Source organism: Streptomyces sp. NPDC001410, from assembly GCF_042895235.1.
GTDB lineage: Bacteria > Actinomycetota > Actinomycetes > Streptomycetales > Streptomycetaceae > Streptomyces.
On sequence record NZ_JBIAWE010000007.1, the window covers coordinates 318,235 to 372,553 of the forward strand.

General features: G+C 70.2%; 59 protein-coding genes, 1 tRNA gene and 2 pseudogenes (1 of these 62 cut by a window edge). 25 read left to right on the forward strand and 37 right to left on the reverse strand.

The annotated features are described in order from the left end of the window. Positions 1-151: 151 nt before the first annotated feature. From ACFY3C_RS17660 to ACFY3C_RS17675, 4 genes and pseudogenes are all read right to left on the reverse strand, one after another. Entirely contained in the window at positions 152-469 is a 318-nt protein-coding gene (locus tag ACFY3C_RS17660) for an SCO5918 family protein (RefSeq protein WP_390771360.1), read from the reverse strand. A gap of 60 nt (positions 470-529) precedes the next feature. Beyond that, positions 530-871 carry a CBS domain-containing protein gene (locus tag ACFY3C_RS17665; RefSeq protein WP_390771361.1) on the reverse strand — a complete coding sequence of 114 codons (342 nt, stop codon included), beginning with the start codon at positions 869-871 and terminating at the stop codon, positions 530-532. A gap of 77 nt (positions 872-948) precedes the next feature. Continuing rightward, positions 949-2,425 (reverse strand): annotated as a pseudogene (locus ACFY3C_RS17670) (DEAD/DEAH box helicase). 182 nt (positions 2,426-2,607) lie between these two features. Continuing rightward, entirely contained in the window at positions 2,608-2,811 is a 204-nt protein-coding gene (locus tag ACFY3C_RS17675; protein WP_030648194.1) for a cold-shock protein, read from the reverse strand. Between the two features lie 339 nt (positions 2,812-3,150). Here ACFY3C_RS17675 and ACFY3C_RS17680 point away from each other — a divergent pair. Then, positions 3,151-3,255 (forward strand): annotated as a pseudogene (locus tag ACFY3C_RS17680) (VapC toxin family PIN domain ribonuclease); the annotation flags it as partial. Between the two features lie 397 nt (positions 3,256-3,652). Then, positions 3,653-4,132 (forward strand): ASCH domain-containing protein, encoded by a 480-nt coding sequence (locus tag ACFY3C_RS17685; protein ID WP_390771362.1) that lies wholly within the window; start codon positions 3,653-3,655, stop codon positions 4,130-4,132. Positions 4,133-4,171: 39 nt separating this feature from the next. On the opposite strand, the gene ACFY3C_RS17690 is transcribed toward ACFY3C_RS17685, so the two are convergent. Then, positions 4,172-4,690 carry a DUF3761 domain-containing protein gene (locus ACFY3C_RS17690; RefSeq protein WP_390771363.1) on the reverse strand — a complete coding sequence of 173 codons (519 nt, stop codon included), beginning with the start codon at positions 4,688-4,690 and terminating at the stop codon, positions 4,172-4,174. Between the two features lie 536 nt (positions 4,691-5,226). Then, a tRNA-Gly gene (locus ACFY3C_RS17695) sits at positions 5,227-5,300 on the reverse strand. Positions 5,301-5,844: 544 nt separating this feature from the next. On the opposite strand from ACFY3C_RS17695, the gene dcd reads away from it, so the two are divergent. Both dcd and ACFY3C_RS17705 read left to right on the forward strand, forming a co-directional pair. Next, complete coding sequence (gene dcd / locus ACFY3C_RS17700) at positions 5,845-6,420, forward strand: dCTP deaminase (protein WP_386572966.1); 576 nt, start codon at positions 5,845-5,847, stop codon at positions 6,418-6,420. A 13-nt stretch (positions 6,421-6,433) separates the two neighbouring features. Beyond that, complete coding sequence (locus ACFY3C_RS17705) at positions 6,434-6,931, forward strand: phosphoribosyltransferase (protein WP_389188797.1); 498 nt, start codon at positions 6,434-6,436, stop codon at positions 6,929-6,931. An 87-nt stretch (positions 6,932-7,018) separates the two neighbouring features. On the opposite strand, the gene ACFY3C_RS17710 is transcribed toward ACFY3C_RS17705, so the two are convergent. From ACFY3C_RS17710 to ACFY3C_RS17770, 13 genes are all read right to left on the reverse strand, one after another. Next, positions 7,019-8,050, reverse strand: a complete 1,032-nt coding sequence (locus ACFY3C_RS17710) for a YIP1 family protein (protein WP_390771364.1) — start codon at positions 8,048-8,050, stop codon at positions 7,019-7,021. Positions 8,051-8,141: 91 nt separating this feature from the next. Next, positions 8,142-9,566 carry an FG-GAP-like repeat-containing protein gene (locus tag ACFY3C_RS17715; protein ID WP_390771365.1) on the reverse strand — a complete coding sequence of 475 codons (1,425 nt, stop codon included), beginning with the start codon at positions 9,564-9,566 and terminating at the stop codon, positions 8,142-8,144. Between the two features lie 64 nt (positions 9,567-9,630). Beyond that, complete coding sequence (locus tag ACFY3C_RS17720; RefSeq protein WP_390771366.1) at positions 9,631-11,109, reverse strand: VCBS repeat-containing protein; 1,479 nt, start codon at positions 11,107-11,109, stop codon at positions 9,631-9,633. A gap of 193 nt (positions 11,110-11,302) precedes the next feature. Next, complete coding sequence (locus ACFY3C_RS17725; protein ID WP_390771367.1) at positions 11,303-12,565, reverse strand: FG-GAP repeat domain-containing protein; 1,263 nt, start codon at positions 12,563-12,565, stop codon at positions 11,303-11,305. Between the two features lie 158 nt (positions 12,566-12,723). Beyond that, positions 12,724-12,978 (reverse strand): hypothetical protein, encoded by a 255-nt coding sequence (locus ACFY3C_RS17730; RefSeq protein ID WP_094215896.1) that lies wholly within the window; start codon positions 12,976-12,978, stop codon positions 12,724-12,726. After that, on the reverse strand, positions 12,975-13,109 hold the full coding sequence (locus tag ACFY3C_RS17735) for a hypothetical protein (protein ID WP_386572972.1): 135 nt from the start codon (positions 13,107-13,109) through the stop codon (positions 12,975-12,977). Before ACFY3C_RS17735 ends, ACFY3C_RS17730 begins: the two co-directional genes overlap by 4 nt. 12 nt (positions 13,110-13,121) lie before the next feature. Further along, the gene (locus tag ACFY3C_RS17740) at positions 13,122-13,964 is read right to left on the reverse strand and encodes a peptidoglycan-binding protein (RefSeq protein ID WP_390771368.1); all 843 of its coding nucleotides are present in this window, start codon (positions 13,962-13,964) and stop codon (positions 13,122-13,124) included. A 25-nt stretch (positions 13,965-13,989) separates the two neighbouring features. Next, the gene (locus tag ACFY3C_RS17745; RefSeq protein WP_390771369.1) at positions 13,990-14,640 is read right to left on the reverse strand and encodes a hypothetical protein; all 651 of its coding nucleotides are present in this window, start codon (positions 14,638-14,640) and stop codon (positions 13,990-13,992) included. Next, the gene (locus ACFY3C_RS17750) at positions 14,637-14,822 is read right to left on the reverse strand and encodes a hypothetical protein (protein WP_386572976.1); all 186 of its coding nucleotides are present in this window, start codon (positions 14,820-14,822) and stop codon (positions 14,637-14,639) included. The genes ACFY3C_RS17745 and ACFY3C_RS17750 overlap by 4 nt, the downstream gene beginning before the upstream one ends. After that, a complete protein-coding gene (locus ACFY3C_RS17755) occupies positions 14,815-17,205 on the reverse strand; it encodes a hypothetical protein (RefSeq protein ID WP_390771370.1) in 2,391 nt (796 codons plus the stop codon). The genes ACFY3C_RS17750 and ACFY3C_RS17755 overlap by 8 nt, the downstream gene beginning before the upstream one ends. After that, a complete protein-coding gene (locus tag ACFY3C_RS17760) occupies positions 17,192-18,028 on the reverse strand; it encodes a hypothetical protein (RefSeq protein WP_390771371.1) in 837 nt (278 codons plus the stop codon). The genes ACFY3C_RS17755 and ACFY3C_RS17760 overlap by 14 nt, the downstream gene beginning before the upstream one ends. 27 nt (positions 18,029-18,055) lie before the next feature. After that, positions 18,056-18,949 carry a hypothetical protein gene (locus tag ACFY3C_RS17765; RefSeq protein ID WP_390771372.1) on the reverse strand — a complete coding sequence of 298 codons (894 nt, stop codon included), beginning with the start codon at positions 18,947-18,949 and terminating at the stop codon, positions 18,056-18,058. Between the two features lie 106 nt (positions 18,950-19,055). Then, the gene (locus tag ACFY3C_RS17770; protein WP_390771373.1) at positions 19,056-19,628 is read right to left on the reverse strand and encodes a hypothetical protein; all 573 of its coding nucleotides are present in this window, start codon (positions 19,626-19,628) and stop codon (positions 19,056-19,058) included. Positions 19,629-19,683: 55 nt separating this feature from the next. Here ACFY3C_RS17770 and ACFY3C_RS17775 point away from each other — a divergent pair, with 55 nt between their 5' ends. The 3 genes from ACFY3C_RS17775 (at position 19,684) to ACFY3C_RS17785 (ending at position 21,164) form a co-directional block, all read left to right on the forward strand. Next, a complete protein-coding gene (locus ACFY3C_RS17775) occupies positions 19,684-20,274 on the forward strand; it encodes a hypothetical protein (protein WP_386572982.1) in 591 nt (196 codons plus the stop codon). Positions 20,275-20,295: 21 nt separating this feature from the next. Next, complete coding sequence (locus tag ACFY3C_RS17780; RefSeq protein ID WP_390771374.1) at positions 20,296-20,703, forward strand: hypothetical protein; 408 nt, start codon at positions 20,296-20,298, stop codon at positions 20,701-20,703. A gap of 71 nt (positions 20,704-20,774) precedes the next feature. After that, a complete protein-coding gene (locus ACFY3C_RS17785; protein ID WP_390771375.1) occupies positions 20,775-21,164 on the forward strand; it encodes a hypothetical protein in 390 nt (129 codons plus the stop codon). 10 nt (positions 21,165-21,174) lie between these two features. Here ACFY3C_RS17785 and ACFY3C_RS17790 read toward each other — a convergent pair whose 3' ends face one another. From ACFY3C_RS17790 to ACFY3C_RS17820, 7 genes are all read right to left on the reverse strand, one after another. Beyond that, entirely contained in the window at positions 21,175-21,573 is a 399-nt protein-coding gene (locus ACFY3C_RS17790; protein WP_386572986.1) for a hypothetical protein, read from the reverse strand. 8 nt (positions 21,574-21,581) lie between these two features. Continuing rightward, positions 21,582-21,872, reverse strand: coding sequence for a hypothetical protein (locus ACFY3C_RS17795; RefSeq protein WP_386572987.1), 291 nt, complete (start codon positions 21,870-21,872; stop codon positions 21,582-21,584). A gap of 80 nt (positions 21,873-21,952) precedes the next feature. Beyond that, positions 21,953-22,546, reverse strand: coding sequence for a phage tail protein (locus ACFY3C_RS17800; protein WP_386572988.1), 594 nt, complete (start codon positions 22,544-22,546; stop codon positions 21,953-21,955). A 23-nt stretch (positions 22,547-22,569) separates the two neighbouring features. Beyond that, positions 22,570-22,905: a hypothetical protein gene (locus ACFY3C_RS17805; RefSeq protein WP_386573134.1), complete on the reverse strand. Its 336-nt coding sequence runs from the start codon at positions 22,903-22,905 to the stop codon at positions 22,570-22,572. A gap of 330 nt (positions 22,906-23,235) precedes the next feature. Further along, positions 23,236-23,412, reverse strand: coding sequence for a helix-turn-helix domain-containing protein (locus tag ACFY3C_RS17810; protein ID WP_386573135.1), 177 nt, complete (start codon positions 23,410-23,412; stop codon positions 23,236-23,238). 8 nt (positions 23,413-23,420) lie between these two features. Continuing rightward, positions 23,421-23,945, reverse strand: coding sequence for a hypothetical protein (locus ACFY3C_RS17815; RefSeq protein ID WP_390771376.1), 525 nt, complete (start codon positions 23,943-23,945; stop codon positions 23,421-23,423). After that, positions 23,942-24,346, reverse strand: coding sequence for a WhiB family transcriptional regulator (locus ACFY3C_RS17820; RefSeq protein WP_390771377.1), 405 nt, complete (start codon positions 24,344-24,346; stop codon positions 23,942-23,944). The genes ACFY3C_RS17815 and ACFY3C_RS17820 overlap by 4 nt, the downstream gene beginning before the upstream one ends. Before the next feature lie 117 nt (positions 24,347-24,463). Here ACFY3C_RS17820 and ACFY3C_RS17825 point away from each other — a divergent pair, with 117 nt between their 5' ends. The 3 genes from ACFY3C_RS17825 to ACFY3C_RS17835 are packed head-to-tail and all read left to right on the forward strand — an operon-like array spanning position 24,464 to position 25,664. Next, a complete protein-coding gene (locus ACFY3C_RS17825) occupies positions 24,464-24,910 on the forward strand; it encodes a helix-turn-helix domain-containing protein (protein WP_386572992.1) in 447 nt (148 codons plus the stop codon). 16 nt (positions 24,911-24,926) lie between these two features. Next, positions 24,927-25,304 carry a hypothetical protein gene (locus tag ACFY3C_RS17830; RefSeq protein WP_390771378.1) on the forward strand — a complete coding sequence of 126 codons (378 nt, stop codon included), beginning with the start codon at positions 24,927-24,929 and terminating at the stop codon, positions 25,302-25,304. Between the two features lie 33 nt (positions 25,305-25,337). After that, positions 25,338-25,664: an antibiotic biosynthesis monooxygenase family protein gene (locus ACFY3C_RS17835; protein ID WP_386572994.1), complete on the forward strand. Its 327-nt coding sequence runs from the start codon at positions 25,338-25,340 to the stop codon at positions 25,662-25,664. 40 nt (positions 25,665-25,704) lie between these two features. Here ACFY3C_RS17835 and ACFY3C_RS17840 read toward each other — a convergent pair whose 3' ends face one another. Next, positions 25,705-25,965, reverse strand: coding sequence for a GntR family transcriptional regulator (locus ACFY3C_RS17840; RefSeq protein ID WP_390771379.1), 261 nt, complete (start codon positions 25,963-25,965; stop codon positions 25,705-25,707). 133 nt (positions 25,966-26,098) lie between these two features. Here ACFY3C_RS17840 and ACFY3C_RS17845 point away from each other — a divergent pair, with 133 nt between their 5' ends. Further along, a complete protein-coding gene (locus tag ACFY3C_RS17845) occupies positions 26,099-26,335 on the forward strand; it encodes a hypothetical protein (protein ID WP_390771380.1) in 237 nt (78 codons plus the stop codon). Continuing rightward, positions 26,332-26,643: a hypothetical protein gene (locus tag ACFY3C_RS17850; RefSeq protein ID WP_390771381.1), complete on the forward strand. Its 312-nt coding sequence runs from the start codon at positions 26,332-26,334 to the stop codon at positions 26,641-26,643. Before ACFY3C_RS17845 ends, ACFY3C_RS17850 begins: the two co-directional genes overlap by 4 nt. Positions 26,644-26,804: 161 nt before the next feature. Here the strand turns inward: ACFY3C_RS17850 and ACFY3C_RS17855 are convergent, their stop codons facing one another. Further along, the gene (locus ACFY3C_RS17855) at positions 26,805-29,072 is read right to left on the reverse strand and encodes a (Fe-S)-binding protein (RefSeq protein ID WP_390771382.1); all 2,268 of its coding nucleotides are present in this window, start codon (positions 29,070-29,072) and stop codon (positions 26,805-26,807) included. A 194-nt stretch (positions 29,073-29,266) separates the two neighbouring features. On the opposite strand from ACFY3C_RS17855, the gene ACFY3C_RS17860 reads away from it, so the two are divergent. The 5 genes from ACFY3C_RS17860 (at position 29,267) to ACFY3C_RS17880 (ending at position 34,548) form a co-directional block, all read left to right on the forward strand. Beyond that, the gene (locus ACFY3C_RS17860) at positions 29,267-30,286 is read left to right on the forward strand and encodes an MraY family glycosyltransferase (protein ID WP_390771383.1); all 1,020 of its coding nucleotides are present in this window, start codon (positions 29,267-29,269) and stop codon (positions 30,284-30,286) included. A gap of 94 nt (positions 30,287-30,380) precedes the next feature. Beyond that, entirely contained in the window at positions 30,381-32,231 is a 1,851-nt protein-coding gene (gene dnaK / locus ACFY3C_RS17865; protein WP_390771384.1) for a molecular chaperone DnaK, read from the forward strand. Then, on the forward strand, positions 32,228-32,890 hold the full coding sequence (gene grpE / locus ACFY3C_RS17870; protein ID WP_390771385.1) for a nucleotide exchange factor GrpE: 663 nt from the start codon (positions 32,228-32,230) through the stop codon (positions 32,888-32,890). The genes dnaK and grpE overlap by 4 nt, the downstream gene beginning before the upstream one ends. Positions 32,891-32,926: 36 nt before the next feature. Continuing rightward, positions 32,927-34,093: a molecular chaperone DnaJ gene (dnaJ, locus tag ACFY3C_RS17875; RefSeq protein ID WP_390771386.1), complete on the forward strand. Its 1,167-nt coding sequence runs from the start codon at positions 32,927-32,929 to the stop codon at positions 34,091-34,093. Between the two features lie 5 nt (positions 34,094-34,098). After that, positions 34,099-34,548: a heat shock protein transcriptional repressor HspR gene (locus ACFY3C_RS17880; RefSeq protein WP_386573004.1), complete on the forward strand. Its 450-nt coding sequence runs from the start codon at positions 34,099-34,101 to the stop codon at positions 34,546-34,548. Positions 34,549-34,607: 59 nt separating this feature from the next. Here the strand turns inward: ACFY3C_RS17880 and ACFY3C_RS17885 are convergent, their stop codons facing one another. Then, entirely contained in the window at positions 34,608-36,305 is a 1,698-nt protein-coding gene (locus ACFY3C_RS17885) for a fibronectin type III domain-containing protein (protein ID WP_390771387.1), read from the reverse strand. Positions 36,306-36,600: 295 nt separating this feature from the next. Here ACFY3C_RS17885 and ACFY3C_RS17890 point away from each other — a divergent pair, with 295 nt between their 5' ends. Further along, on the forward strand, positions 36,601-37,707 hold the full coding sequence (locus tag ACFY3C_RS17890) for a sugar ABC transporter substrate-binding protein (protein WP_386573136.1): 1,107 nt from the start codon (positions 36,601-36,603) through the stop codon (positions 37,705-37,707). Between the two features lie 408 nt (positions 37,708-38,115). Then, positions 38,116-39,159: a LuxR C-terminal-related transcriptional regulator gene (locus tag ACFY3C_RS17895; protein ID WP_390771388.1), complete on the forward strand. Its 1,044-nt coding sequence runs from the start codon at positions 38,116-38,118 to the stop codon at positions 39,157-39,159. On the opposite strand, the gene ACFY3C_RS17900 is transcribed toward ACFY3C_RS17895, so the two are convergent. From ACFY3C_RS17900 to ACFY3C_RS17920, 5 genes are read right to left on the reverse strand one after another with little or no spacing between them, the layout of a single operon-like run. Beyond that, positions 39,122-40,102 carry a LuxR C-terminal-related transcriptional regulator gene (locus ACFY3C_RS17900; RefSeq protein ID WP_390771389.1) on the reverse strand — a complete coding sequence of 327 codons (981 nt, stop codon included), beginning with the start codon at positions 40,100-40,102 and terminating at the stop codon, positions 39,122-39,124. The two genes, ACFY3C_RS17895 and ACFY3C_RS17900, sit on opposite strands and share 38 nt — an antisense overlap. Then, positions 40,099-41,103, reverse strand: coding sequence for a helix-turn-helix transcriptional regulator (locus tag ACFY3C_RS17905; protein WP_390771390.1), 1,005 nt, complete (start codon positions 41,101-41,103; stop codon positions 40,099-40,101). The genes ACFY3C_RS17900 and ACFY3C_RS17905 overlap by 4 nt, the downstream gene beginning before the upstream one ends. After that, positions 41,100-42,095 (reverse strand): LuxR C-terminal-related transcriptional regulator, encoded by a 996-nt coding sequence (locus ACFY3C_RS17910; RefSeq protein WP_390771391.1) that lies wholly within the window; start codon positions 42,093-42,095, stop codon positions 41,100-41,102. Before ACFY3C_RS17910 ends, ACFY3C_RS17905 begins: the two co-directional genes overlap by 4 nt. Continuing rightward, positions 42,092-43,075, reverse strand: coding sequence for a LuxR C-terminal-related transcriptional regulator (locus ACFY3C_RS17915; protein WP_390771392.1), 984 nt, complete (start codon positions 43,073-43,075; stop codon positions 42,092-42,094). The genes ACFY3C_RS17910 and ACFY3C_RS17915 overlap by 4 nt, the downstream gene beginning before the upstream one ends. Positions 43,076-43,096: 21 nt before the next feature. Then, positions 43,097-44,107 (reverse strand): helix-turn-helix transcriptional regulator, encoded by a 1,011-nt coding sequence (locus tag ACFY3C_RS17920; protein ID WP_386573013.1) that lies wholly within the window; start codon positions 44,105-44,107, stop codon positions 43,097-43,099. 300 nt (positions 44,108-44,407) lie between these two features. On the opposite strand from ACFY3C_RS17920, the gene ACFY3C_RS17925 reads away from it, so the two are divergent. Then, a complete protein-coding gene (locus ACFY3C_RS17925) occupies positions 44,408-44,743 on the forward strand; it encodes a hypothetical protein (protein ID WP_386573014.1) in 336 nt (111 codons plus the stop codon). A gap of 155 nt (positions 44,744-44,898) precedes the next feature. Here ACFY3C_RS17925 and ACFY3C_RS17930 read toward each other — a convergent pair whose 3' ends face one another. After that, positions 44,899-45,312 carry a pyridoxamine 5'-phosphate oxidase family protein gene (locus ACFY3C_RS17930; RefSeq protein ID WP_390771393.1) on the reverse strand — a complete coding sequence of 138 codons (414 nt, stop codon included), beginning with the start codon at positions 45,310-45,312 and terminating at the stop codon, positions 44,899-44,901. Between the two features lie 173 nt (positions 45,313-45,485). Between ACFY3C_RS17930 and clpB the strand changes: the two genes are divergently transcribed. After that, the gene (clpB, locus tag ACFY3C_RS17935) at positions 45,486-48,083 is read left to right on the forward strand and encodes an ATP-dependent chaperone ClpB (RefSeq protein WP_390771394.1); all 2,598 of its coding nucleotides are present in this window, start codon (positions 45,486-45,488) and stop codon (positions 48,081-48,083) included. A gap of 88 nt (positions 48,084-48,171) precedes the next feature. Here clpB and ACFY3C_RS17940 read toward each other — a convergent pair whose 3' ends face one another. Further along, positions 48,172-48,597, reverse strand: a complete 426-nt coding sequence (locus ACFY3C_RS17940) for a hypothetical protein (RefSeq protein ID WP_390771395.1) — start codon at positions 48,595-48,597, stop codon at positions 48,172-48,174. A gap of 184 nt (positions 48,598-48,781) precedes the next feature. Between ACFY3C_RS17940 and ACFY3C_RS17945 the strand changes: the two genes are divergently transcribed. Then, positions 48,782-49,312: a YbjN domain-containing protein gene (locus ACFY3C_RS17945; protein ID WP_386573018.1), complete on the forward strand. Its 531-nt coding sequence runs from the start codon at positions 48,782-48,784 to the stop codon at positions 49,310-49,312. Between the two features lie 42 nt (positions 49,313-49,354). On the opposite strand, the gene ACFY3C_RS17950 is transcribed toward ACFY3C_RS17945, so the two are convergent. Next, entirely contained in the window at positions 49,355-50,548 is a 1,194-nt protein-coding gene (locus ACFY3C_RS17950; RefSeq protein ID WP_390771396.1) for a pyridoxal phosphate-dependent aminotransferase, read from the reverse strand. Between the two features lie 794 nt (positions 50,549-51,342). On the opposite strand from ACFY3C_RS17950, the gene ACFY3C_RS17955 reads away from it, so the two are divergent. The 3 genes from ACFY3C_RS17955 to ACFY3C_RS17965 form a co-directional block, all read left to right on the forward strand. Further along, positions 51,343-51,867 carry a DUF2617 family protein gene (locus tag ACFY3C_RS17955; RefSeq protein ID WP_390771397.1) on the forward strand — a complete coding sequence of 175 codons (525 nt, stop codon included), beginning with the start codon at positions 51,343-51,345 and terminating at the stop codon, positions 51,865-51,867. A gap of 110 nt (positions 51,868-51,977) precedes the next feature. Beyond that, the gene (locus ACFY3C_RS17960; RefSeq protein WP_390771398.1) at positions 51,978-53,618 is read left to right on the forward strand and encodes a polyamine aminopropyltransferase; all 1,641 of its coding nucleotides are present in this window, start codon (positions 51,978-51,980) and stop codon (positions 53,616-53,618) included. Between the two features lie 58 nt (positions 53,619-53,676). Continuing rightward, positions 53,677-54,319, forward strand: the 5' portion of a protein-coding gene (locus ACFY3C_RS17965; RefSeq protein WP_390771399.1) for an SRPBCC family protein. Its footprint extends 149 nt past the window's final position; 643 of the gene's 792 nt are visible here — the first part of the coding sequence; it begins with the start codon at positions 53,677-53,679; the stop codon falls past the right edge of the window.

Sequence of the window (54,319 nt, forward strand, 5' to 3'; positions counted from 1 at the left end):
CACCCCCCCACTTCCGCGGGGGGCGCGGGGGCCCCCCCCGGGGGGCCGGGGGGGGGGTGGGGGGGGGGCCCCCCCCGGGGGGGGGGGCCCCCCCCCCCGGGGGGGCGCCCGCCCCCCCACCGGGATCCTGACGGCGGTGTCCCGCCCGTCCTCACACGGCCACGGGGCCGGTGCCACCGAGCAGTGCCGACGCGGTCCGGAACGGAGCGGGGCCGCCCACGCCCCCGGGCGCGGCCCCGGGGCGGTCGTGGCAGGTGAAGCCGAGGCGCGTCATGGCCCGCGTGGCGTCACCGGCGGTGAAGTCACGGGGGTCCTGTCGCGTGATGACCTGATCCATCTGCTTGACGGGGTGGCGGCGGCCGATGGTCACGGACGCACCCGTGACGAGCTCGGGCCTGACGTCCTTCATCAAGGCCGGCACCCCGGTCCTGGTCAGGTCGAACGGGTACCGGGCGATGACATGGCGCATGATGCCTCACAGGGGAGGAATCGCGGGGAGGAGGAGAACGGGATGCCCGGGCGAGGCGGATCAGCGCGAGAGGGCGACGCCGCCCGGAACCCGGCCGTACTCATCGACGGGGCCGGGGCCGGAAGGGGGCAGCGATCCGTCGAGGACGTCCCGCAGGCGGATCCGGTCCGTGTACGTGGAACTGTTACGGAGAACGGCGAGCCGGACCAGGGTGACCAAGCCCTTGCTCTCGTCGTCCCCGTCGCACACGGTCAGGTAATCGACCCGGGCACCCGCCATGACGGCCAGAGCCACCTCGACGGTCATGTCATCACATACCCGAGGCCCGTGACCTTCGCTGCCGTCGATCACGAACACGGCGGCGGGGTCCGGCCTGCGGTACTGCGTCCGCTCTGGCGTCAAGGGTGTCTCCTTCGGTAAGGGCTGGTCGGCCCCATGGCCCTGGCGGCCGTCCACGGGGCTCCTGGGACCGCGCCGGTCTAGGCAGCCGAGTCGCTACCGGGCCGCCGCTGTGCCCTGCGGCGCACCCCCGCGCCGACGGGTCGGCCCTGGCCGGTGCGGCCCCGGCGGCCTGGGGGAGGACGAAGATGCGCGGCGGGTGCGTTCCACGGCAGGCGCGGTGATGACCACCGGGACGCCGGAGGGCGTCTGGGCGCCGGTGATGCGGCTCAGCTCCGCCTCGCCCGAGCGGACCGGGGTGATGTGCGGGGTGATGCCGGCCGAGGCCATCAGTCGGCTCATGCCGCGGCGCTGGTCGGGTGTCACCAGGGTGACGACGCTGCCGGACTCCCCGGCGCGGGCCGTACGGCCGCCACGGTGCAGGTAGTCCTTGTGGTCGCTGGGCGGATCCACGTTGACGACCAGGTCGAGGCTGTCGACGTGGATGCCGCGGGCCGCGACGTTGGTGGCGACCAGGACCGTGACATGACCGTCCTTGAACTGAGCCAGGGTCCGGGTGCGCTGCGGCTGCGACCTGCCACCATGCAGAGCCGCGGCGCGGACACCGCTGTTCAGCAGGTGTTCGGTCAGCCGGTCCACGGCGTGCTTGGTGTCCAGGAACATGATGACCCGGCCGTCCCGGGCCGCGATCTCGGTGGTCGTGCGGTGCTTGTCCGCGTCGTGCACGTGGAGTACGTGGTGCTCCATAGTGGTGACGGCACCGGCCGACGGGTCGACGGAGTGCACCACGGGGTCGGTCAGGTAGCGGCGGATCAGTAGGTCGACGTTGCGGTCCAGGGTGGCCGAGAACAACATCCGCTGGCCCTCGGGGCGCACCTGGTCGAGCAGGGCGGTGACCTGGGGCATGAATCCCATGTCGGCCATCTGGTCGGCCTCGTCGAGAACCGTGATGCCGACGTCGACGAGTCGGCAGTCGCCCCGGTCGATGAGGTCCTTGAGCCGACCGGGCGTCGCGACGACCACCTCCGCACCGGCGCGTAGCGCACCGGCCTGCCTCCCGATGGACATTCCGCCGACCACGGTGGCGAGCCGCAGGCTCACCGAGCGGGCGTAGGGAGCGAGCGCGTCGGCGACCTGCTGGGCGAGCTCACGGGTGGGGACGAGGACCAGGGCCAGTGGCCGGCGCGGCTCGGCGCGCCGACCCGCCGCACGGGCCAGTACCGCGAGGCCGAAGGCGAGGGTCTTGCCCGACCCAGTTCGGCCGCGACCGAGTACGTCACGGCCGGCGAGGGAGTTCGGCAGGGTCGCCGCCTGGATGGGGAACGGTACGGTCACGCCCTCCTGGCCGAGCGCGGCCAGCAACGGCGCCGGCATGGCGAGATCGGCGAACGACTCGACGGCGGGCAACGCCGGTGTGGTCGTCTTCGGCAGTGCGAACTCACCTTGTGCGGCCCGCCGGCCACCGTAGCCCTTGGAACGGCTCTGAACAGCGGAGCGGCCGACGGCAGCGCTTCCTCCGAAGCGGTCGTATGTGCGAGTTGTGCGTGCACGGTTCATGCGGAACCTTCCTCGATGCGGGCGCGTATTCAAGGAATTTCCGCAGTGAAATGAACGGCGCAGAGAATCTCGAGAACGAGCCGGAAAAAAACAGGGTTGAATCACCCCGAAAATGAAGCGAGCTGGGGCCCGCACCCCAAGGTGCGGGCCCCAGCTGCGAAGTATGTGTCAGTGCCGACGCGTCAGGCGGGAACGATGTTCTCGGCCGTCGGGCCCTTCTGGCCCTGCGCGATGTCGAACGACACCTTCTGGCCTTCCAGCAGCTCGCGGAAGCCCTGGGTGGCAATGTTGGAGTAGTGGGCGAAGACGTCGGGGCCGCCGCCGTCCTGCTCGATGAAGCCGAAGCCCTTTTCCGCGTTGAACCACTTCACGGTGCCAGTAGCCATTTTGTTTCTCCTTCGGAGGCGGTGTCAGGAATACGCCCTGTGCGCATTCCGTGTCGCCGTGATGATCAGCCGTCGGAAAAACCTTCTGGCAACCACACCTGCAACTGACACCGACAGTAGCACGTCGTGAGCGACCTCGCGTGGTGAATAATTCCTGGCCGTCTGCCGTCTCAGGAATATTTCTCGTGCGCCGTGTCGAATTCTCACCTCCCGACCACAGAAATTGCTCTCCCGGGCCGCACTGTTGCCGTCGAGTCTTTCCGGTCACAGCGCTGTGACCTCCGTCGACGGCTTGGGCGCGACTGCCGTCGTCATCAGCGGACGACCGTGCCGACGAACGACACCGACGCGATCCTCACGCTCGACCGGCGCGACTTCCGGGCTGTGCGCCCGCTGGGCCGCCACAAGGCATACCGGGTACTGCCCGACGATCTGCCACTTTGACGCGAGCGTCCTGGTGCTGAAGTCCATCCGCAGAAGGGACTTGGCCAGCCGTCGCCTTCAGGCGCAGGAGGCGCGTGACTCGGCCTCACCGAGGGAACAGCAGGCTGAGGACTCGGACACGCGAACGCTTCCGGATTGGGCCACGAAACCTCAGGCCAGCGGCGCTTTTTGGCAAACGTGCGCGTGTCCCGGAGGCCGGGCGATCACGGTCGACAAGGGTCCGATCACAAGGTCCGATCACAAGCGCATATGGCCACGTCAGAAGCACATCACCCCTGCAAGCTCCGTCCTGCGGGTGCACAGGGTGGTGGCGACTTCTTTGCGCAGCAGTTCCAGGTGGAGGCTTTCTGGGTGGCTGGTGCGTGGACGGGCAGGCCCTTGAGAGGCACCGAACGACGTGAACGATCCGGAATGCGCGATGCTGCTGTCCGCCCACCCGCGCTTTGCCACCGCGATCCTGGCCGGCGGCAAGACGGTGGAAGTCCGCCGCCAGCGTGTCGCCGCGCCGCCCGGGACCCCTGTTCTGCTGTACGCGACCCCGCCCACCATGGCTCTGGTGGGCATGGCGCGCATCGCTTCAGTCCATGTCGCCTCCCCAAAGGAGGTGTGGTCCGCCCACCGCACCCAGACAGGCATCACTCGGCGCGAGTACGACGCCTGCATGAGTGGCGCGACTCAGGCGAGCGGCCTCACGCTGGAGGATCCCGTCTCCTTCGACGAGCCGGTGACGCTCAGCGCGCTTCGCTCTGCGGGGGCTTTCCACCCTCCGCAGAGCTGCCGCTACATGAAGGGCGATGAGCTTCGGCAGGTGGCCGTGGCAGGACCTGTCGTAGGCACCGCCCTTCGTGAAGCGTTGGGAGACCTGGTGCCTGCCTAAGGCAAGGGTCGAAGCCCTGGGTTGCCGCGTCCTACGTGATCAGTCGAAGAACAACGTGGCCCATGGGAGCCCAGCGACAACGCCGCCGTGGTGTGAACATGCACCTCGTCGGCCGATGGAGCTGGACGGCCACCCGTCGCTGCAGTGAGCGGGTGAGGGCATTTCTACCCGGCTGACCTCGGTAGGAGCCTGATCTATGCGGGTGGCCTCGGCGATGAAGTCGCTGTCGAAGCAATCCTGGTGGTCGAGAACGACGCGTGCAGCCTGACCAGCCAGGTCGCGCTTCTTGGCGTACGCCGTTGCTATGTCCAGCTCGGTGGCCGATGTGGTGTCGAGGTTTCCGAGATCGTCGGGGAGCTTGGTCCCGAGCTGCAGGATGCTGATGTTCGGGTCGCCGGCGAACACCAAAGGAATCCGTACGGCGCGGGCCTTGTCGCTCAGCGCAAGGGCCTCGGTTCCGTGTGGCCGGCACATGGACTCGTGCTGATCGTTCTTCCAGGCATCCCAGACACCGACGCCAAGGCCAGCAAACACGGCCAGGGTGACGAGCGAGAGCACGACTCTGATCGTCCGTTGTTCTCGTTCTGCCTGCTGCCTCGCCGTCTCGGTCCGAGCTCTTGCCTCCTCGGCGGCAGCTTCACGCTCAGCTCGGGTGGCGTGGTGCCGACAGCCTCGGCCGATCTCCTGGGGGAGCTTGCAGGGCGTCCCTTTCTTCGTGGGACGCCCACAACGCGATGACGTTCGGCGTCTTCGAGAACGGTCGTACCTCGTGGGCATGGCGCGCATTGTGAACCACCCGCTCATGCTGCCGCTGCGAAACGACCGAAGTGCAGTCCGGATGGTCGACAGCTGCGTGCCAGCCCGCAAGTCGCCCTTTGCGTAAGCGACTTCACCGTCATTTACGCAACTTGCGGCGCAGATCACGCGAAATACGTCTCGCCATTCGAGACGAACCAGGGCAGGGGTGGCCAGAGAGGCGTCCAGGCACCCCTGGTGACCGCTCAGCCTCGACTTAGGGCACGCGGAGGGCACGCCACCCTCAAATTGGACTAGACAACAAACAAACCCCAGGCCACTGACCTGGGGTTTCTCTCTGGAGCGGGTGACGAGAATCGAACTCGCGCTCTCAGCTTGGGAAGCTGATGTTCTACCATTAAACTACACCCGCGTAATACGGACATTCGGCTCTGCGGAGTCGATGTCCGAACGCTCGCTCACTGTACCTCATCGCAGACCCCCGGTGCTCGGACCGCGGGGTCCGCGTGCGTTGGGGGTGTGGTGCAGGTGGGTCGCAGGGGTGGGATCCCGGTGCGGGGCACGCGAGTTGGGGCGTACCGTGGAGAGGTGGGAGAGGGTCCGGGTGGGGCCGGAGTGCCGCCTGGAGAGTCGTCTCTTTGATCCCGTAATGTGGCTTTTGTCGTCAGGGCAGTAAGCCGGACGCGGCTCTTGGGGAAGGGACTTGAGGGATTTGATGGAACGCACCGTCGTTCGCTGTGCGGACGGGCACGTGTTCAGCACCGCTTCGTTCCCGATGCAGCAGGCCGAGCGGCTCGGCCCCGGCCGACTGGTGAGGTGTCCGCGGTGTGCCCGGCTCCGCAGTGCGGTGCCGGTCACGCTGCAGAAGCGGTAGCGGGCAGGGCGCTGCAAGATCGAAAGGCGCGCGGAGCCGTCACGATTGTCACGGCTCCGCGCGCCTTGCGTATCCTCGGGACGTGCTTCTCTCAGACAAGGACATCCGGGCCGAGATCGACGCCGGGCGGGTGCGCATCGATCCCTACGACGAATCCATGGTGCAGCCGTCGAGCATCGACGTGCGTCTCGACCGTTTTTTCCGGGTGTTCGAGAATCACCGGTACCCCCACATCGACCCGGCCATCGAGCAGGCCGACCTGACGCGACTGGTCGAGCCCGACGGCGACGAGCCGTTCATCCTGCATCCCGGTGAGTTCGTGCTGGCCAGCACGTACGAGGTCATCACGCTGCCGGACGATCTCGCCTCGCGGCTCGAGGGCAAGAGCTCGCTCGGGCGGCTGGGGCTCGTCACGCACTCCACCGCCGGGTTCATCGACCCCGGGTTCAGCGGTCACGTCACCCTGGAGCTGTCCAACCTCGCCACCCTGCCGATCAAGCTCTGGCCGGGGATGAAGATCGGCCAGCTGTGCATGTTCCGGCTCAGCTCGCCCGCCGAGTTCCCGTACGGCAGCGAGCGCTACGGCTCCCGGTACCAGGGGCAGCGCGGGCCGACCGCCTCGCGGTCCTTCCAGAACTTCCATCGGACCCAGGTGTGAGGGCGACGACGACATGAGTGACGTACGGGAGAACCTGACCTACGAGCGGTTCGGTGCCGCCATCCGTGAGCTGGCGCAGACCATCGCCGACGACGGGTACGAGCCCGACATCGTGCTCAGCATCGCGCGCGGGGGTGTCTTCGTCGCCGGCGGGCTCGCCTACGCCCTCGACTGCAAGAACATCCACCTGGTGAACGTCGAGTTCTACACCGGCGTGGGGACGACCCTCGAGATGCCCGTCATGCTCGCGCCGGTCCCCAACGCCATCGACTTCTCCGACAAGAAGGTGCTGATCACCGACGACGTCGCCGACACCGGGAAGACGCTGAAGCTCGTCCACGACTTCTGCCTCGACCACGTCGCCGAGGTGCGCTCCGCCGTGATCTATGAGAAGTCCCACTCCCTCGTGAAGTGCGAGTACGTCTGGAAGCGCACCGACGAGTGGATCAACTTCCCGTGGAGCGTCGAGCCGCCCGTGGTGAAGCGGGCCGGGCAGGTCCTCGACGCCTAGACGGCAACAGCAGCAGTAGCAAGCAGCAACAGCAGTAACGAGAAGGGCCCCCGGCACAGCGCCGGGGGCCCTTTCGCATCTCTACTTCTAGAACGTGCCCAGCTTCACGATCGACAGCAGCGCGATCAGCTGGATCGCCGACGCGCCCAGCGCCTTCGGCCAGGGCAGGTCGTGGGAGCGGGAGACCATCAGGGTCAGCAGGGCGCCCGCGCCGATCCAGGTGGCCCAGCCGAGCACCTGGACGAAGCCCGCGTCGCCGCCGAAGAACATGGCGAAGACCAGGCGGGGGGCGTCCGTGAGGGACATGATCAGCATGGACAGGCCGACCGTGGGCTGCCAGGCGCCGTCGCCGCCGAGCTGGCGGGCCAGGGTGTGGGTGACCACGCCCAGGACGAAGGCGCTCACGACCAGCGCGACGGCGGTGATCAGGACGATCGGGATCGCGTTGGAGAGCGTCGCGTTGATCGCGTCCGAGCGGGCGCCGTCGAAGCCGAAGACGGCGAGCAGGCCGTAGAGGAACGTGACGATCAGGGCCGGGGCCCACATCGTGTAGTCCCGCATCCGCAGGAAGGTCTGGTCGGGGGAGAAGATGATCCCCTTCAGCAGCTCCTTCCAGTGCAGCGGCGGGCCGGTCGGTCCGGACGGGGCGGCCGCGCCGGCGTGGTAGGTCGCGCCCTGGGTGTAGCCGGCGGCCTCGTCGACCGAGAAGGCCTGGGTGTGGCCCGGGTTGTTCGCGGCGTAAGGATCGTGGCCGCCGTCGTGCGCCTGGCCCGGGTAGCCGCCGTCGCCGAAGTACTCCGGTCCGTCGTCGGCCGGGCCCGGGTAGCCGTACTGCCCCTGCGGCGGGTACGACGGCTGCGGCGCCGACGGGTAGCCGTACGACGGGCCCTGGGGCCGGCCTCCGGGCTGTCCGTAGCCCTGTCCCCGGCCGCCGGGTCCGCGTCCCTGTCCGTGCCCGTACGACGGTCCCTGCGGAGCCTGTTGTCCCTGGGGGGTGCGGTTGTCCCGGCCCCCGCGTCCGTTCCTGAATCCAGCCACGTCATCGAACGTACCTGGTCCCGGAGAGTGACGTGGCGGGCCCGGGGGTACGGGCCCGGCTTTGCTGCCGACCTGTGACATCCCCTAAGGGACCGTCAGGGGACGTGCCAGGGATTCTCCCGGTTTCACCGGCCCTTCGCCGAGCCCCTCATCGAGCCCTTCGCCGAGTCCTTCACTGGCCCATCAGGCGGCCCAGATGCGGGTAGCCCGTGGCCGGGACGCCGGTCGTCGCCGGGCCGAAGGACACCGCGCCCGTGGTCCGGATGCCGGAGGCCGAGCCGCGCAGGCTCCACAGCGCGCCGTCGGAGTCGTTCTCCCCGTGCGCCCCGACGGACAGGTCCGCCTTGCCGTCGCCGTTCAGGTCGGACAGCCGGACCGCCGAGCCGAAGAAGTCGTTGTCCTCGGCGGCGCCGGGGACGCCGGCCGTGTCCTGGGAGAAGGACTGCGCGCCGGTGCCGGTCAGACCCGCGGCCGAGCCGCGCAGCACGGTGACGGCGCCGGCCTGCCAGTCGGGACCGATGGCCTCGTAGATCGCGCCGACGGCCACGTCCGCGTACCCGTCGCCGTTGACGTCGCCGACGGAGAGGGAGTGGCCGAACCAGTCCTCGGGCTCGTCGGTGCCGGGGACGCCGGGGCTGTTCTGGGTGATCGTCGCCTGGGGCGTGGTGCGCAGGCCGCTCGCGCTGCCCAGGTAGGCGCGGACCGAGCCGCCGTCGTTCGCAAAGACCGAGCCGGGGGCGGTGGCCGTGACCACGTCGTCGTAGCCGTCGCCGTTGAGGTCGCCGACGGCGGCCGTGCGCCAGGCGCCGCTGTGCACGAAGGTCTGCAGGGACAGTGGCGTGGTGGGGTCGGCGGAGCCCGTGTACACCAGCTGGCCGTCGTCGTACGTCCGCTCGTCGGTGCCGCTGATCACCAGGTCGTCGACGTGGTCCCCGTTGACGTCGGCGGCGGCCAGGCCCTGGGCGCCGTGGATGACACCGGCCTCCAGCTCGGTCCGCAGCACGAACCGGGATGCGGCGCCGGAGGCCTTGGTGAAGCCGCCCTTGAGGATCCACACGTCCTTGCCGAGGCTGCCCACGGCGAGGTCGGCGCGCCCGTCGCCCGTGAAGTCGCCGACCGCCAGGGTGAGGCCGTACTCGTCGTGTGCCGAGGACCCGGGGCCGGGGACGGTCCAGGCGCCGGAGAGGCCGTTCTTCCCGCCCCAGACGACGACCGCGGTGCCGGCGCCGTCGTTCTCGTCGGGGGTGCCGACGACCAGGTCGGCGTAGCCGTCGCGGTTGAGGTCGCCGGAGGCGAGGGCCGCGCCGAACTCGTCGTTCGTCTCGGCGGTGCCCGGGATGCCCGCGGTGTTCTGGGTGATCACCGTGTGCCGGGAGGCGCTGATCCCGGAGGTGGAGCCGTAGTTCACGACCACCGCACCCGCCCGGGCCTTTCCGCCGACCGTGGCCGACGGGGCGGCGGTGACCAGGTCGCGGTAGCCGTCGCCGTTGAAGTCGTCCGAGAAGCGGGCCGGGGCGGCAGTGGCCGCCGTGGCCGGCAGGACGGTGAGCAGGCCTGTGGTCAGGGTGGCGGCCACGAGGAGGGTGCGGGTGCGCAAGGCGGGGCTCCGGCAGGAAGGAGGGGGCCGGGCCCGGGGGATACGGGCCCGGCGGACGGGTTGCTCAGTCGGCGAAGTTGGCGCCGAAGAACGGCGTGCCCGTCGTGGAGACGCCCGAGGTGCTCGGGGAGACGCTGCGGGAGCCGGAGGTGATGATCTTCGTACCGTTGGAGGGCAGGTAGGTCACCGCGCCGTTGCCGGCGTTCTCCGTGGAGCCGACGAGCAGGTCGGCCCTACCGTCGCCGGTGACGTCGTCGAGCTTGACGTCCTGGCCGAAGTAGTCGTCGTCCTCGTCGTTGCCGGGCACGCCCGCGGTGGACTGGGCGAAGAACTGGGCGCCGGAGTTGGTGTTCAGGCCGTTCGCGGTGCCGTAGAGGACGGTGACCGCACCGGTGTTCGTCGCGGTGCCGATGTTCTCGCCCGCCACGCCGATCGCGAGGTCGAGGAAGCCGTCGCCGTTGACGTCGCCCAGGTCCAGCTCGTAGCCGAAGAAGTCGTTGCCCTCGGCCGTGCCGGGGACGTTGCCCGTGTCCTGGGTGATGCCGGTGGCGCTGGTGGTGAGGGGACCGCCGTCGGAGCCGTACGTCACCCACACCTTGCCGCCCTTGCCGGAGTCGGGCACGGGGGCGCCTTTCTCGGTGGTGGTGTTCCAGTAGGCGCCGCTGACGACGTCGCCGTAGCCGTCGTGGTCGATGTCGCCGATCGCGGTGATCACGCCGGGCTTGAGGGGCATGGCCTCGGACATGTGGAGGCCGTTCACCCCGCCGGGGATGTAGTAGTTGCGGTTCCAGCCCTCGGCGCTGGCGGTCTCGAAGCCGTCGACCACCAGGTCCGTCTCCTGGCCGCCGTTGATGTTGCCGGCGGTCAGGTTGAGCGGGCCGTCCGCGTCGGTGCCCATGATCGGGGGCTTGATCGTGTACTTGCCGCCGGGGGTGCCCGAGCTGTTGATGCCGCCCTTGAGGACGTAGATGGTGGCGGCGGAGCTGCCGACGGCCAGGTCGGCCTTGCCGTCGCCGTCGAAGTCACCGGCGGCGAGGTTCTTGCCCCAGTAGTCGTGCGCGGTGGGGGCCGGGTCGGCGACCGTGACGCCCTTGCCGGTGATGCCGGAGGCCGAGCCCCACAGGATGGCGATGGTGCCGCCGTCGGTGTCGCTGCCCACGTTCTCGCCGGGGGAGCCGACCGCGAGGTCGTCGTAGCCGTCGCTGTTGAAGTCGGCGTACGCGGTGTCCGTGCCGAAGTAGTCGCCGGTCTCGGCGGTGCCGGGGCTGCCGGCGGTGTCCTGGCTGATCGTGGAGCGCTTGGCGGACGAGACGCCGGTGGCGGAGCCGTAGAGGACGACCACCTGGCCGGCCGCCTTCTTGCCGCCCACGTAGGCGCCCTGGGCGGAGAAGGCAGTGTCGCCGATCCCGTCGCCGTTGAAGTCGGCCTGCGGGACGCTTGTGGAGTCAGCGGCCGTGGCGGTCACGGCCGAGAACGTGAGCAGACCGCCCGTCAGCGCGGCGGCGGTGGCCGTCGCGAGGGCGAGTCGCAGAGGCTTGTGCATGCGTGATTCTCCTGCGGCATGCGGGAATGCCTGGCGGGGCATCCCCAGTCGATGGGGTGCGGACGTCCGTGTTCGTCGCGAGTTGTCCTGCGGTTCACGGAGCGTTCGGCGATCAGGAGACCGGCACCGGCGCGTAAGGGTTGTACAGGAGTTCGGTAAATTCCTGAGGCTGTCGTGACCTGAGGGAAAACGGTTACGGTGCGAGGAACGCCGAGGTGGAGAAGGTCATCGCCGGCTTCGTTTCGAGCAGCCCCCGTTGCGACCCCCGGTACACGGCGACCGTGTCCTTCGTCTCGCCCCGGTACGTCCGCACCACCAGGTCCGCCCGCCCGTCCCCGTCGAAGTCGGCGGCCGCGAGGACACGGGTCGTGCCGGGCGCGGGCGGTACGACGGTGACCGCGTCCTTCGTGGACAGGCCGGCCGGGCCGGCGCGGAAGAGGCGCAGCCGGGAGGCGCTGGAGACGAGTTCGTCGCGGCCGTCGCCGTCGAAGTCGGCGGCGTCGAGCATCGAGCCCGGGGCGGCGAGCGTGGCCCGCGTGGCTGCCGGGAGGTCGTAGCGCAGGAACGTCTCCCCCGTGCCGCCGACCGCCGCGTCCAGCGCGCTGCCCTTGCCGAAACGGCCGAGTGCGACGTCGGCGCCGGCGGGAAGGGCGGCTCCGGTGCGCGTCGGGCCGCCGGGGCCGCCGAGGACCAGCGCGGACGTCGCGGTGCCTGCCGCCGCGCGGACGATCAGGTCGTCGTAGCCGTCGCCGTCGACGTCGGCCGCGGGGCCGGCGGGCACCTCGCCGGGGGAGGCCGGCGGTGCACCGGCCGCCCGGGGAGCGCCCTTGCGGCTGAACGGGCCGCGCAGGTACGAGAGCCTGCCGCCGGACGCGTGCAGCACCAGGTCCTGCTTCCCGTCCCCGTCGAAGTCGCCGCACACCGGCTGGTCCGGCCAGTCGTTGCCGAAGCGGGCCGCGTCCGGGACGGTCAGTTTCACGGCGCGGCCGGTCAGGCCGGCGGGGGAGCCGAAGAGGATCTGCAGCGGCACGGGGGGCCGGCCCTGGCCGTCGTACGGCGGGTCGGTCGACACGACGAGGTCGGTGAAGCCGTCGCCGTCCAGGTCGCAGCTCTCCTCCGCGTCGAAGACGGCCGGGAGTTGACCCTTGGTGGGTGCTGCCTGCTTCTGCGCGCTGAGCAACTGCCGGGCGCCGGGCGCGAGTCCGTGCGGGCCGCCGTAGACGATGCCGATGCCGGCGTCGTCGGCGTGACTCTGTTCCTTGGCCAGGTCGTTGAGGACGAGGTCGCGGTGATCGTCGCCGTTGAAGTCGTCGGGGGTCCTGCTGCCCTTGCCGTGCGGGACGGGGAGCCGGGCGGGGGCGTCGGCGATGCGGGTGGAGGTGTCGTGGCCGGCGTCCGGGGCGGCGGGGCCGCAGGCAGCGAGGAGCAGGGTGGCACAGAGCACCGCCGTGGACATCCCGCCTCTTCGCACGCGCACCGTTCACCTCGTCAGCACCGTCGCCCGACAACCTCGCAATGATGCACGTGTTCGAGGGGCGGGGTAAGGGGCGGAGGGTGCGGGATCGGTCACGCGGCGGCGCCCCCCGCCGGGGAGGGCAGGGGGCGCCGGCGCGGTCATCTGCGGGCCGCCTCCCACAGGGTCAGGGCGAGGGCCGCGCACGAGGTCAGTGCCGCCAGGGACGGCAGGGGCCAGCGGGTGCGCTCCAGGGCGTCGAGGCGGTCCTCGTGGTCGCCGAGGGTCTTGTCGGTCTGGTCGGCGCGCTGGAGGAGGAGGGCCAGGTCACCGCGGGTGGTGGCGAAACCGACGTCGACCGAGCGGCGGAGGCGTTCGAGTTCCAGGGCGACTCCTTCCGCTTCGCGGGTGGTCACGGTGCCGCCTCCTCCGGCGCGGCGGCGACCGCGGGGGCGTCCCGCGCCGCGGGTTCCCCGGCGAGCAGCGGTACGAGGGCGACGAGGGTCTGTACGGCCGTTCGGAGGGTGCGGCGCGTGGCGTCGGTCATCGGTCGGCCTCCTCAGCTCGTGCGCGGCACCCGCAGCCGGTCCCAGCTCGCCCGGCCCGGCACACCGTCGGCGGCGGCACCCGTGTAGCCGAGCTTGCGTTGCCATGCGGCGTACGAGCGGACGTCGGCCTCGCCCCACACCGGGCCGGGGCCGACGGCGTACCGTCCGCACCCCTCGGCGACCAGGCGCTCGCCGACCGCCGTGATCAGGGCGCCGCGGCGGCCGGGCACGAAGTAGGCGGCGCCCGGGAAGGGTTCGTACGGCGCTGGGCGCAGGCGCAGGCGGGCCTCGACCCGGGCGCGCATGCCCGGCATCGAGAAGGACGGGTCGATCTTGCGGCGGGTCCACTCCTTGTGGCCGATCACGCTCGCGGCGGACCAGCTGTGCGCCCGGCACAGGGCCGCCGACAGGCCTTCCACGGCGGCGAGTTGGGCGGGCTGGTACGGGTCGCGGCCGGTGCCCAGGTTCTCGATCTCGAAGCCGTAGAAGCAGGAGTTGCCGTCGACGGCGTCCGGGCCGGGGGCCGGCAGTTGGGTCCGCTCGGCGCGTACGGCGGCCAGGACCGCGCTGGAGCCGGCGCCTGCGTGGTTGGTGCGGCCGTAGCCCACCAGGTGGACCGTGCCGTCCTTGGTGACCAGGCCGATGCAGAGCGGGCCGGGCAGCGCCGCGGTGCCGTCCAGGCACAGGCGGAGGCTGTCGGTGCCGGCCGTGTGGTGCAGCATCACGCCGTGGACCGGGCCCCAGGGGCCCTTGTGGTTGCGGTTGTGGGTACGCCAGTCGGCGTGTTCGCGGACGACGACGCCTTCGTCGCGCAGGGCGCGGACGAAGGCGTCGGCGGACAGAGGGTTTGCCATGGCGGCTCTCCCGTTGGTTCCGGTTCTAGGGGATCGGGTCGATGCGGATGAAACGGCTGTCGAAGTTGGCCGTGTTGGTGGTCGCGCCCGAGCGGTAGGCGGGGGTGCCCGTGTAGGTGGCGCCCGGGGTCAGGCCGGTGACCAGGAACTGGGCGGACACCGACGCCTTGGAGGTGCTGTTGAGGAGCGCGGCCCGGTTGTCGTCGGCCGCCAGCACCACCGCGTTGGAGGAGTTGCGGATGTTGGCCGACATGAAGGAGGAGTAGTTGGCCACCGACGACCACAGGTAGCCGCCGACGGTGACGAGGACCTGGCCGGAGGCGGGTGCGGTGAACGAGGCCGCCATGGGGTCGCCGACCGCGTTGCTGAGCGTCTCGGTGTACGTCGCCACGGTGGTGTCGCCCGCGTCGAGGTTGATCTTGTAGACCGGGCTCGGGGCGGCGGGCACCCAGGCCGAACCCGTGTAGTACATCAGCCGGCCCGGGGTGCCGATCCAGGCGAGCATCCCGGCGACCGGGCTGGTCACCTTGGCGTCGCGCGCGGCGGCGTCCGCGAAGCGCAGCACGGTACGGCCGTCGAGCGCGTCGGCGAGCGCCTTGAGATGGGCCGGCAGGTCGGCCGGGTCGGTGGCCTGCGGGTAGGGAAGGCTGCTCAGCGCGGTGTACTGCGTGGTCATGCGGGCTCCTGGGGTGCGAGGGCGGACTGGACGGGGCCGTCGACGACGACCGTGAGCAGGCCGTCGTCGGCGGGCGGCGGGGCCTCGTCGGGGTCGGGGCCCGGCGTGGTGGCCTCGGCGAGTTCCGCCAGCAGCTCCGGCGGAGGCTGCACCGGCACCGGCTCGGGCGGGGTCTCAGACAAGTGCGGTCTCCTTCACGTCGTTCCAGGTGGCGTTGGCGGCGAGCAGGTCCGCGAGGGTGGCGTACACGCGCGTGACGTCGGCGTAGGTGGCGGCCGCGGCCGGTGCGGGCAGGGCGGGCGCGTCCGGGGTGAGACCGGCGTCCTGCGGCACGTCGTTCGCCCGGACACCGCGCAGGCTCAGGGTCTGCTGCACCCCGCCGTCCGGGGACGCGGCGGTGGTGACGCCCACGACCCAGGCGAGGGTGTCCAGCGCGGCCCCGGCGGAGTCCACCAGGCGTACGACGTCGCCGAGTTGGATGCGCGGGTCGTACAGCACCTGGACGTCCCCGAACACAGGCACCGGGTACTCGCCCGCGGCCCGCATCGCGTCCGCCAGCTGCCGGGCCGCCGTCACGTCCTGCACCCAGTCGCTGGTGTCGCCGTAGAACTCCTGGCGGCCGTACCAGCGTTCGCTCGCCGAGCCGGCGACGTACGACACCGCCTGCCGCTCCACCGGATCCTTGTCCGGCCGCAGCGGGACGATACGGATGGACGGCTCGCCCTTCTGCGTGACCGTGTACAGCGTCTGGGCGGTGCGGTTGGTCAGCCGCAGCACGATCGTTCCGTCCTCGCGGCGCACCATCGCGTCCACCGCGCCCTTGATCGCCGTCGCCCCGGCCGCCCGCGAGGCGGACACACGGAAGTTGGAGCCGGAGGTGGTCACGCTGTCGTCGTCCGTGTCCGGCGGGCCGATGTCCAGCTCGTCCTCGCCGAAGGTGTACGAGACGGTGAGGGTGCCGTTGCCGGGGATCTCCCGGACGAGGGTGTCGACGACCGCGTCGCCGGCGACCAGCCCGACCGCGCCGTAGTCCTTGGCGGGCTGCACACAGAAGTTGCGGCAGGCGTCGATCTCCTCGGTGACGGTGAGCGCGGCGATGTCCCGCACCGACGTCAGCGTCAGGTCGGCTTCCTTGGGCACGGTCGCGAACCGGGTGAAGTTGCGCCACCGGAACCGGCCGCGCTCGTCCAGCTCGGCCGTCGACATGCTCGCCTTGGCGATCTGCCCGATGGCCTCCCACTGCGAGCCCGACACCTTGGGGATCGTGCGCAGCGGCAGGATCGCCTCGTCCAGCTCGGCGGTCTTCGTCCAGGCGGCGGTCTGGGAGAAGTCGCTCGCCGACGGCACCGCCGTCAGGCCGCTGGTGACCTGGACGTTCTCCACGGCCATGGCGGTGACCAGGCGCACCTTGCGCAGCTCGGAGACCGGCTGCGGTCCGCTGGTGAGCGTGAAGGACCCGGCGACGCCGGTCCAGGTGGCGCCGTTCGGGGCGGTCATGACCGGCGTGGCGACGGGCAGCGCGCTGCTTCCGCTGACCGTGGTCAGGTCGAGGAACACGCCGACGTGCCACACGCCCCGCTGCGTCTTCATCGCGGTGCCGTTGTCGCTCCAGACCAGGCCGCTGCCGGGCACGGAGGTGTCGCTGCTGAGCGACCAGACGACGGCCTGCCCCTTGACGAAGTCCAGGGCGAGGGAGAGCGTGCCGACGCCGGTGCCGGTGCGGTTCATGTCGACGTCCAGGCGGACGGTGTCGCCGATGCCGACCGCGTTGTTCACCCACGCCTCGACGAACAGCCGGCTGCCCGGCACGGTGACCCGGCTGCGCGGGAACCAGGAGGCCGTCACCCCGCTCTCGCCGGGCGGCAGCCCCTTGGGCACCAGCGCCATCTCGTGCGGGGCGCCGGCCCGCGACCAGGTGTAGTGGCGCGGGTCGGGCAGGTCCTCCGGCATGCCGAAGGGGGTCGCGAACCCGCCGTGCAGGGTGGCGTGCACCAGGCTCAGCGGCTGGCCCGCGGTGAACTGTGCCGCGCGCGGCGGGGGCGAGGTGAGGAGCCCGGCCTGGCGCAGCAGCTCGTCCACGCACCAGGTGGCGGTGGCCACCGGGCGGCCCCAGTTCAACCCCGTGTACGGGCGCGGGAGTTCGGCCGGTGCGCGCAGCCGCTCGGCGCCGTCGAGCGCGGTGAGCTGCACGGCGTCGGTGCCGGAGGCGGCGCTGCGATTGCGCAGGGTGCCGCGGAAGACGGGCAGCGTGCCGCCGCCCACCCCGGCCTCGTGCACCACGCTCTGGCCGGGCCGGGCCAGGTCACCGGTGGCGTGCGGCGCCCACGGCGAGTAGAGCGCGGGGGCCGGCTGTGCGCCGTCGCCGCCGAGCTGGAGGGTGAGCTGGGCGGCGGAACTGCCCGAGAAGGCGCGCATCGCGGCCGGCAGATCGGTCGCGTACGACCGCTCGACCTGCCAGGACTGCACCTGCGCGGAGACGTCCCGGCCGCCCAGCCGGGTGGTGTGCGTGACGGTGCGCTCGCCGGCCGCGAGCGCGTCCTTCGTCGCCTGGTCAGCCCGCTGCACGGGTCACCTCCACCAGGTCGACGCCGATGTTCCGGTACGGCAGCGGGCGGCCCGGGGTGTCCGTGTAGCCGGTGACGGCCAGCTGCGGCAGCCCGTCTCCCGGTACGTCGTCGGCGGCGCCGTCCCCGCCGTACGTCAGGCAGGCGCCGGCCAGGGAGAAGGTGCCGGCGGCGCCGGACTTGGCGGTGGGCGTGAGGTGGGTGGCGCCCGCGGGGACGGTGGCCGCCACGTACGGCCCCGTCATCGACGCCGAACTGAGATACGTCCCGTCGGCCTTCTTGAAGTCGATCCCGACGGACACCGTGCCGAGGGCGGCGAACGCGGTCGGGGCGCGGAAGGACACCCGCAGCCCCGCGGCGGCCGGGAAGTTCCCGCTCCACGGCACACAGCGCCAGGCGACCTGGCCGGTGGCGTCGGCGGCGGTGAACGCGAAGACGCCGGGGGTGGTCTCCGTGACGGCTCCGGTGGCCGACACCCGGAACCACTGCGCGAGCCCGCTCGCCCCGGCCGGCCCCCGGCCCGTGGCCTGCGCGGGCTCCAGGACGTTGCCGGCGGCGGGGTCGATCAGCACGAGCGGGCCGACGCCGCCTCCGACGACGTCGACACGGCGGGCGAGCCGGTCGAGGACGCGCGCGGTCTCGGGCTCCAGCATGTCCCAGCTCAGCTTGATCCGGCGGACGGGCGGCGCGGTGCGGGTGAGGGTGACCCGGCCGGAGAGCGCCTTGAACTCAGTGACGCCGAGGTCGGCGGCGCGCTCGAACGACTTGGCCGCCTGGTCGATCTCGTACAGGTCACCGGGCGGGCCGATCCAGAGGTTGCCCATGAACTCCTCCTTCCTGAGGGCCGGTGGTCACCGGCGGGCGAGCTGCCGCTGGCCGAGGAACACGGCGCGGGCGATGGTCTGCGAGTCGACCTGGACGACGACGGGCCGCTCGGCGAGCCGCTCCACGGCGGCGGCCAGGCGGTGCAGGCCGCCGGAGCCGGCCACCCGGTCGAGCTTCGACAGCGGGATGACGGCCTCGGACTCGCCGGCCTCGCCGAGCAGTGCGAGGGTGCCGCCGGTGCGGGCGGGCACGATGCCGCCCTGGGCGAGCGCGGGGATGTTGGGCAGCATCGGCAGGTTGATGCCGAACTCACGGCCACCGAAGTGGGGCACCCAACCCGGGATCTTCACGTGGATGCGGTTCAGGGCGCCGATCATCGCGTTGAGGCCGCTGATGTAGGCGCGGGGCAGGGCCGTGAAGGCGTTGATGATGCCCTTCAGCACGGACTTGATCGGCCCGGCGTGGTTCTTGACGGCCCCGTAGATGGCGTTCCAGGCCCACTTCACGCCCTTGGCGAGGGCGGCGGAGACCTTGTCCATGTTGATGAACTGCGAGATGAGCGGCGCGAGCAGGGTCATGATCAGCCCGAAGGCATTGGCCTTCATGGCGGTGTTGAGCCCCTTCTGCGCGAGCGACGCACCCTTCAGCCCCGTCCCGAACCCCTTCATCGAAGTCCCGCTCGTGGTCGCCTTCTTGCCGGCGTTCCCGACGGACTTCTCCACGGCGTCGGACTGCCGCTTGACGTCACGGAGCGCGTTCTTGGCGTTGTTGGAACTGGACTTGAGGTGGTCGAGGGATGTCTTGAACTTGCCGGTGGAGCCTTTGGCCTTGGTGACCGAGGTGTCGGCGCTCTGCAGGCCGCCGCGGAGCTGCCCGGCGGCGCTTCCTGCCTGGTCGATGCGCCCCTTCAGTGTTCCCATGGAGCTCGCGGCCGATCCGGCCGTACTGCGAAAACGGCTGACCGCACCCGAAGCGCGGGTCAGCGAGGAGACAAGAGACACGAGTTACTCCGATTGGGTCGGGAGGTCAGCCGAGCGCGGAAACCAGCCTGTCGATGCGGTTTTCCAGCCTGTTTATCTGTGCCGCGGCCTCGGAAAAGCTCCCCATGTTCGAGTAGTTGGCGGTACGGGACCCGGGGACGCTGTTTCCCACACGGTTGCGCATCGCGCGCAGGGAGGATTCGAGCGAGCTGACCTTCGGCTGAATGCGGTTGAGACGCTCATGGGCCGCCTGTACGGTGCGCTTCACCTCCGGGAACTCGGTGTTCAGCCGTACGGTGACGGGATAGATGCGGTCCACGGCGGCGGCGGCGCGGTCGGCGACCGGTTTGATCTGCTCCGGCAACAGACCCTTGCGGCGGTCGATCATCTCCCGCAGGTCGAAGAAAGTGTGCTCGGCGTTGAACAGCTTCAGCCCGAGCGAAGCGCCGGTAACCTCCACCGAGCCGCCCGTGGCAGCCGCGGCTCCGCCCACCGCCTCCGCCTTGGCGCCGCCGCGCTCCACCTTCTTCCTGAAGCTTTGGATCCACTTCTGGGAATCCGTGAAGTCCTTTTGCAGATTCGTCAGATCGGCGTCGATTTGTTTGATGTTCCGGGGCATCGAAACTCCATCTCCTGCTATCCTGCGGCTGGTCGATTGCCAGGGGGGTTGGATCGTGACAAATCTGCGCAAGTTCGGTCGGTGGGAGGCGGTCAACGTCCTCGCTACGGCGGTGTTCTTCGCGGCCGTCCCCGTCACGGCCTGGGCCGTCTACCAAATCGCTCAGAAAGGATCGTGTGGCGGGCGATTCCAGCCGGCCTGTGACACGGCCACCGGAAACCTCGTAACGGTCGTTATCGGCGGCGGAATTCTCACCATAGGTCTGGGTCAGTGGATTCTGCTCGGCCATCATGTGTTCTTTGGGTGGCGGATCCCGGCCCGGCAGTTTGTCGGTACGTATCTTGTCCTTTCCGGGATCGCCTTGTGCGTGGGAATCATCGCCACTCGTGACTCACCGGTACCTCGGCTGGTCTTCGCTTTCATCGTGGTCGTTGCCGTGATCCTGGAAGCGATTCGGATCGCCAGGCTTCCGGCACAGGACCGCACGGTTTCGGTCCTGCACGCGGCCGATGTACCGCTCAACGACAGCAAACGCCAGGAACGAGCGAAGCCGTGGACCGGGCCGCTCACTCGGTTCGAGATCGCGCACTACGCGGCCATGGCCCTCGGCACACTCGCCGGCCTGGTGTTCCTGGTGCTCCTCTGACCACCTTGGGAGGGTCGCTCCGTGAACCTGGGGGTCATTGCAGCGGTTTTCGAGCTCTGCGCAGGTGTCGCCGCCGTCGTGTGGGGGGTGAACCTCTTTGTGCATGGCTTGCGTGAGCACGGGCGTAAAGTCACCCAGGAGGTCGAGATCCGTGATTCCGTCAAGCTGCCGACGGGAATCTCGTATCGATTCACGCCCGTTGACGCAAAGTCTGGTTCCGCTTCCCAGGACTGTTCTGGAACCCCACGCGGATTCAGTGATCCGCAGCTCTCGCCAGGGGAGCGAATTCTCATAGACTTCGATCCCGGCTACCAGCTGTTCTTCTATCCCGCGGGCAGGTATCCGCGAGTCCGCCTCTGGCCGGTCGCGCTGGCCGCAACAGTGATCGGCGCCGGGACGGCTGCCCTCGGAGTGTTCAACCTGCTGTGACACTTCTCGCGCGGCCTGGGGTGGCGATAGGTTCGCGGTATGGACACCCTCTTCGGGGGAGGCGGGGGATCGTGCTCGATGGGCTGCGTGACTGGGTACCGGACATCCTGCTCTTCGGAATACCTTCGCTGGCCGGGGCGGTCTTGTTCATCTGGCGTGACGGGGCGCTGCGGCGCCGGGGAGTCACTGTTCGCGCCCAGTGCGTCAATCAGGCCCGGAACAAGGACGGCGCCGTGGCTCTGCAGCTCCGGTACGAGGCCGACGGCGCGCAGTACACCATCACCACCCAGCACTACAGGTTTCCCCCGACGGGCATCGGCCAGGCGGTGGACATCATTTACGACCCCGTGCATCCCTGGTACGGGCAGATGACATCGGAACTCGGCCGCGGCATTGTGCCGTGGTTCGTCGGCGGCATCGCGAGCATTCTGCTCGTGCTGGCGGGGATCTCCTACCTCTGACCTCGCCCTCTCAGGCGAAGAACTGCTGGATCTCCCGGAGCGAGGGCAGGGGATCCGCGTCCCGGTCAGGGGCGGGCTCCTCCTCGGCGGCCGGTGTTCTGCCCTCCGGTCGCGGTACCGGCTGTGGATACTCCGGCGGCTCGCTGTCCTCGTCCCGGTTGACCATGGCGAACATCCAGTTGGCCTCGGCGAGTTGATCGACCGCTGCGGCCAGCAGGTGGTCCGTCGTCGTCCACTCGGCGGCCTCCCCGTGCAGCTCGCGCAGCAGCGCGCTGTCCCGTGGGAGGTGCCGGACCAGCACCGCGACCCGGCGGGAGGTGAGCCGGCCGCGGTGCCAGTCCAGCAGATCGACGCCGTAGTGGCGGAGCAGATCCGCCTCCAGGGCCTCGGCGTGCTCTTCGACGAGCACGCCGAGGCTCAGCCTTCCCCCAGGCCGAGCCCCGTCTCCTTGCCGTAGGCCTCCAGGATCGCGGCGATGTCCTGCATCGTGACGTCGTGCTGCTCGAACCGGGCGAACTGCCCCTCGCCCAGCAGGAGTCGGAGCAGCCCGTCCACGTCGTTGTCGTCGAGGTCGCGCAGCTTGCGGGCGGTGGTGCGGGTGAGTTCGGTCGGCAGCGTGAAGCGGTCGCCGTCCAGGGCGAAGGACCAGTCCCGGCCGAGTGCTTCCAGGCGCTGGGCGCGGGCGGCGTTGACGTCGAAGGCGGTCATGTCGGGCTCCCTGTAGGTGAGTTGGGGGCGCGCGCCCGGCGTGTGCGCACACGCCGGGCACACTGCGGGGGGTACGGCGATCAGGCCAGCGCCGCCGGGTCGTTGACCAGCCAGGTGGCCAGCGGCTTGGTCGGGTCGTCACCGGACAGCGCGGTGAAGGTGACGCCGAGCTTGACCGCGCCGGAACGGCTCAGCGACAGCTCCTCGACCTCGGAGACGGCGCCGTACGGGATCACCAGCCGGTAGCGCAGGTCCTTGGTGCCGTTGTTGTCCGTGAAGTCGATGGCGAGGGCGCGCTGGTCCTGGCCGCCCGGGGTGCCGGTGATGTCGATCTTCTGCGCGGTGGTCTCCGCGGTGGACCCGGAGGTGACGACCGAGGTCGACGGCACGCCCAGGTAGAACGGGAACGTGTCCTTGTTGATCTGCAGCAGCTGGAACTTCAGGGTCAGGTCCCGGTCGGAGAGCATGAAGCGGGCCGGGGCCATCGACTGCCAGGTGTCGACCGGGTCGTTCTTGTCCTTCTTGTTGAACTTGACCCCGTCGGACGAGGTGAAGCCCAGGTTGACCCACGGGGAGGCCAGCGCGGTGGTCTCCTTGACGGTGGTGCCGGCCGGCGCCCACCAGACGTTGCCGGTGCCGGCGATGCGGATCTCGGCGTTCTTGAAGCCTGCCATGTGTACTCCTCAGTGTTGGTCGGTCACGCCGGGCGGATCGAGAGCCGGAGCGTGGCGAGGTAGCGGTTGCCGGCCGGCCGGTTGTAGTCGGGCAGCCAGCGCGGACCGTCGGCCTCGTCGACGTCCGTGACGAGAGCGCTGCCGTACTGCGTGCCGACCAGCTCCAGCGCGCAGGCACGGGCCGCGTTGGCGGTCACGAGCGCGGTGGTCTTGTCGGGGCCGTACACCTCCAGGTCGACCAGAGGACGGTCGAGGTGGAGGTCGTCGATCCAGGCGCCGCCGGCGCGGGAGACGAGGACGACCTGCTGGGTGCCGTCGAACCCGGCGGGCGGCCGGTTGTCGACCGTGGTCCCGGCCATCTCGGTCCGGTTCTTCAGGAAGTCGACGACCAGCCGCTCCACGTCGGGAAAGTTCAGGATCGCCACATGGACGCTCCCTTCGGGGAGATGAGGGGAGATGAGGGGAGTTGCGGTGAGTTTCGGTGAGGGAGGCCCGGGTTTCCGGGCAGCAGAAAGCGGCAGGTCCGCCCCCCGGATCGGGGGCGCAGCTCTGCCGCTGCATTCAGTGTGACGGGGTGGTGCCGATCCCGCAACTGACGGTGTTTCAGGGGGAGTTGGGGAGCTAGGCATACAGAAGGGCCCCGCCGCGATCGGAGCGACGCGACGGGGCCCTGACGACGTACGACCGCCTCAGCGAGGGGCGCGAGCGCGGTACGTCGCGCGCTCGGCGGTGAAGACGTCCTCCAGCCGATACAGCTGCCGCCTGCCCTGTGTGCCGGCGGGCCGCAGATGCCCGCGCTGCACCCACTTGCGGATGGTGGCGGGGGTGACACCGGCCTCGGTGGCGGCCAACTCGGCTGTGATCATTGGCTCGTTCACGCGTGCTCCCCTTCTGTGACGTACCCGCAAGGCGGGTTCACGCACCGCACCTCGGCCCGCTCCGGGAAGGCCCGCAGTGAGACCGAGTCGCAGGCGGGGCAGCGCCCGGGCAGGCGGACCAGTTGCTCGGGGTCGCCGAGGGTGCGGGCGCAGCGGGCGGCCATGCGCCGGGTCTCGTCCTCGACGTGTGCGGCGAGGACGGGGTCGGCGGCGATCCGCTCCAGCAGTCCGGCGATCCGGCGCAGCCGCTCCGGCACCGGGGCGGGACGCACGGACCGCAGGCCGAGCCGCTCCCGCACGGCCTCCTCCAGCTCGGCCACACCGTCGGTGATGTCGCGCAGGACGTCGGAGACGTGCAGCCGTACGGGCATGGTGGTGCCACCGACCGGCCCGCCGCCGCGCCGTTCCCGCAGCCCCCCGTGGGCCGCGGGCGCCAGCTCGGCGACGAGTTCGGGAAACCGTCTGAGGAGCGAGCCGATCCAGACGGCGGCTCCGGTGTCCGGGACAGGAGTTCGGCTCATACGGCGACCGCCCGCCCGTTGCGCCACAGCCGCCCGCCGCTGACGCCGTCGAACCAGCTGTGCGCCGGATCCACGATGGCCTCGCATTCCCGCCGGATCGGGCATTTGTTGCATGCGCGCAACGTATGGCGGGCGGCGGAGGGGTCGCGGGTGAATACGAGGCGGGGTGGAAGGTTCGCGCAGGCTGCGGCCCTGCGCCAGTCAAGTTCGCTGGTCACGTGCGGTGCCTCCCAGGGGGAATGGAATATTTGTTCGATACGTGCGAACGCTGGCCAGCGTGGCACCGTGCGAGCGCGAGCGCAAGCGTTTAGCGATGCCGGTGTGACGGAATGAAACGTGCCGGTTGCCCTTCGTGGCGAGGCCTGAGATGCGTGCACTCCCGGCAGGTGCTGTGCGAACATGTGTTCGAAGATGGGAAGGTGGGGTGAAGGTGTGAAGACTCCTTGCGCGCGTGCGCGCACCGAACATGTGCGCGCGCGATCGGTACGCTGCTCCCTCTACGAGGGGAGAGCGGGAGCATGGCGTCGAGCCCACGTATGGAGCGTCTGGAACGCACCGACGGACTCGAGGAGTTCGCCGCATGGGTCGAGGAACTGATGCGGGAGCGCGGTTACGTCATCGACGGACCGCGCGGCGGAGGCAAGTCCCGGCTGGCGGACGACGCGGGCGTGCACCGGGCGGCGGTCACCCGGCTCCTGCAGCGGCAGAGCATGCCGGACCTGGAGACGATGCGCCGCCTGGCCGGTGTGCTGGGCGTACCGCTGCGGGACATGCTGATCCGCTCCGGGCGCCTGTCGGCGGAGGACCTGCCGCTGGAGCCGGTGGCGGGCGGGAGCTGTCCGCCCGTGGGCCGGATCAGCCCGGAGGAGGCGGCCCGGCGGATGGGGGTCCCGGAGGATCTGCGCGGCCTGTTCGTGAAGGTGGCCCGGCAGTTCCTGCCGGAGGGCGGTTCTGGCGGTTCGTAGCGGAAGGAGTGCGCGGATGGCGAGCGATGCGGACCGGATCGACCAACTGCTGGGCGCGCTGCTGATCGAACTCGGCGAGAAGGTGCGGCAGGCCGGCATCGAGGGCGTCCGCATCCTGACGGACGAGGAACTCCAGCGCTCCCATCTCCAGTGGTACCGCATGGGCTGGGAGGAACACACGAGGGCGGTCCGCCCGTCCGGCGCTCCCTCCTCCACCGGTTCTCGTCCGGGCCCGCGCACCGCGGGCGCCCCCTTGGCCGATCCCGCCTCCGACGCGTCCCGCCGTCCACCCGAGGCGTCCCGGCCGTCCGAACACCCCGCCGACCCCGACTCCCTGTCCGCGGTGGGCCGCCTGCTCACCTTTCCGCTGCCCGGCACGAACCCTCCCGCCTGAGCCGGACCGGGTGGGCCGGGGCAGGATGGACCCATGAGCGTAGTGAAGATCAATGTGCTGACCGTTCCCGCCGAGCAGCGGGAGGTGCTGGAGAAGCGGTTCGCTTCGCGAGCCCACGCCGTGGAGAACTCCGACGGCTTCGAGTGGTTCGAACTGCTGCGCCCCATCGAGGGCACAGACCAGTACCTCGTGTACACGCGCTGGCGGGACGAGGAGTCGTTCCAGGCGTGGATGGAGGGTCCGATGAAGGCCGCGCACCAGGGTGGCGGGGAGGGCGCCGAGCGTCCCAAGCCTGCTGCCTCCGGCTCCACCCTGTGGTCCTTCGAGGTGGTGCAGCAGGCGGGTCCGAAGGGCGCCTAGTCGGAGAACTGAGCGTGTGGCGCCCCGTCGCCGGACTGCCCTATGCGGGCGGTTCGGGTTCTTCGGCGGGGCGCTTTGCTACGAAGGAGCCGAGGCCGACCTCGGCGCGGACGAGTCCCTCGGACTTGAGGTGGGCCAACGCCTTCTGTGCGGTCGAGGTCGCGATACCGAACTCGGTGGAGAGTTCGACGACGGACGGCACGCGGGCGCCCAGGGCGTACTCGCCGCTGGCGATCCGGGCGGTGATGGCCTCGGCCACTTGGCGCCAGACAGGGCGGGTGCGGTCAAGCTCGGGGGTCATGCAGTTGACGCTAAAACTCTGCAGTAGACCGCGCGACCGCGGTAGACTTCGGTAGACCGCGACGAAGCGGAAGCCCCGGCGACGGTTGCAGCCGCCCCGGGGTATGGCCACCAGCTGAACTGGAGCTGATGACGTGACCGACCTTATCCGCCGCCTTGCCGCCTGGATGAGCCTCCTGCTCGTCTCGCCCGGCAGGGCACCCGTACCGGACCCCAAACCTCCCGCCGCCCCTTGGCCGATCCAGCCCCTGTCCCTCCCGCGCCACCGCAGCCCGTACGGACTCGACACGCCTCTCGACGCCACCGCCGCCAGGGCCGTACGCCCGTACGTGACCGATCCGTACTGCACCCACGGGCTGGAGGTCGCGTGAGCCAGCCACCGCGTCTGCTGCCCTGGAAGGGTTCCGGGGGTAAGCCCTGCTACCTGATCACCGACGATCGCGATGGGCCGCTCTCTCGACTGGCCGACGCAACGGAGTCCGTTCAGCTCGGCATGGGCAGCCAACTCCTGGCCCACGCCCGCGAGATCCTGCCGGACACCCCGCCCGGCGAACTCCGCTTCCTCGCCGAGTGCTTGACCCAGGCCCTCGACGACGCCCTCCGTGTCGCGGAGAGCCGGGGTCGACGGCTGGAACAGATGGGTGGCGCAGTGATTGGTGGATTTGGGCCACCCTTCTGACGTCGTCAGACTGTCTGACCTGCGGGTTCGCGGCTGGCTTTTGGTGCAGATCCACCAATTGCTGGTGGGCGGGTCGGGTGAGGGGAGCCCTCTGCCCACGCATACGACGGCGCCCCCTGCCTGTGCGGGTCAGGGGGCGCCGTCGGGTCCTGCAGCCGGTGTTACTTCACCGGCTCCGGCTCCGGCTCGCTCTCGGTCTCCGGCTCGCCCGCCGGGTCGACCGGCGTCTTGACGGACTCCAGGAGCAGCTGGGCCACGTCCACGACCTGGATGGACTCCTTGGCCTTGCCCTCGTTCTTCTTGCCGTTGACCGAGTCGGTCAGCATGACGAGGCAGAACGGGCAGGCGGTCGAGACGATGTCGGGGTTGAGGGAGAGGGCCTCATCGACGCGCTCGTTGTTGATGCGCTTGCCGATCCGCTCCTCCATCCACATCCGCGCGCCACCGGCGCCACAGCAGAAGCCGCGCTCCTTGTGGCGGTGCATCTCCTCGTTCCGCAGGCCCGGGACGTTGGCGATGATCTCGCGCGGGGGCGTGTAGATCTTGTTGTGGCGGCCCAGGTAGCAGGGGTCGTGGTACGTGATGATGCCCTCGACCGGGGTCACCGGGATCAGCTTGCCCTCGTCCACCAGGTGCTGCAGCAGCTGCGTGTGGTGGATGACCTCGTAGTCGCCGCCGAGCTGCGGGTACTCGTTGCCGATCGTGTTGAGGCAGTGCGGGCAGGTCGCGACGATCTTCTTCGCCGACTTCGGCTTCTTGGTCGACTCGTCCTCGTCGTCCTCGCCGAAGGCCATGTTCAGCGCGGCCACGTTCTCCATGCCGAGCTCCTGGAACAGGGGCTCGTTGCCGAGGCGGCGGGCGGAGTCACCGGTGCACTTCTCGTCGCCGCCCATGATCGCGAACTTCACGCCCGCGATGTGGAGCAGCTCGGCGAAGGCCTTCGTGGTCTTCTTGGCGCGGTCCTCCAGGGCGCCGGCGCAGCCGACCCAGTACAGGTACTCGACCTCGGTGAGGTCCTCGATGTCCTTGCCGACGACCGGGACCTCGAAGTCGACCTCCTTGGTCCACTCCAGGCGCTGCTTCTTGGCCAGGCCCCAGGGGTTGCCCTTCTTCTCCAGGTTCTTGAGCATCGTGCCCGCCTCGGAGGGGAAGGCCGACTCGATCATGACCTGGTAGCGGCGCATGTCCACGATGTGGTCCACGTGCTCGATGTCCACCGGGCACTGCTCGACGCAGGCACCGCAGGTGGTGCAGGACCACAGGACGTCCGGGTCGATGACGCCGTTCTCCTCGGCGGTGCCGATCAGCGGGCGCTCGGCCTCGGCGAGAGCGGCGGCGGGCACCCCGGCCAGCTGCTCCTCGGACGCCTTCTCCTCGCCCTCCACGGTCTTGCCGCCGCCGGCCAGCAGGTACGGCGCCTTGGCGTGCGCGTTGTCCCGCAGGGACATGATCAGCAGCTTGGGGGAGAGGGGCTTGCCGGTGTTCCAGGCCGGGCACTGGGACTGGCAGCGGCCGCACTCGGTGCAGGTGGAGAAGTCCAGCAGGCCCTTCCAGGAGAACTGCTCGACCTGGGAGACACCGAAGACGTCGTCGTCACCGGGGTCGGTGAAGTCGATCGGCTTGCCGCCGGAGGTCATCGGGAGCAGGGCGCCCAGAGAGGTCTCGCCGGTGGCGTTCCGCTTGAAGAAGATGTTCGGGAAGGCCAGGAAGCGGTGCCAGGCGACACCCATGTCGGTCTTCAGGGCGACCGTGATCATCCAGATGAAGGAGGTCGCGATCTTCAGGCCCGCGAAGAAGTAGGTGAGGTTCTGGAGCGTGGAGAGGTCCAGGCCCTTCAGCCACGACACCACCGGGTACGAGATGAAGAAGGACGCCTCGTAGCTGTCGACGTGGTGCTGTGCGCCCTCCAGCGCGTGCAGCATGAAGATGCAGACGCCGACGATCAGGATGACGCTCTCGACGAAGTACGCCTGGCCGAAGTTGGAGCCGGCGAAGCGGGACTTGCGGCCCGGGTTGCGCGGGTGGCTCAGCTGGCGGATGACGATCAGGACCAGGATGCCGACCACCGTCATCGTGCCGATGAACTCGACGTAGACGTTGTACGGCGCCCACTCGCCGATGACCGGCAGGATCCAGTCGGCCTGGAACAGCTCGCCGATGGCGTTGACGATCGTCAGCAGCAGGGTGAAGAAGCCCACGGCGACGAACCAGTGCGCCACGCCGACGATGCCCCAGCGGTTCATCCTGGTGTGGCCGAGGAACTCCCTGACCACGGTGAGGGTGCGCTGCACGGGCTCGTCGGTCCGGGTACCCGCGGGCACGCTCTGACCGAGCCGCATGAAGTTGTAGATCTGAAGGAGGGCGCGGGCGAACAAGGCCACGCCGACCACGATCAGAACCAGCGACACGATGATCGCGGCGAGTTGCATTTCGGGGCTCCTCGGGCCTGCGAGGGACATTACTAAGCGGTAACTTATGCAGTCCGTTCGAGACTACCCGCATCTTTACTCGCACTGTAGCCAGGAGCGAGGTGATCTGGGTCGCTGAGGGGAGCCTGAGCAGGCCGGGCAATCAGATCGTGTTATTCGTACCGAATTGCTACTTTCGCGCCTAACTTAGATCCGTGCTGTACGGGATCGCCGCGGCCTCCGCCGCCCTACTCCTCACCGCCGTGCTCGCGGCGCTGCTCCGGGTGCCCGCCCTGCGTGCGGGCATCGTCGACCGGCGGCGCCAGCGGCCCCTGCCGGTGCCCGGAGGGGTGGCCGTCGTGGTCGTCACCTGTCTGGTGGCATGGGCGGGGGTGTGGACGAAGGTCGCCCCGCTGGGGCAGGGGGTGGGCGAGCTGCTCGTCGCCGGCGCCGGGGTCGCCGTGCTGGGGCTGGTCGCCGACGTGTGGCGGCTGCGCCTGCGGGTGCTGGTCGCCGGTACGGCCGTGGCGGCGGCCTGCGTGGTGCCGTACGACGAGACGGGCCTTTGGGGCGGGATCCTGGCCGTGGGCTGGATCGTCTTCGCCTCCCTCGCCTTCAAGGGGCTCGACCACACCGACGGGCTGGCGGGTACGGTCGGGGTGGTCACCGCCTTCGGGGCGGGTGCCTGTGCCGCCGTCGAGGTGATGGACGGGCTCGCGGTGCTGCTCAGCGTCTTCGCGGCCGCCCTCACCGGCTTCCTGATGCACAACTGGCATCCCGCGCGGGTGGGAATGGGGGCCTGCGGCTCGCTGTTCACCGGGTTCCTGCTCTCCTCGGCCGCCGTCTTCACGCGCGCGGGCTACGCGCTCGGGCCGACCGCGAGTGTGCTGTTCTGCCTCGGTGCCGTGGCCGCCGCCGACTTCCTGCTCGTGGTCCTCGCGCGCGGGACGAGCCGCCGGCCGCTGCTCAGGCGGGGCCCGGACCATCTCGCGCACCGGCTGCGGCGGCTCGGGCTCACCACGCCGGGGGCCGTCGTGCTGCTCGGCGTCGGATCCTTCTCCACGGTGCTCGTGGGGGTGCTCGTGGATGCCGGGTGGACGGGGGAGGGGGTCGTGCTGTGGGTGGCCGGCGGGGTGGTCCTCGCCGTTCTCGTACTCCTTCGCATCTCTGTCCAGCAACCCCAGCGGACGGAATCGACGCAGGTCAGAGGCCAGTTGCGTGTAAGGAACGGATAAGAGTTGAGTCTGGCTGGCTCAGGTCTGTTGACCCGGAGGACCCGCTCGTGCACACTTGAGCCTGTTCCACTCAAGTCAGCTGGAGGAATCAACCATGGCACGTGCGGTCGGCATCGACCTGGGCACGACTAACTCCGTCGTCAGCGTTCTTGAAGGCGGCGAGCCCACCGTCATCACCAACGCCGAGGGTGCCCGGACCACGCCGTCCGTCGTCGCCTTCGCGAAGAACGGCGAAGTGCTCGTCGGCGAGGTCGCCAAGCGCCAGGCGGTCACCAACGTCGACCGGACCATCCGGTCCGTGAAGCGCCACATGGGCACGGACTGGAAGATCGAGCTCGACGGGAAGCAGTTCAACCCGCAGCAGATGAGCGCCTTCATCCTGCAGAAGCTGAAGCGCGACGCCGAGGCCTACCTGGGCGAGAAGGTGACCGACGCGGTCATCACCGTCCCGGCCTACTTCAACGACTCCGAGCGCCAGGCGACGAAGGAGGCCGGCGAGATCGCCGGTCTGAACGTCCTGCGCATCGTCAACGAGCCCACCGCGGCCGCGCTCGCCTACGGCCTCGACAAGGACGAGCAGATCATCCTGGTCTTCGACCTCGGTGGCGGCACGTTCGACGTCTCGCTGCTGGAGATCGGCGACGGTGTCGTCGAGGTGAAGGCCACCAACGGTGACAACCACCTCGGTGGTGACGACTGGGACCAGCGCGTCGTCGACTACCTGGTGCAGCAGTTCAAGGCCGGCCACGGCGTGGACCTCGCCAAGGACAAGATGGCTCTGCAGCGTCTGCGCGAGGCTGCCGAGAAGGCGAAGATCGAGCTGTCCTCGTCCACCGAGACCTCGATCAACCTGCCCTACATCACCGCGTCCGCCGAGGGCCCGCTGCACCTGGACGAGAAGCTCACCCGGGCGCAGTTCCAGCAGCTGACGGCCGACCTGCTGGAGCGCTGCAAGACGCCGTTCCACAACGTCATCAAGGACGCCGGCATCTCCCTCGGCGAGATCGACCACGTCGTCCTCGTCGGTGGCTCCACCCGTATGCCCGCCGTCGCCGAGCTCGTCAAGGAGCTGACCGGCGGCAAGGACGCCAACAAGGGCGTGAACCCGGACGAGGTCGTCGCCATCGGCGCCTCGCTCCAGGCCGGTGTCCTCAAGGGCGAGGTCAAGGACGTCCTGCTCCTCGACGTCACCCCGCTGTCCCTCGGTATCGAGACCAAGGGCGGCATCATGACCAAGCTGATCGAGCGCAACACCACGATCCCGACCAAGCGCTCCGAGATCTTCACGACGGCCGAGGACAACCAGCCGTCCGTGCAGATCCAGGTCTACCAGGGCGAGCGCGAGATCGCGGCGTACAACAAGAAGCTCGGCATGTTCGAGCTGACCGGTCTGCCGCCGGCGCCGCGTGGCGTCCCGCAGATCGAGGTCTCCTTCGACATCGACGCCAACGGCATCATGCACGTCACGGCCAAGGACCTCGGCACGGGCAAGGAGCAGAAGATGACCGTCACCGGCGGCTCCTCGCTGCCGAAGGACGAGGTCGACCGCATGCGCCAGGAGGCCGAGCAGTACGCGGACGAGGACCACCGCCGCCGCGAGGCCGCCGAGACCCGCAACCAGGGCGAGCAGCTCGTCTACCAGACCGAGAAGTTCCTCAAGGACAACGAGGACAAGGTCCCGGGCGAGATCAAGACCGAGGTCGAGGCCTCAGTCGAGGAGCTGAAGGCCGCGCTCAAGGGCGAGGACACCGCCGAGATCCGCACCGCCACGGAGAAGGTCGCGGCCGTCTCGCAGAAGCTGGGCCAGGCCATGTACGCCGACGCCCAGGCCGCGCAGGCCGCGGGCGGTCCCGAGGGTGCCGCCGCCGGTGGCGCCCGGCCCGCCGACGACGACGTGGTCGACGCCGAGATCGTGGACGACGAGCGCAAGGACGGTGCCGCGTGACGGAGGAGACCCCGGGCTTCGAGGAGAAGCCCGACGTCCCCTCCGGCGCGACCCCCGAAGACGCCGAGTCGAAGGCCGCTCCCGATGAGGGGGCGGCCCCGGCCGGGGACGTAGCAGCAGACGCGGGTCTGGTGGCCCAGCTGGACCAGGTGCGCATGGCTCTGAACGAGCGCACCCTGGACCTCCAGCGGCTCCAGGCCGAGTACCAGAACTACCGCCGCCGAGTGGAGCGCGACCGGATCGCGGTCCGGGAGGTCGCCATCGCGAACCTCCTGACCGAACTCCTGCCCGTGCTCGACGACATCGGCCGCGCGCGGGAACACGGCGAACTGGTCGGCGGCTTCAAGTCGGTGGCCGAGTCGCTGGAGACCGTCGCGGCCAAGATGGGCCTGCAGCAGTTCGGCAAGGAGGGCGAGCCCTTCGACCCGACGATCCACGAGGCCCTGATGCACAGCTACGCACCGGACGTCACCGAGACGACGTGCGTGGCCATCCTGCAGCCCGGGTATCGCATCGGCGAACGCACCATCCGCCCCGCGCGGGTGGCCGTCGCCGAGCCGCAGCCCGGCGCGCAGGCCGTCAAGGCGGAGGGCACCGAGGAGACCACCGAGGCGCCCGCGGCCGACGACAAGGAGAACGGTGGCCCGGAGGAGGGCTGACGTAATCACCGAAGACAGGAAGGAGGGGCGTCGGGGATGAGCACCAAGGACTTCATCGAGAAGGACTACTACAAGGTCCTCGGCGTCCCCAAGGACGCCACCGAGGCCGAGATCAAGAAGGCGTACCGGAAGCTCGCCCGCGAGTTCCACCCGGACGCCAACAAGGGCAACGCCAAGGCCGAGGAGCGCTTCAAGGAGATCTCCGAGGCGAACGACATCCTCGGTGACCCCAAGAAGCGCAAGGAGTACGACGAGGCACGCGCCCTGTTCGGCAACGGCGGCTTCCGCCCCGGGCCTGGCGCCGGCGGCTCCTTCAACTTCGATCTGGGCGACCTCTTCGGGGGTAACGCGCAGAGCGGGGGCGGCTTCGGCGGCGGCATCGGTGACGTCTTCGGGGGCCTGTTCAACCGCGGCGGGACCACGGGCACCCGTACCCAGCCGCGGCGCGGCCAGGACATCGAGTCCGAGGTCACGCTGAGCTTCACGGAGGCCATCGAGGGCGCCACGGTGCCCCTGAGGATGTCCTCCCAGGCGCCGTGCAAGGCCTGCTCAGGCACCGGCGACAAGAACGGCACACCGCGGGTGTGCCCGACCTGTGTCGGCACCGGGCAGGTCGCCCGGGGTTCGGGCGGCGGCTTCTCGCTGACCGACCCCTGCCCCGACTGCAAGGGCCGCGGCCTGATCGCCGAGCACCCCTGCCTGGAGTGCAAGGGCAGCGGCCGAGCCAAGTCGTCGCGCACGATGCAGGTCCGCATCCCGGCGGGCGTCACCGACGGGCAGCGGATCCGGCTGCGCGGCAAGGGCGCGCCCGGCGAGCGGGGCGGACCGGCGGGCGACCTGTACGTGATGGTCCATGTCGGCGAGCACCCGGTGTTCGGGCGCAAGGGCGACAACCTCACCGTCACCGTGCCGGTCACGTTCGCCGAGGCGGCCCTCGGCGGCGAGGTGCGGGTCCCCACCCTCGGCGGCCCCGCCGTCACCCTGAAGCTGCCGCCCGGCACCCCCAACGGCCGCACCATGCGCGCCCGGGGCAAGGGCGCGGTCCGCAAGGACGGCACCCGTGGCGACCTCCTGGTCACCGTCGAGGTGAGTGTCCCGAAGGACGTCTCGGGGAAGGCTCGTGACGCACTGGAGGCGTATCGCGAGGCGACCGCGGACGAGGACCCGCGGGCGGAGCTGTTCGAGGCCGCGAAGGGAGATTGAGAGTGATGGACGGCCGTCGGCGTAACCCGTACGAACTGACCGAGGAGACCCCGGTCTACGTCATCTCGGTCGCGGCCCAGCTCTCCGGACTCCACCCGCAGACGCTGCGCCAGTACGACCGCCTGGGTCTGGTCTCCCCCGACCGCACCGCCGGCCGGGGCCGCCGCTACTCGGCCCGTGACATCGAGCTGCTCCGCCAGGTGCAGGCGCTGTCCCAGGACGAGGGCATCAACCTGGCCGGTATCAAGCGGATCATCGAACTGGAGAACCAGGTCGCCGCGCTCCAGTCCCGCGTCGCGGAGCTGCAGTCGGCCCTGGACGGCGCGGCGGCCGCGATGCAGCAGCGCGAGGCCGCCGTCCACGCCTCCTACCGCCGCGACCTGGTCCCGTACCAGGAGGTCCAGCAGACCAGCGCGCTGGTGGTGTGGCGGCCGAAGCGGCAGCAGAACGACTGAGCGTCTGTGACAGCTGAAAGGGGCCCGGATTCCGGGCCCCTTTCACGTGCTCAGGGTGCTCAGGGCGCGAGGGAGGCCCAGTCGGCGCCGGGTGCGGACTCGGTGCCGTCGGGCTGCAGGGCGGTCACCCGGTAGAAGTGGGTGGTGCCGCCGGCGGCGCCGGTGTCCTGGTAGGAGGTGTCCGTCGTGGCCGCCAGCTTCTCGTACGCCTTGGTGTCCGGGTTCCAGCGGTAGACCTGGTAGCCGGTGGCGTCGGCCACGGCGTTCCAGGACAGCGCGACGCCCGCCTCCGCGGCGGTCGCCGACAGCCGGACCGGCGAGCCCTCGGGCGTCGGCTCACTCGGCGTCATGTCCAGCTCGGTGACGGACACGGCCTCGGTCGGGCCGTTCCACTTGATCGCGGAGTTGCCCTGGTCGTCCACGGCGTCGACGAAGAAGCAGACCTCGTCGCCGTCCGGGAGCGTGGTGTAGTCGTAGGACGTCCTGTCGGGCGAGACGTAGTCCGCCGTGCCGCCCCAGCAGATCTGGTCGCCCGGGTCGCCCATCAGCTCGCCCCAGTGGATCTCGTAGTACTTCAGGTCCGTGGCCGGGTTCTTGTCCCAGTTCAGATGGAAGCCGTACTCCGTCGGGGTGACGCTCAGCCCGGTGACGAGGGCGGGCGGGTCGTTGTCCCAGATCTTGCCGTACTGGGTCTCGGACTGGGCGGACTCGTTGCCCGCCGCGTCGACGGCCGAGACACGGTAGTAGTAGACGACCTTCTCGGCGGCCGAGGTGTCCAGGTAGGACAGCTGGTCCGTGGTGCCGAGCGCGGTGTACGTGCCGTTCGCGCTCGCGGCCCGGAAGACGCGGTACGACACCGCGCCCGCGACCTGGTCCCAGGCGACCTTCAGCCCACCCGTACTGTCAGTCGGACCGAAATGTCCCCCCGCGCTCACATTGGTCGGCGCGTCGGGCGCCACCAGGTCGACGGTGGTCACCGCCTGGTCCGCGGTGCCCGTCGACTCGTTGCCGACCCGGTCGTAGGCGCGGACCTCGTAGTAGTACGTCTCGCCCGTCTTCGGGAGGGTGGCGTCGGTGTACGAGGTGGAGGTCGTCGTCGCGAGCGGCTTGGCGCCGAACGACGTGCCCTTCAGGCGCCGGTAGACGCGGTACCCCGCGAGGTCCATCTCCTTGTTCCTGCTCCAGCTCAGCTTCGCCTTGCCGGTCACCGTGTCGTACGAAACCGAAGTCCCCGTCGGGACGAGGGGCTTGACCTTGTCGGCGTCGGCCGAGAGCCGGGGCAGGTACGAGAAGGCGACGTTGGCGGTGCCGGTCCAGTTGACGTAGTCGACGCGCAGGGTGTGCTTGCCGGACGGGATCGTGACGTCGACGGACTTGCTCCGGGTGGTCGAGACGTTCTTCCAGATGTCCACCTTGCGCACGCCGTCCAGGTACACCCGCACCCCGTCCTGGGTGCTGGCCGGCAGGGAGAACGGCCCACCGGAACCGAAGTCCCGCGTCACGCTCCAGCGCACACCGAAGTTGTCCTTGGGCAGGCCTGTGGCCGGGGCGCCCGTGCCCCAGTTCTCGGAGATCACGGAGTCGCAGTCCGTTTTCTTCGGGGTGCCGGAGAAGGTGGTGTTCGCGTAGAACGTCCGGGTGTACACCGGGGACGCGCAACTCGTGGCGGCGGAGGCGGTGGTGGTGACCGCGCTCAGCAGGGCGCCGGCGGCGGAGAGTACGACGGTCGTGGCTGTCGTACGTCTGGCTGGGTTCATTCGGTCCTCTGCTCGAGTCGGAGAGACGGCGCGCGGCCGCCGGTGATCGCGACTCGCGGGGATTGCCAATGGTTGTGCGGATCTTTACCTTCCCATGAACTCCGTTTGGATGGAGGGTCCGTAAAGGGTGTTTGGAGGTGATTCCGTTCCTCCTTCACAGGTGCAGCGGAGCGTGGTGTTGCGGACTCGTTAAGTAGTTCCGCTTGACGCCGGGTAGCGGCTCCGCGTTGGCTTTTCGGACACCTGGGTCTAAAGCAGCACCCACGTCCGGAACACACCTGAAGTGAGCCCTCGTATGCGTCGTATCGCCATAGCCGTGGCTGCATCCACGATGACCCTTTCGCTTGCCGGCTGCGGCGTGCTGGACGCGACGGGGGACGGCGCGAGCGCGAGCCCCACGAAGGGCGACGACGTCACCATCGGACTGCTGCTGCCGGAGAAGGCGAACAGTCGCTACGACAAGTTCGACTACCCGATCATCAAGAGCAAGGTCGAGGAGCTGACCGACAAGAAGGGCAAGGTCGAGTACGCCAACGCCGACGCGGACGCCGCCCGGCAGGCCGGCCAGATGCAGACGATGATCGACAGCAAGGTCGACGTCATCATGGTCGACGCGGTCGACTCGCACGCCATCGCGGGCCAGGTGAAGAAGGCCAAGGACGCGGGCATCCCGGTCATCGCCTACGACCGGCTGGCCGAGGGCCCCATCGACGCCTACATCTCCTTCGACAACGAGCTGGTCGGCGAGGTGCAGGGCCGCACGCTGCTGGAGGCGCTGGGCTCGAACGTCGACACCTCCGACAAGGTCGTCATGGTGAACGGCTCGCCCACCGACCCGAACGCCAAGCAGTTCAAGCAGGGCGCGCTGTCCGAGCTGAACGGCAAGGTGACGATCGCGGAGACCTACGACACCACGGACTGGAAGCCGGAGAACGCCCAGGCCGAGATGACCGAGGCGATCAGCAAGATCGGCAAGAACAACATCGCCGGGGTCTACGCCGCCAACGACGGCATGGCGGGCGGTGTCATCAAGGCGCTGAAGGCGGCCGGTGTCACCAGCCTGCCCCCGATCACCGGCCAGGACGCCGAACTGGACGCGGTGCAGCGGGTCGTCGCCGGCGAGCAGTACATGAGCGTCTACAAGTCCTACCCGGACGAGGCCGAGGCCGCGGCCCAGATGGCCGTCACCAAGGTGCAGGGCAAGGACATCCAGTTCGACGCCCTCACCCAGGACAAGGTGGACAGCCCCACCACCAAGGCCATCCCGTCCAAGCTGGTCCAGGTGAGCCCCCTGATCAAGAGCAGCATCAAGGACACGGTCATCGCCGACGGGATCTACACGATCGACGAGATCTGCACCCCCAAGTACAAGGCGGCCTGCGCGGCCATCGGCCTGAAGTAGGCCCGGGGCGGTAGCCCCTCGGCCCGGAGCCGGGCAGGGGCAGAGGGCTCGCACGTGACGCGGCGGGCGCCGGAAGGTCTCGGCGTCCGCCGCGTCACGTGCTGAGCGGCCCTCCCGTATCGCGCCACCCCCGTGGGCGCGATACGACGGTCCCGGCCGAACGGGGGGAGCCCGACCGGGACCGCTCCGGGTGCTGCTGCACCCGGGGGAAGCGAGATCAACGATGCCCCGGTGGGGTGCGACCCACCACCATCATCTTGTTGCAATGCGACGGGCGGAGGCCGGTTGAAAACGGGTCGTAACGTCGGTTTTCGCCTCCCGTGGTGCGTGGAGCCGTGTTGCGGACCCGGTCCGGGCCGCGCATAGTTGCGCTGCGGAAGAGGCAGCAAGCCGGGGGTGGAATGGGCGATGGCCAGGCACGGGACGGAGAAGCATCCCCACGGTGCCGACCGACTGTGCGAGGTCGGGGATCGCGTGTATTCCCGGGCCGTACGTCGGGGACGGGTGCCGCGCACGGACGCGGAACAGGTGCCCTGCCTGCTGGAGCTGGCCCTCCTGCACCCCGATCCGGACGACATGGACTGGCTGGTGCCGACCTCCCCGCAGGAGGTCATGACCCGGCTGCTGCGCGGGGTCTACGACGAGGTCAGGGAGAGTCAGCAGCGGGTGGGTTCGGCGGTGGCCGCGGTCGAGCGGTACGCCGGTCTGGGCCGGCAGCTGCAGGCGCCGGCGGCACCGGGCGAGGGCACCGCCATCCGCGTGCTGGACGGGCTGTCCCGCATCCAGGCCGCGATGGACGAGGCGACCGAGGCGTGCACCACCGAGGTGCTCACCGTGCAACCAGGCGGCATCCGGCGCGAGGCCGAGCTGACCGAGGGACTGCACCGGGCGCTGGCGCTGCGCGGCCGGGGCGTGCGCATGCGCGACCTGTACACGCATGTGGCCCGGCACGGGCAGGGGCTGCTCAACTACCTGGAGCTGATGGGTGACACGGTGGAGGCCCGCACCCTGGACGAGGTCATCGACCGGCTGATCCTCTTCGACCGCACCGTCGTCTTCATCCCCGCCAACGCCGAGCGCACGATGGCCCTGGAGCTGCGCCACCCGGCGCTGGTCGAGTACTTCGTCACCGTCTTCGAGCGGCTGTGGCGGCTCGCCCTGCCGCTGACGGCTCCGCTCCCCGACACCGGCATCGAGGGCATCTCGCACCGCGAGCGCTCCATCGCCGCACTGCTCGCCGAGGGCCACCAGGACGCGGTGATCGCCGAGCGGCTCGGCATAAGCGTCCGCACCTGCCGGGCCCACATCGCCCGCCTGTCGGACACCCTCGGCGCGGCCAGCCGTACCCAACTGGGCGTGCGCATCGCCCAGGTCGGCCTGAACGGCCCCCCGCACCCCGGCCCGCCGGCCGCGCTCACGCTTCCCGGTCAAGGATCCCCGAGCGTGCGATGAGGTAGCCGAGCTGGGCGCGGCTGTCGCTGCCGAGGGTGGTGGCGAGTTTGGCGATGTGGACGCGGGCGGTGCGGACGTTCATGCCGAGGCGGTCGGCGATGACGGCGTCGGTGTGGCCCTCCACGAGAAGAGCGGCGATGGCCCGTTGGCGCGGGGTGACGCCGCCCAGCGTGGGGCGCTGGACGGCCTCGGGGTACATGGGGGTGGCCAGCCGCCAGAGGCGGTCGAAGGCGGTCACGAAGAAGCGGAGCAGGGCCGGGTGGCGCACCTCCAGGGCGAGCCGGCCGTCGTCGCCGGCCGGGATGAACGCCACCGTGCGGTCGACGGCGATGAGCCGGTCCGGCAGCTCGTCCAGCGTGCGCGCCTCCGCCTCCCCGCGCAGCTCCTCGTAGCGGGCGAGGACGAGCGGCACATGGCGCTGGGTGTGCTGGTAGAGGGTGCGGATACGGCCGCCCCGGTCGAGCAGCGCCTGGTCGCGGTCCATGGCCACCGCCTGCGCGACCCGGCCGCGGTCGCTGTTGTAGTGCACGTTGGGCTGGATGCAGAGCACTTCGTCGGCCGCCTGGGCCATGGCGTCGCTGATGGCGCCGTTGATGCGTTCCGTTCCGCTGAGGATCCGCAGGGTGGGGGTGTCGGTGTGCGTCCCGTGCCGGGGCGCGACGCGCATCAGCGGCTCGAACAGCTTCGTCAGCCGCTCCTCGCGGCGGCGTTCCTCGGCGATACGGGCGCGGGAGCCGCGCAGCAGATGGTTCAGCAGGGCGGCGGGGGCTACGGGTTCGAGCCGGCCGAGGTCGTCGACGGACGGGTGCAGCAGTCCGAGGTCGGTCAGACAGGGGGTGTCCGCCGCGTCCGCGGTGCGGATGTGGCCGGCCCGCAGGACCCGCTCGTACAGCTCGGCGCCCGCGTCGCACAGCTCGTCGATCCCGTGCTCAAGGTGGGTCACCGGACCGCCTCCTCCAGCTCGAGTATCCCGGACGTCGCTATCAGATAGCCGAGTTGGGCCCGGCTCTGGCTGCCGAGGGTCGCGGCGAGCTTGGCGATGTGGTCCCGGGTGGTGCGGACGTTCATGCCGAGGCGGTCGGCGATGACGGCGTCGGTGTGGCCCTCGGTCAGCAGCCGGGCGATGGCGCGCCGGCGCGGGGTGACGCCGCCCAGCGTGGGGCGCCGGACCGGTTGCGGGTACATGGGCGTGGCCAGCCGCCACAGCCGCTCGAAGGTGGTCACGAAGTACGCGACCAGCGCGGGGTGGCGGACCTCCAGCGCGAGGGTGCCGTCGTCGTCCGCGGGGAGGTAGGCCACCTGGCGGTCCATGACGATGAGCCGGTCGGTCAGCTCGTCCAGGCAGCGGCCCTCGACGTCGCCGACGAGCCGCTCGTTGTAGGCGTGCACGGCCGGCAGATGGACCACCGTGTGCTGGAAGAGGGTGCGGATACGGCCCCCGCGGTCGAGCAGCCGCTGGTCGCGGTGGTAGGCGACGTCATGGGCGACCTCGCCGCGCGGGCCGACGAGGCCGGTGTGCGGCTGGATGCACAGGACCTCCTTGCGCGCCTGCTCCATGGCCTCGGTGAGGGCCTGGTTGATCCGCTGGGTGCCGCTGTGCAGCCGCAGCAGCGGGGATTCGGCTCCGGTGTCGGCGGCCCGCGGCCCGTCCGTCCGCATCAGCGGCTCGAACTGCTCCACCAGCCGGTCCTCGCGCCGGTACTCGTCCGCGATCCGGGCCCGGGAGCCGCGCAGCATCCGGATCAGGGCGGCGGCGGGGGCCACGGGTTCGAGGCGGACGGGGTCGTCGTGGGCCGGATGCAGCAGCCCGAAGCGGGTGAGGCAGGGCGCCTCGACGGCCTCCTGCGCGCACAACCAGCCGTCGCGCAGGGCCTGTTCGTATAGCTTCACCCCGGCGGCGCACAGCTCTTCGGCTCCGTGGTCCCGGTGTGGTGCCGTGCTCACTCCGATGTCTCCTCCTGCTTCAGGATCCCCGACTCGCCGATCAGATAGCCCAGTTGGGCCCGGCTCTCGCTGCCGAGGGTGGCGGCGAGCTTGGCGATGTGGAGGCGGGCGGTACGGACGTTCATGCCGAGGCGGTCCGCGATGGCCGTGTCGGTGTGGCCCTCGACGAGAAGGGCGGCGATGGCGCGCTGGCGCGGGGTGATGTCGCCCTGCGCCGGCGGCTGGGCGACCTCGGGGTACATGGGCGTGGCCAGGTGCCAGAGCCGGTCGAAGACCGTGACGAGGTAGTCGACCATGGCCGGGTGGCGGATCTCCAGGGCGAGCGTGCGCTCCTTGTTCGCGGGGATGAAGGCCACGGCCCGGTCGAAGACGAGCAGCCGCTCGGTGACCTCGTTCAGCGTGCGCGCCTCCACGTCGCCGTGCAGCCGTTCGTAGCGGGACTGCACGGTGGGGGCGTGTCGCAGCGTGTGCTGGTAGAGGGTGCGAATGCGTCCGCCGCGGTCCAGCAGCGCCTGGTCGCGGACGTAGGCGAGTTCGAGGTTCTCGGGCAGCGTACGGGTCGCGGTGTGGTGGGGGTGGATCGCGAGGAACTCGGTCGTGGTGTCCGCCATGACGTGGGAAATGGCCTGGTTGATCCGGTCGTTGCCGCTGTGCACCCGAAGCGTCGGCGTCTCGCCGGAGGCCTCGGCGAGGCCGGCGCTCCGCAGCAACGGCTCGAAGGCCTGGGCGAGGCGGGTTTCGCGCCGCCGTTCCTCGGCGACGCGCTCCGCGGAGGTGCGCAGCAGCTGCCGCAGGGCGACGGCCGCGGCGACGGGCTCCAGCACATCCATGTCCGTGACGGTCGGCTGCAGCAGCCCGAACCGCAGCAGGCAGGGCGCCGCCGCGGCCTCCGCGCCGCTGATCCGCCCCTCGTGCAGGGCGCGTTCGTACAGCGCCGTCCCCGCCGGGCACAGCTCCTCCAAGCCGTGCTCAGGGTGCGCTGCCGCGCTCACTCGTGTTCCTCCTCCAGGTCGAGTATCCCCGACTGCCCTATGAGGTAGCCGAGTTGGGTCCGGCTCTGGCTGCCGAGGGTGGCGGCGAGCTTGGCGATGTGGAGGCGGGCGGTGCGGACGTTCATGCCCAGTCGGTCCGCGATGACGGTGTCGGTGTGGCCCTCGGTCAGCAGCCGGGCGATGGCGCGCTGGCGCGGGGTGAAGCCGTTCAGGGACGGGCGCTGGGCGACCTCGGGGTACATGGGGCTGGCCAGGTGCCAGAGGCGGTCGAAGATGATCGCGAAGTAGTCGAGCAGCGCCGGGTGGCGGATCTCCAGGGCGAGGGTGCGGTCCTTGTTCGCAGGGATGAAGGCCACCTGGCGGTCGATGATGAGCAGCCGCTCGGTGACCTCGTCCAGGGTGCGGGCCTCCACGTCACCGCGCAGCTGCTCGTAGCGGGAGGCGACCCTCGGCACGTGGCGCTGGGTGTGTTGGTAGAGGGTGCGGATACGGCCGCCGCGGTCCAGCAGCGCCTGGTCGCGGATCAGGGAGGCGTTCCGTACGGCGTCGTTCCCGCGACTGTGGGGCTGGATGGCGAGGATCTCCCCGCAGACGCGCTCCATGGCCTCGGAGATGGCGACGTTGATCCGGTCGAGTCCGCTCAGCATCCGGATGCCCGCGACCTCCGCCGGGGCCGGATCCGGTGCCGCGAGGACGAGGAGCGGTTCCAGCGCCTCGGCGAGCCGCGCGCCCTGCCGGCGCCGGTGGGCGATGTCCTCGTCCACGGTGCGCAGCAGCCGGGGGAGGGCGACGGCGGGTGCCACCGGTCGCAGCCGCCGCGGGTCCGTCACGTCCGGCTGCAGAAGTCCCGCGTCGATGAGACAGGGCAGCGCGTCGGCGTCGCCGGCCGGGACCTGGCCCTCACGCAGCGCGCGGGTGTAGAGCTGCAGACCCGCCTCGCACAGTTCCTCCGGTCCGTGGTCGTGCGCTGTTGCGGTCAAGGATGGCTCTCCCCGTGTGGTTCAGGGCTCCTGCTTCAGGATTCCGGACTGGGCTATGAGGAATCCGAGCTGGGCCCTGCTGCCGCTGCCCAGGGCCTGGGCGAGCTTGGCGATGTGGGCGCGGCAGGTGCGGACGTTCATGCCCAGGCGGCGGGCGATGGCCTCGTCGACATGGCCCTCGACCAGGAGCTTGGCGATGGAGTGCTGGATGTCGGTGATTCCGTCGGGGGCGGTCTCGTAGGGCGCGCCGGCGCTCAGCGGTACCGCCCGGTTCCACATGAACTCGAACACCTTGATCAGGTAGCCCACCAGGCCGGGGTGACGGAGTTCCAGGGCCACCTGACGGTCGTCCCGGATGGGGATGAACGCCACGGTCTCGTCGCAGATGATGAGCCGCTCCACCAGTTCGTCGATGGTGCGGTACTCCACTTTGCCGTTGGCGAACTGGTCCACGTAGGCGAGTCGCTCGGGGCTGTACCTGGCGGTGTGCTGGTAGAGGGTCCGGATCCGGACACCTCGGTCGATCAGCGGCTTGTCACGTTCGAGCCCTTCGATGAGTCTGCGCTCGGGGTGACGGGCGCTGGGCTGGACCGTGAGGACTTCGCTCTGGCACTGGGCCGTGGCCAGGTCGAGTGCCGCGTTGATCCGGTCGAGACCCTCCAGCACGGTGACGGCGTGCGCGGACGTCGTCGTCTGGGCGCTGAGGTCCATGAACGGCTCGAACGCCTCGGCAAGTTCGGTTGACAGCTTCCTGCGCTCGGTGATTTCGCGCTCGAGGGGGTTGAGCCGCTGGGCCAGGGCGACCGACGCGGGGACGGGACGCAGCCAGTTCGGATCGTCAGGATCGGGATGGAGGAGGTCGAACTCCACCAGACACGGGGCGACCTCCGCGTCCGCGCGGGGGATACGGCCTGTGCGCAGCGCGTTCGCGTAGAGACGGCTCCCCGCCTCGCACAGATCGGTCAAGGCATGGGGATGTGTCTCTTTAATGCGATTCGTCACCAAATCTCCACCCCCCAGGGTCCTGAACATGCAGGAACATGATGCACTGAATGTGTGGCCATGACGTGCCCGAATGAGCCATCGTCTTGTTCGACGGGGGAAGAGGGGACTTTCAAGTGAGGACGAAGCCGACTATGCGAAAGAGAATGCTTCGCTCGATACTTGTCGCCGCCTTCTCCGCCGTTGTGGCCTTCGGATCGCTGAGTGGCCTCTCTGGCGCGAAGGGTGACGCGCGAGCGGACACCGTCTGGTCTGTTGTCAAGACCGACTCGGGTCAGGTCGCTACGGATGCCGCTCCAGCCTTCCCGGACGACACGGTCTGGAGCTGACGTGACCACTCCACCGGACGACCGCTCCTTCCGACGTGAAATGGCCACCGCCTACCGCTCGGGCTGGCACTTCATCGACCTGGTCACCGCCATCCCCCACAGCGGTGACTCGCTGATGGTGACCGTGTTCGGAGAGCCGGTCGTCGTCACCCGTGACGAGGAAGAGGACGTACGGGCGTACCGGTGTCTGCGCAAGCCCCGCGGGGCGCCGCAGCCGGTCCGGTGTGCCATCCGGTACGGCATGATCTTTGTGAACCTGGACCAACGCGACCATCGGCTGGCAGAACCGGAGGTCGTGGACTTGAGGACTATTTCGGCCACCCCCCGCAGTGCCTGACGCGATTCCCCCGTCGTAAAAGATCGCTCAGGTACTTCCCCCCGCAGCGGCGTCACCGTGACCTGAACACGGTGACGCCGCTGCAGTTTGTGCCGACATTTCGGGCTATGGGAGCGATCCCAGGTGGCTGAAACCGACCGGTTGACCGCCTCGCCTCAGCCCCTCCCCAGCGCCCGCTCCAACTCGATCTCGATCACCACCCGGGAGGGGTTCTCCCCGGGCTCCCGGTGGTACCGCTCGGCGTACCGCCGCTCCGCCTCGGCCACCCGCTCCGGCTCGGTGTGCACATGCGCCCGGCCCTCCAGCGTGGCCCAGCGCCGGCCGTCCACCTGGCACACGGCGACCCGGGCGCCCTCGGGTCCGGCCGCGAGGACGTGGGACACCTTCGCGCTCGTCTTGTTCGTGATCACCCTGGCCAGCCGCGCCTCGGGGTCGTAGGTCACCCCGACCGGCACCACGTGCGGGCTGCCGTCGGGACGCAGCGTGGTCAGGGTGCACAGGTGCCGTTCCCGCCAGAAGGCGAGATACGGCTCGTCCGGCGTGGCCGGGTCCTGGGAGTAGGTGGGCATGGATCGAAACCTAATTGCAGGAAGCTGCAATCCCCAAGGGAGTCACATCCCGCACCGCATCCCGCACCTTGAGTGGAATAGACTCAACTTTGTGTACGCTGATTAAGTCAGCAGTGGGAGAGTGACAGCGGAGACACGGCCTGCGAGCCGACGCCGAGGAGGAGAACGCGAACGTGGACGCCGAGCTGACCAACAGGAGCCGGGACGCGATCAACGCGGCCAGCAACCGGGCCGTTACCGAGGGGCATGCGGACCTCACGCCTGCCCACCTCCTCCTCGCGCTTCTCGCGGGGCAGGACAACGAGAACATCACCGACCTGCTGGCCGCCGTGGAGGCCGACCAGGTGGCGGTACGCTCCGGGGCCGAGCGGGTGCTCGCCTCGCTGCCCAGCGTGACCGGCTCCACCGTGGCGCCCCCGCAGCCCAATCGTGAGCTGCTCGCGGTCCTCGCGGACGCCGCCGAGCGGGCGAAGGCACTCGGTGACGAGTACCTGTCCACCGAGCACCTGCTGATCGGCATCGCCGCGAAGGGCGGCGCGGCCGGTGAGGTGCTCCAGGGGCAAGGGGCGGACGCAAAGAAGCTGGAAGAGGCCTTTCGGAAGGCCAGGGGGGGACGCCGCGTGACCACCGCCGACCCCGAGGGCCAGTACAAGGCCCTGGAGAAGTTCGGCACCGACTTCACCGCCGCCGCCCGCGAGGGCCGGCTCGACCCGGTCATCGGGCGGGACCAGGAGATCCGCCGGGTCGTGCAGGTGCTGTCGCGTCGTACGAAGAACAACCCCGTCCTCATCGGCGAGCCCGGCGTCGGCAAGACCGCCGTGGTCGAGGGCCTCGCCCAGCGGATCGTGAAGGGGGACGTCCCCGAGTCGCTGAAGGACAAGCAGCTGGTCTCCCTCGACCTCGGCGCGATGGTGGCCGGCGCCAAGTACCGCGGCGAGTTCGAGGAGCGGCTGAAGTCCGTGCTCGCCGAGATCAAGGACTCCGACGGGCAGATCATCACGTTCATCGACGAGCTGCACACCGTCGTGGGCGCCGGCGCCGGCGGGGACTCCGCCATGGACGCGGGCAACATGCTCAAGCCGATGCTGGCCCGCGGCGAGCTGCGCATGGTCGGCGCGACCACCCTCGACGAGTACCGGGAGCGGATCGAGAAGGACGCCGCCCTGGAGCGCCGCTTCCAGCAGGTGCTGGTGGCGGAACCGACCGTCGAGGACACCATCGCCATCCTGCGCGGCCTGAAGGGCCGGTACGAGGCCCATCACAAGGTGCAGATCGCGGACAGCGCGCTGGTGGCCGCTGCCACCCTCTCCGACCGCTACATCACCTCCCGCTTCCTCCCCGACAAGGCCATCGACCTGGTCGACGAGGCGGCCTCCCGCCTGCGCATGGAGATCGACTCGTCCCCCGTCGAGATCGACGAACTCCAGCGCTCCGTCGACCGGTTGAAGATGGAGGAGCTGGCGATCGCCAAGGAGACCGACCCGGCCTCCCGCGAACGCCTGGAGAAGCTGCGCCGCGACCTCGCCGACAAGGAGGAGGAGCTGCGCGGCCTCACCGCCCGCTGGGAGAAGGAGAAGCAGTCCCTCAACCGGGTCGGTGAGCTGAAGGAGCGCCTCGACGACCTGCGCGGCCAGGCCGAACGCGCCCAGCGCGACGGCGACTTCGACACCGCGGCCAAGCTGCTGTACGGCGAGATCCCGCAGCTGGAGAAGGAGCTGGAGGAGGCCTCGGAGGCCGAGGAGGAGGTCGCCAAGGGCACGATGGTCAAGGAGGAGGTCGGCTCCGACGAGATCGCCGACGTCGTCGCCGCCTGGACCGGCATCCCGGCAGGCCGCCTGCTGGAGGGCGAGACGCAGAAGCTGCTGCGCATGGAGGAGGAGATCGGCAAGCGGCTGATCGGGCAGAGCGAGGCCGTCCGCGCGGTCAGCGACGCCGTACGACGCTCCCGCGCCGGCATCGCCGACCCCGACCGGCCCACCGGATCCTTCCTCTTCCTCGGCCCGACCGGCGTCGGCAAGACCGAACTCGCCAAGGCGCTCGCCGACTTCCTCTTCGACGACGAGCGGGCCATGGTCCGCATCGACATGTCGGAGTACAGCGAGAAGCACAGCGTGGCCCGCCTGGTCGGCGCGCCCCCCGGGTACGTCGGCTACGAGGAGGGCGGCCAGCTCACCGAGGCCGTCCGCCGCCGCCCCTACACCGTCGTGCTGCTGGACGAGGTGGAGAAGGCTCACCCCGAGGTCTTCGACATCCTCCTGCAGGTGCTGGACGACGGCCGCCTGACGGACGGTCAGGGCCGCACGGTCGACTTCCGCAACACCATCCTGGTGCTCACCTCCAACCTGGGCAGTCAGTACCTGGTCGACCCGGTGCTCGGCGAGGCGGAGAAGAAGGAGCAGGTCCTGGAGGTCGTACGGACCTCCTTCAAGCCGGAGTTCCTCAACCGGCTCGACGACCTGGTGGTCTTCTCGGCCCTGAACAAGGACGAGCTGGCCCGGATCGCCCGGCTGCAGATCGACCGCCTGGCCAAGCGGCTGGCCGAACGCCGGCTCAGCCTGGACATCACCCCCGAGGCCCTGGCCTGGCTGGCGGACGAGGGCAACGACCCGGCCTACGGCGCCCGCCCGCTGCGCCGTCTCGTCCAGACCGCCATCGGCGACCGCCTCGCCAAGGAGATCCTCTCCGGTGAGGTCAAGGACGGCGACACGGTCCGCGTGGACCGCTTCGGCGAGGGGCTGATCGTGGGACCGGCGACGGGCAAGACGCTGTAGGACGCGTCGGAGTACGGCCCCTTCCTCCGCTCACCTTCCGGTGGCCGGAGGAAGGGGCCGTCGCGTTTCGGCGGTCGGCGGGTGGGCGTCACACGGTAAAAGCCGAGAAGCGCACCCGCGCGGTGTCCGGGCCCTCGTACGTCACGTTCACGGTGACCGCGTTCGCATCGACGCCGGCCGGAGGCTCGTGCTCCTGGGAGTTCAGGTTCAGGCACAGGTCCGCCCCCTCGTCGCAGAGCTCCGTGCCGGGCGCCGGTCCCTTCGGGTAGGTGTGCGTCAGCCAGTCGCGCACCGCCGTCCGTGGCATCCGGAAGGCGGCGTGGTAGGAGGTGTCCTGCCACGCCTGCACGGTGCACTCGGTGTCGTACGCCCCCTTCGGCAGCTTCGCCCCGCCGAAGTGCAGCGCCTCGGCGCACGGCACCTTCTCCGGGCCCCCGCCCAGCGGATAGTCCGAGGTCGCGAACCGCACCACCACCACGACCAGCCACACCACGACCAGGGCGGGAAGCGCCATGATCAGCGCGAAAAGCCCCCATCTGGTCCACCCTCTTGCCGCCACACCGGCCCCCATCGCCCGCCGACCCTCCACCCGACCAGACGGATCATGTCAGCCGAGGGCTGACAGGCCCCGTCGGGGCTTGCCACCCCCCTCCCCGCATGAGGGAGGATGACGGAATCCGCATGAAGGGAAAATCACGGTGAGCATCGACCCGTCCTCGATTCCGAACTTCGGGGGCCAGCCCGAACCCCAGTCCCAGGGACCAGCCGGCCCCGTCGTTCCGGATCAGGACCTCGTGAAGCAGCTCCTGGACCAGATGGAGCTGAAGTACGTCGTCGACGAGGAGGGAGACCTCGCGGCGCCGTGGGAGCTGTTCCGCACGTACTTCATGTTCCGCGGGGAGGCCGAACAGGCGGTCTTCTCGGTGCGGACCTTCTACGACCGCCCGCACAAGATCGACGAGCGGCCGCAGCTGCTGGAGTCCATCGACGACTGGAACCGCCGCACGCTGTGGCCCAAGGTGTACACGCACACCCACGACGACGGCACCGTCCGCCTCATCGGTGAGGCCCAGATGCTGATCGGCACCGGCGTCGACATCAACCACTGGGTCTCGTCCACGGTCAGCTGGGTGCGGGCCGCGATCGAGTTCGACAAGTGGCTGGTCGAGCAGCTGGGCCTGGAGCAGGAGATCGACGACGCGGAGAAGCCCGAGGAAGACGGGGAGTAACCAAGTCGGCCGGATCCGGGGGCGACAGCCCCCGGACAGGGCTCACATGGCCCGAAGCCGCCCCGCCGCCTCCCGCAGGACCTCCTCGCGCTTGCAGAACGCGAACCGCACGAAGGGCGCTCCCGCCTCGCGGTCGTCGTAGAAGACCGCGTTGGGGATGGCCACCACGCCCGCCCGCTCCGGCAGGGCGCGGCAGAAGGCGAAGCCGTCCTTCTCGCCGAGGGGGCGGATGTCGGTCGTGATGAAGTAGGTGCCGGCCGGCTTGAAGACCTCGAAGCCTGCCTCCGTCAGCCCGGCCGCCAGGATGTCCCGTTTGGCCAGCATGCCGGCGCGGAACCCCTCGAAGTACGTGTCCGGCAGAGCCAGGGCCTCCGCCACCGCGTACTGGAAGGGGCCGGAGGAGACGTAGGTCAGGAACTGCTTCGCCGAGCGGACCGCGGTCACCAGCTCCGGCGCCGCCGTCACCCAGCCGACCTTCCAGCCGGTGAAGGAGAAGGTCTTGCCCGCCGAGCCGATCGTCACCGTCCGCTCGCGCATCCCGGGGAACGCGGCCAGCGGCAGGTGCTCGGCGTCGTCGAAGACCAGGTGCTCGTAGACCTCGTCCGTCACCACCAGCAGGTCCCGCTCCACCGCCAGCTCGGCGATCGCGGCCAGCTCCGCGCGCGTGAGGACCGTACCGGTCGGGTTGTGCGGAGTGTTGATCAGCAGCAGCCGGGTGCGGTCCGTGACCGCGGCGCGCAGCTCGTCCAGGTCCAGCCGGAAACGCGCCCCCTCGTCGAAGGCCGGCCGCAGCGTCACCGGCACCCGCCGGCCGCCCGCCATCGCGATGCTCGCAGCGTAGGAGTCGTAGTACGGCTCCAGGGCCACGACCTCGTCGCCCGGCTCCAGCAGCGCCAGCAGCGAGGCCGCGATCGCCTCCGTCGCGCCCGCCGTGACCAGTACCTCGGTGTCGGGGTCGTACGACAGCCCGTAGCGGCGCTGCTGGTGCGCGGCGATCGCGGTGCGCAGCTCGGGGACGCCCGGGCCCGGCGGGTACTGGTTGCCGCGCCCGTCGCGCAGTGCGCGTACGGCGGCCTCCCGGACCTCCTCGGGGCCGTCGGTGTCGGGAAAGCCCTGGCCCAGGTTGATCGACCCGGTCGCCACGGCGAGGGCGGACATCTCCGCGAAGATCGTCGTCCCGAACTCGGCGAGACGGCGGTTGAGGTGCGGGCGCGCGCTGGACGTCATGCCGGCCATCCTGCGCCCAAGCTCTGGACTTCCTCAACTCTGCTTTGAGGCACAAGAGGGTCGGGCATCCCCCCGTCACCGCACTACGGGCGGCAAGGACGAGGCGTCCACGGGGGCCGCTTCGGGGGAACGGAAGGAGGGCGACGCCATGAGTGACACCGCGATCGAACTCACCATGCTGGCGGTGGGCGTGGTTGTGCTGACCCTGGCGAGCAAGATCCGTCGGAAGCGGCATGCCGGGCCGTCGCTCCGCAAGGGACGGGGGCGGAACCGGGCGTACGGCTCGTCGTCGTCCAGCGCGGGGGCCAGTTGGTGGGCCGGTGACGCGGGCGGCGGTTCGTCGTCCGGCGGCCATCACTCGGGTGGCCATCACGGCAGCCACCACTCCTGCGGTGGGGGCTCCTCCTCCTGTGGCGGGGGCTCTTCCTGCGGTGGGGGTTCCTCCTGTGGCGGGGGCGGATGCGGTGGAGGCGGCTGACACGGGGCAGCCGAGCTTCCCCGCCCCCGGGCGCCCGTCGGACGAAGGTATTCCGCGGGCGCCCGACCGTTTTGTCCGCGCGCGGGGCGCACGCCGTAGTTGAACAGTTGAACTGTGGAGCCCTCTGAGGGATGGAAACCCCACGAAGTTGGGTAAAAACGCTGTGGCGGAGCCACTCTTCATGATTCCCTCTAAATCACCAGCGCAGCCCCGCGGACGTCCTGTGGACGTCCTGCAGACCCCCCTCCCCGGCCGGGCAGGCCGGGCTGACCGGGCTGACATGGCCGATCTCCCCCTCTTCTTTGCGCGTTAGCGGAGCCGATCCATGCTCACGACCCTCAACACCTCCTACACCGATACCCGCGCTGCCGATCTCGCCTGGGCCCTGGGGCGCGAGCCGCTGCCCGCCCTGGCCACCCTCGATCTGGAACTGGCGGGAGCAAAGCTGCAGTTGAGACTGCTGGGCGCTTCCCACCAGGTACTCCTGGAGGAGGAGCGGGGCATTTGCTCGGAGACGGTCGCATGCATTCCCGGATCAAGTACCCCGCTGCCGCTGGGCGTCGCCAAGCGGGTCGGCGACTGGGAGTACGAGTTCGCGGCGCGCGTCGAGGTGCTCACACCGGGCTCGTTCGCAGGCCGCGCCCAGGAGTTGCTGGCCCTCGTCTCCGAGCATCCGCACGGCCTCGCCGGTGTCTTCCCCGGCAGCCCGCACGCCTTCACCGCGATGCTGGCCCAGCGCCACCAGGGCCAGGTGCACTGGCGCACCTGGCACGCGTACCCGCAGGACGGGCAGTTGGTGGCGACTCGGACCCGGGTCGGGTCACGGGAGCCGGTGGCCCACTCGAGCTAGATCTCGTCGTACACGCTCTCGGCCGACATAAACCGGCAATGCGTCAACTGCCCCGAGTTCCACACGTGTGGGTGACGAAGCGTACCGAGCATGTGACGTAACGTCGCAACGTGATCGAACCGCACGCCCCCGCGCGCCCGGGTACCTCGCCCTGGCAGCCCGGCCCCGCACGGCTCCCCGTCCGGCCCGGCACCGGGCGGTTCCTGGTCCTCGTGTGCGTCTTCGTCTGCGCGGCCTGCGGACTGGTGTACGAACTCGAACTCGTCGCCTTCGCCTCGTACTTGATCGGCGACACGGTCACCCAGGCGTCCGTCGTGCTGTCCGTGATGGTCTTCGCGATGGGCATCGGCTCCCTCGCCGCCAAGCGGCTGCGCTGGCACGCGGCCGCCGGCTTCGGCGCGATCGAGACCGCCCTCGCCCTGGTCGGCGGCTGCAGCGCGATGGCGTTGTACGCCGTCTTCGCCTGGACCGGCGGCTGGGGCGGGGTGTGGGCCGACGGCCCGCGCTGTCTCCTGGTCGCCTTCTCGCTCGCCATCGGCCTGCTCGTCGGCGCCGAAGTCCCCTTGCTGATGGAGCTGATCCAGCGCATCCGCCGTCAGGACGCGGGCGGCGCGGTGGCCGACCTGTTCGCGGCGGACTACGTCGGCGCACTCGTCGGCGGCCTCGCCTTCCCCTTCCTACTCCTACCCTTCCTGGGCCAGTTGACCGGCGCCCTGCTCACCGGCAGCGTCAACGTCGTCGCGGGCGGCGCCCTGGTCCTCGGCCTGTTCCACCGCGACCTGACCCGCCGCGCCCGCTGGACCCTGCTGCTCGTCGGCCTCGCCGTCCTCGCCGTCCTCGCCTCCGCCGCCGCCCTCGCCGACGAGTTCGAACGCGCCGCCCGGCACGCGGTGTACGGCAAGGACGTCCGGGTCGCCCTGCAGACGAACGTCCAGGAGGTCGTCCTCGCCGGCGGCACCCACGGCCACCCCCTCGACCTCTTCCTGGACGGCCGGCTGCGGGTCGGCGGCCGCGACGAACGCCGCTACCACGAAGCGCTGGTCCACCCCGCGATGAGCGGCCCGCACACGCGCGTGCTGATCCTCGGCGGCGGTGACGGCCTGGCCGCCCGCGAGGTCCTGCGGTACGGCGGCGTGCGCCGCGTCGACGTCGTAGAACTCGACCCCGGCCTGATCGGCCTCGCCCGCAGCGACCCCGCCCTGTCCGCCCTCAACGGCCACGCCTTCGACGACCCCCGCGTCCGTGTCACGACCGCGGACGCGCTCAACTGGCTGCGCGGGGAGCGGCAGCCGGCGTACGACGTCGTGATCGCGGACCTGCCCGACCCCGGCATCACGGCCAGCACCAAGCTGTACTCCCTGGAGTTCTACGACCTGGCCCGCCGCGTCCTGGCCCCCGGCGGCCGCCTGGCGGTGCACGCCGGCCCCGTCACGGCCCGCCCCCGCGTCTTCTGGACGGTGGCGTCGACCCTTGGGGCAGCCGGCTTCGGCATCTCCCCCTACCGCGTCCTGGGCCACGACTCCGGCTTCCCGGCGGGTCCGGACCGCTCGGCGGGGGCGCCGCGGGCACCGCACGACTGGGGGTTCCTGCTGGCGGCGCCGGGCGGCTCGGCTCCTCGGCTGGCCTTGGGCCCGGGGGATCCGAACCCACGGACCCTGTCCCGGGCCGAGCTGACGGCCGATGCGCGGGCGGCGGCCCGCACGCGGATCGAGGGGCTGCCGGCGTCGACGCTGGTGCATCCGCGTTATTGACGAGGCACCTGTTCACACGAGGGTACGTTCCGCTCACTCCTGGGTAGGCTCGTCCGACATGGAGCACCAGGTCTTCGTCCCGGTTCCGGCCGAGCGGCTCAAAGAGGCCCTTGCCGACCCCGCACGGGTGGCGCGGGCGGTCCCCGGACTCCAGCAGGACGCCGGCGCCGAACCCGTGGCAGGACGCCTGAAGTTGCGCGTGGGCGGGCACTCCGTCACCTACCGCGGAGCGCTCCGCGTCACGCCCCGCGAGAACGGCATGTACGCCGTCGAGGGCGACGCCACCGAGGCCCGCGGCACCGGCGCCGTCAAGATCGCCCTCACCCTGCGCCTCACCGGCACCGAGGACGGCACCACCGTCACGGTCGAAGGCACGGCGAACGCGACCGGCCGCATCGCGGAACTGCCGGCGGACGCGGTCGCCTCGGCGGTGACCCGGCTGCTGAACCGTTTCGTGGAGAGCCTGGCGCAGACCCCGGAGGAGAAGGAACCGGAGCCGGAGCCCGAGCCGGAACACACCTCGATCTTCGACACCGAGGTCCCCCCGCCCTCGCTGGACACCGAGGACACCGAGGCCGAGGCATACGAGACCCCGGCCCCCGACGACCGCATCAGCGAGGACTTCGCCGACCTGGGCGAGCCCCCCGCCGAGGCCGCGCACGCGCGCCGCACGATGATCGGCCGCAGCGCGGAGGAGGTCG

Excerpts from the sequence above, each read along its gene's own strand:
- ACFY3C_RS17765 (WP_390771372.1), bottom strand. The coding sequence starts at position 18,949 with ATGGGAACACTGAAGGGGCGCATCGACCAGGCAGGAAGCGCCGCCGGG.
- ACFY3C_RS17855 (WP_390771382.1), bottom strand. The coding sequence starts at position 29,072 with ATGCAACTCGCCGCGATCATCGTGTCGCTGGTTCTGATCGTGGTCGGC.
- ACFY3C_RS17815 (WP_390771376.1), bottom strand. The coding sequence starts at position 23,945 with ATGAGCCGAACTCCTGTCCCGGACACCGGAGCCGCCGTCTGGATCGGC.
- ACFY3C_RS17710 (WP_390771364.1), bottom strand. The coding sequence starts at position 8,050 with ATGTCACAGGTCGGCAGCAAAGCCGGGCCCGTACCCCCGGGCCCGCCA.
- dnaJ (WP_390771386.1), top strand. The coding sequence starts at position 32,927 with ATGAGCACCAAGGACTTCATCGAGAAGGACTACTACAAGGTCCTCGGC.
- ACFY3C_RS17735 (WP_386572972.1), bottom strand. The coding sequence starts at position 13,109 with ATGACCGACGCCACGCGCCGCACCCTCCGAACGGCCGTACAGACCCTC.
- ACFY3C_RS17920 (WP_386573013.1), bottom strand. The coding sequence starts at position 44,107 with ATGTTCAGGACCCTGGGGGGTGGAGATTTGGTGACGAATCGCATTAAA.
- ACFY3C_RS17955 (WP_390771397.1), top strand. The coding sequence starts at position 51,343 with ATGCTCACGACCCTCAACACCTCCTACACCGATACCCGCGCTGCCGAT.
- dnaK (WP_390771384.1), top strand. The coding sequence starts at position 30,381 with ATGGCACGTGCGGTCGGCATCGACCTGGGCACGACTAACTCCGTCGTC.
- ACFY3C_RS17720 (WP_390771366.1), bottom strand. The coding sequence starts at position 11,109 with ATGCACAAGCCTCTGCGACTCGCCCTCGCGACGGCCACCGCCGCCGCG.
- ACFY3C_RS17770 (WP_390771373.1), bottom strand. The coding sequence starts at position 19,628 with ATGCCCCGGAACATCAAACAAATCGACGCCGATCTGACGAATCTGCAA.
- ACFY3C_RS17825 (WP_386572992.1), top strand. The coding sequence starts at position 24,464 with ATGGCGTCGAGCCCACGTATGGAGCGTCTGGAACGCACCGACGGACTC.
- ACFY3C_RS17810 (WP_386573135.1), bottom strand. The coding sequence starts at position 23,412 with ATGATCACAGCCGAGTTGGCCGCCACCGAGGCCGGTGTCACCCCCGCC.
- ACFY3C_RS17745 (WP_390771369.1), bottom strand. The coding sequence starts at position 14,640 with ATGACCACGCAGTACACCGCGCTGAGCAGCCTTCCCTACCCGCAGGCC.
- ACFY3C_RS17840 (WP_390771379.1), bottom strand. The coding sequence starts at position 25,965 with ATGACCCCCGAGCTTGACCGCACCCGCCCTGTCTGGCGCCAAGTGGCC.
- ACFY3C_RS17725 (WP_390771367.1), bottom strand. The coding sequence starts at position 12,565 with ATGTCCACGGCGGTGCTCTGTGCCACCCTGCTCCTCGCTGCCTGCGGC.
- ACFY3C_RS17740 (WP_390771368.1), bottom strand. The coding sequence starts at position 13,964 with ATGGCAAACCCTCTGTCCGCCGACGCCTTCGTCCGCGCCCTGCGCGAC.
- ACFY3C_RS17950 (WP_390771396.1), bottom strand. The coding sequence starts at position 50,548 with ATGGCCGGCATGACGTCCAGCGCGCGCCCGCACCTCAACCGCCGTCTC.
- ACFY3C_RS17805 (WP_386573134.1), bottom strand. The coding sequence starts at position 22,905 with ATGGCCGGGACCACGGTCGACAACCGGCCGCCCGCCGGGTTCGACGGC.
- ACFY3C_RS17895 (WP_390771388.1), top strand. The coding sequence starts at position 38,116 with ATGGCCAGGCACGGGACGGAGAAGCATCCCCACGGTGCCGACCGACTG.
- ACFY3C_RS17660 (WP_390771360.1), bottom strand. The coding sequence starts at position 469 with ATGCGCCATGTCATCGCCCGGTACCCGTTCGACCTGACCAGGACCGGG.
- ACFY3C_RS17930 (WP_390771393.1), bottom strand. The coding sequence starts at position 45,312 with ATGCCCACCTACTCCCAGGACCCGGCCACGCCGGACGAGCCGTATCTC.
- ACFY3C_RS17830 (WP_390771378.1), top strand. The coding sequence starts at position 24,927 with ATGGCGAGCGATGCGGACCGGATCGACCAACTGCTGGGCGCGCTGCTG.
- ACFY3C_RS17880 (WP_386573004.1), top strand. The coding sequence starts at position 34,099 with ATGGACGGCCGTCGGCGTAACCCGTACGAACTGACCGAGGAGACCCCG.
- ACFY3C_RS17795 (WP_386572987.1), bottom strand. The coding sequence starts at position 21,872 with ATGACCGCCTTCGACGTCAACGCCGCCCGCGCCCAGCGCCTGGAAGCA.
- ACFY3C_RS17760 (WP_390771371.1), bottom strand. The coding sequence starts at position 18,028 with ATGGGCAACCTCTGGATCGGCCCGCCCGGTGACCTGTACGAGATCGAC.
- ACFY3C_RS17800 (WP_386572988.1), bottom strand. The coding sequence starts at position 22,546 with ATGGCAGGCTTCAAGAACGCCGAGATCCGCATCGCCGGCACCGGCAAC.
- ACFY3C_RS17885 (WP_390771387.1), bottom strand. The coding sequence starts at position 36,305 with ATGAACCCAGCCAGACGTACGACAGCCACGACCGTCGTACTCTCCGCC.
- ACFY3C_RS17940 (WP_390771395.1), bottom strand. The coding sequence starts at position 48,597 with ATGGCGCTTCCCGCCCTGGTCGTGGTGTGGCTGGTCGTGGTGGTGGTG.
- ACFY3C_RS17675 (WP_030648194.1), bottom strand. The coding sequence starts at position 2,811 with ATGGCTACTGGCACCGTGAAGTGGTTCAACGCGGAAAAGGGCTTCGGC.
- ACFY3C_RS17890 (WP_386573136.1), top strand. The coding sequence starts at position 36,601 with ATGCGTCGTATCGCCATAGCCGTGGCTGCATCCACGATGACCCTTTCG.
- ACFY3C_RS17835 (WP_386572994.1), top strand. The coding sequence starts at position 25,338 with ATGAGCGTAGTGAAGATCAATGTGCTGACCGTTCCCGCCGAGCAGCGG.
- ACFY3C_RS17705 (WP_389188797.1), top strand. The coding sequence starts at position 6,434 with ATGAGTGACGTACGGGAGAACCTGACCTACGAGCGGTTCGGTGCCGCC.
- ACFY3C_RS17820 (WP_390771377.1), bottom strand. The coding sequence starts at position 24,346 with ATGTTCGCACAGCACCTGCCGGGAGTGCACGCATCTCAGGCCTCGCCA.